59 protein-coding genes (2 of these 59 running past the window's edge) are annotated in these 55559 nt (G+C 67.7%); 28 read left to right on the top strand and 31 right to left on the bottom strand.

What is annotated here, in order from left to right; genetic code table 11:
* Both O3I_RS08435 and O3I_RS08430 read right to left on the bottom strand, forming a co-directional pair.
* A protein-coding gene (locus O3I_RS08435) for a Xaa-Pro dipeptidyl-peptidase (RefSeq protein WP_014982483.1) crosses the window boundary here: on the bottom strand, positions 1–779 show its start. Its footprint begins 1069 nt before the window's first position; 779 of the gene's 1848 nt are visible here — the first part of the coding sequence; it begins with the start codon at positions 777–779; its stop codon lies off the left edge, out of view.
* A gap of 78 nt (positions 780–857) precedes the next feature.
* Positions 858–1817 (bottom strand): M64 family metallopeptidase, encoded by a 960-nt coding sequence (locus tag O3I_RS08430; RefSeq protein ID WP_014982482.1) that lies wholly within the window; start codon positions 1815–1817, stop codon positions 858–860.
* 181 nt (positions 1818–1998) lie between these two features.
* Here O3I_RS08430 and O3I_RS08425 point away from each other — a divergent pair, with 181 nt between their 5' ends.
* Complete coding sequence (locus O3I_RS08425; protein WP_014982481.1) at positions 1999–3594, top strand: alkaline phosphatase D family protein; 1596 nt, start codon at positions 1999–2001, stop codon at positions 3592–3594.
* Between the two features lie 126 nt (positions 3595–3720).
* On the top strand, positions 3721–4380 hold the full coding sequence (locus O3I_RS08420) for a hypothetical protein (protein WP_014982480.1): 660 nt from the start codon (positions 3721–3723) through the stop codon (positions 4378–4380).
* Here O3I_RS08420 and O3I_RS08415 read toward each other — a convergent pair.
* Both O3I_RS08415 and O3I_RS08410 read right to left on the bottom strand, forming a co-directional pair.
* Complete coding sequence (locus tag O3I_RS08415; protein ID WP_141691699.1) at positions 4377–4676, bottom strand: hypothetical protein; 300 nt, start codon at positions 4674–4676, stop codon at positions 4377–4379. The genes O3I_RS08420 and O3I_RS08415 overlap by 4 nt on opposite strands.
* Before the next feature lie 36 nt (positions 4677–4712).
* Complete coding sequence (locus O3I_RS08410; protein ID WP_014982478.1) at positions 4713–5606, bottom strand: cyclopropane mycolic acid synthase family methyltransferase; 894 nt, start codon at positions 5604–5606, stop codon at positions 4713–4715.
* A 264-nt stretch (positions 5607–5870) separates the two neighbouring features.
* Between O3I_RS08410 and O3I_RS08405 the strand changes: the two genes are divergently transcribed.
* The 5 genes from O3I_RS08405 to O3I_RS08385 all read left to right on the top strand — a co-directional run bounded on the left by O3I_RS08405 (position 5871) and on the right by O3I_RS08385 (position 9515).
* Positions 5871–6665: a DUF1460 domain-containing protein gene (locus O3I_RS08405; protein WP_014982477.1), complete on the top strand. Its 795-nt coding sequence runs from the start codon at positions 5871–5873 to the stop codon at positions 6663–6665.
* A 126-nt stretch (positions 6666–6791) separates the two neighbouring features.
* Positions 6792–7652 carry an SGNH/GDSL hydrolase family protein gene (locus O3I_RS08400; RefSeq protein WP_167829114.1) on the top strand — a complete coding sequence of 287 codons (861 nt, stop codon included), beginning with the start codon at positions 6792–6794 and terminating at the stop codon, positions 7650–7652.
* A gap of 22 nt (positions 7653–7674) precedes the next feature.
* Positions 7675–8076 (top strand): hypothetical protein, encoded by a 402-nt coding sequence (locus tag O3I_RS08395; protein ID WP_041563533.1) that lies wholly within the window; start codon positions 7675–7677, stop codon positions 8074–8076.
* Between the two features lie 28 nt (positions 8077–8104).
* Entirely contained in the window at positions 8105–8398 is a 294-nt protein-coding gene (locus tag O3I_RS08390; protein WP_014982474.1) for an ANTAR domain-containing protein, read from the top strand.
* A 103-nt stretch (positions 8399–8501) separates the two neighbouring features.
* Positions 8502–9515, top strand: a complete 1014-nt coding sequence (locus tag O3I_RS08385) for a YdcF family protein (RefSeq protein WP_014982473.1) — start codon at positions 8502–8504, stop codon at positions 9513–9515.
* A 6-nt stretch (positions 9516–9521) separates the two neighbouring features.
* On the opposite strand, the gene O3I_RS08380 is transcribed toward O3I_RS08385, so the two are convergent.
* Positions 9522–10205 (bottom strand): PAS and ANTAR domain-containing protein, encoded by a 684-nt coding sequence (locus O3I_RS08380; protein WP_014982472.1) that lies wholly within the window; start codon positions 10203–10205, stop codon positions 9522–9524.
* Positions 10206–10284: 79 nt separating this feature from the next.
* Between O3I_RS08380 and O3I_RS08375 the strand changes: the two genes are divergently transcribed.
* Both O3I_RS08375 and O3I_RS08370 read left to right on the top strand, forming a co-directional pair.
* Positions 10285–11100, top strand: coding sequence for a M15 family metallopeptidase (locus tag O3I_RS08375; protein ID WP_041562488.1), 816 nt, complete (start codon positions 10285–10287; stop codon positions 11098–11100).
* 169 nt (positions 11101–11269) lie between these two features.
* The gene (locus tag O3I_RS08370; RefSeq protein ID WP_014982470.1) at positions 11270–11809 is read left to right on the top strand and encodes a hypothetical protein; all 540 of its coding nucleotides are present in this window, start codon (positions 11270–11272) and stop codon (positions 11807–11809) included.
* 7 nt (positions 11810–11816) lie between these two features.
* On the opposite strand, the gene O3I_RS08365 is transcribed toward O3I_RS08370, so the two are convergent.
* Positions 11817–12623, bottom strand: a complete 807-nt coding sequence (locus O3I_RS08365) for an SAM-dependent methyltransferase (RefSeq protein WP_014982469.1) — start codon at positions 12621–12623, stop codon at positions 11817–11819.
* 129 nt (positions 12624–12752) lie between these two features.
* Here O3I_RS08365 and O3I_RS08360 point away from each other — a divergent pair, with 129 nt between their 5' ends.
* Positions 12753–14915, top strand: a complete 2163-nt coding sequence (locus O3I_RS08360) for a putative bifunctional diguanylate cyclase/phosphodiesterase (RefSeq protein WP_014982468.1) — start codon at positions 12753–12755, stop codon at positions 14913–14915.
* Between the two features lie 42 nt (positions 14916–14957).
* On the opposite strand, the gene O3I_RS08355 is transcribed toward O3I_RS08360, so the two are convergent.
* The 5 genes from O3I_RS08355 to O3I_RS08335 form a co-directional block, all read right to left on the bottom strand.
* Entirely contained in the window at positions 14958–16382 is a 1425-nt protein-coding gene (locus tag O3I_RS08355) for a purine-cytosine permease family protein (protein WP_014982467.1), read from the bottom strand.
* 121 nt (positions 16383–16503) lie between these two features.
* The gene (locus O3I_RS08350; protein WP_014982466.1) at positions 16504–17202 is read right to left on the bottom strand and encodes a respiratory nitrate reductase subunit gamma; all 699 of its coding nucleotides are present in this window, start codon (positions 17200–17202) and stop codon (positions 16504–16506) included.
* Between the two features lie 354 nt (positions 17203–17556).
* Complete coding sequence (locus O3I_RS42460) at positions 17557–18567, bottom strand: hypothetical protein (RefSeq protein WP_141691697.1); 1011 nt, start codon at positions 18565–18567, stop codon at positions 17557–17559.
* The gene (locus O3I_RS08340; protein WP_014982464.1) at positions 18554–19933 is read right to left on the bottom strand and encodes a hypothetical protein; all 1380 of its coding nucleotides are present in this window, start codon (positions 19931–19933) and stop codon (positions 18554–18556) included. The genes O3I_RS42460 and O3I_RS08340 overlap by 14 nt, the downstream gene beginning before the upstream one ends.
* A complete protein-coding gene (locus O3I_RS08335) occupies positions 19930–20253 on the bottom strand; it encodes a hypothetical protein (protein ID WP_014982463.1) in 324 nt (107 codons plus the stop codon). Before O3I_RS08335 ends, O3I_RS08340 begins: the two co-directional genes overlap by 4 nt.
* Before the next feature lie 214 nt (positions 20254–20467).
* Between O3I_RS08335 and O3I_RS08330 the strand changes: the two genes are divergently transcribed.
* Genes O3I_RS08330 through O3I_RS08320 form a run of 3 tightly spaced genes read left to right on the top strand, consistent with a single transcriptional unit; the run spans position 20468 to position 23130 of the window.
* Positions 20468–21322: an ABC transporter permease gene (locus tag O3I_RS08330; protein ID WP_014982462.1), complete on the top strand. Its 855-nt coding sequence runs from the start codon at positions 20468–20470 to the stop codon at positions 21320–21322.
* Positions 21315–22139 carry an ABC transporter permease gene (locus O3I_RS08325; protein ID WP_014982461.1) on the top strand — a complete coding sequence of 275 codons (825 nt, stop codon included), beginning with the start codon at positions 21315–21317 and terminating at the stop codon, positions 22137–22139. The genes O3I_RS08330 and O3I_RS08325 overlap by 8 nt, the downstream gene beginning before the upstream one ends.
* A gap of 1 nt (position 22140) precedes the next feature.
* A complete protein-coding gene (locus O3I_RS08320) occupies positions 22141–23130 on the top strand; it encodes an ABC transporter ATP-binding protein (RefSeq protein ID WP_014982460.1) in 990 nt (329 codons plus the stop codon).
* A 36-nt stretch (positions 23131–23166) separates the two neighbouring features.
* Here O3I_RS08320 and O3I_RS08315 read toward each other — a convergent pair whose 3' ends face one another.
* The gene (locus O3I_RS08315; RefSeq protein WP_051066912.1) at positions 23167–23865 is read right to left on the bottom strand and encodes a DUF4389 domain-containing protein; all 699 of its coding nucleotides are present in this window, start codon (positions 23863–23865) and stop codon (positions 23167–23169) included.
* A gap of 226 nt (positions 23866–24091) precedes the next feature.
* Positions 24092–26149: a CocE/NonD family hydrolase gene (locus tag O3I_RS08310; RefSeq protein WP_051066521.1), complete on the bottom strand. Its 2058-nt coding sequence runs from the start codon at positions 26147–26149 to the stop codon at positions 24092–24094.
* 132 nt (positions 26150–26281) lie between these two features.
* Here O3I_RS08310 and O3I_RS08305 point away from each other — a divergent pair, with 132 nt between their 5' ends.
* Positions 26282–26947 carry a TetR/AcrR family transcriptional regulator gene (locus tag O3I_RS08305; RefSeq protein WP_014982457.1) on the top strand — a complete coding sequence of 222 codons (666 nt, stop codon included), beginning with the start codon at positions 26282–26284 and terminating at the stop codon, positions 26945–26947.
* Here the strand turns inward: O3I_RS08305 and O3I_RS08300 are convergent.
* The gene (locus O3I_RS08300; protein WP_041562487.1) at positions 26944–27264 is read right to left on the bottom strand and encodes a hypothetical protein; all 321 of its coding nucleotides are present in this window, start codon (positions 27262–27264) and stop codon (positions 26944–26946) included. The two genes, O3I_RS08305 and O3I_RS08300, sit on opposite strands and share 4 nt — an antisense overlap.
* A 393-nt stretch (positions 27265–27657) precedes the next feature.
* Between O3I_RS08300 and O3I_RS08295 the strand changes: the two genes are divergently transcribed.
* Positions 27658–28182, top strand: a complete 525-nt coding sequence (locus O3I_RS08295; protein ID WP_063632237.1) for a DUF4254 domain-containing protein — start codon at positions 27658–27660, stop codon at positions 28180–28182.
* 17 nt (positions 28183–28199) lie between these two features.
* On the opposite strand, the gene O3I_RS08290 is transcribed toward O3I_RS08295, so the two are convergent.
* From O3I_RS08290 to O3I_RS08280, 3 genes are read right to left on the bottom strand one after another with little or no spacing between them, the layout of a single operon-like run.
* On the bottom strand, positions 28200–28523 hold the full coding sequence (locus tag O3I_RS08290) for a hypothetical protein (RefSeq protein WP_014982454.1): 324 nt from the start codon (positions 28521–28523) through the stop codon (positions 28200–28202).
* A complete protein-coding gene (locus O3I_RS08285; protein WP_014982453.1) occupies positions 28524–29672 on the bottom strand; it encodes a fatty acid desaturase family protein in 1149 nt (382 codons plus the stop codon).
* 20 nt (positions 29673–29692) lie between these two features.
* Entirely contained in the window at positions 29693–30808 is a 1116-nt protein-coding gene (locus O3I_RS08280; protein ID WP_014982452.1) for a ferredoxin reductase, read from the bottom strand.
* 204 nt (positions 30809–31012) lie between these two features.
* Here O3I_RS08280 and O3I_RS08275 point away from each other — a divergent pair, with 204 nt between their 5' ends.
* Positions 31013–31633: a TetR family transcriptional regulator gene (locus O3I_RS08275; RefSeq protein WP_041563527.1), complete on the top strand. Its 621-nt coding sequence runs from the start codon at positions 31013–31015 to the stop codon at positions 31631–31633.
* Positions 31634–31662: 29 nt separating this feature from the next.
* Here O3I_RS08275 and O3I_RS08270 read toward each other — a convergent pair whose 3' ends face one another.
* A complete protein-coding gene (locus tag O3I_RS08270; protein WP_014982450.1) occupies positions 31663–32079 on the bottom strand; it encodes a nuclear transport factor 2 family protein in 417 nt (138 codons plus the stop codon).
* 175 nt (positions 32080–32254) lie between these two features.
* Between O3I_RS08270 and O3I_RS08265 the strand changes: the two genes are divergently transcribed.
* The gene (locus O3I_RS08265; protein WP_014982449.1) at positions 32255–32674 is read left to right on the top strand and encodes a nitroreductase family deazaflavin-dependent oxidoreductase; all 420 of its coding nucleotides are present in this window, start codon (positions 32255–32257) and stop codon (positions 32672–32674) included.
* A 16-nt stretch (positions 32675–32690) separates the two neighbouring features.
* Here O3I_RS08265 and O3I_RS08260 read toward each other — a convergent pair whose 3' ends face one another.
* A complete protein-coding gene (locus tag O3I_RS08260) occupies positions 32691–34430 on the bottom strand; it encodes a flavin monoamine oxidase family protein (protein WP_014982448.1) in 1740 nt (579 codons plus the stop codon).
* A 133-nt stretch (positions 34431–34563) separates the two neighbouring features.
* Between O3I_RS08260 and O3I_RS08255 the strand changes: the two genes are divergently transcribed.
* Positions 34564–34971, top strand: a complete 408-nt coding sequence (locus O3I_RS08255; RefSeq protein WP_014982447.1) for a VOC family protein — start codon at positions 34564–34566, stop codon at positions 34969–34971.
* A 44-nt stretch (positions 34972–35015) separates the two neighbouring features.
* Here the strand turns inward: O3I_RS08255 and O3I_RS08250 are convergent, their stop codons facing one another.
* Positions 35016–35411, bottom strand: coding sequence for a nuclear transport factor 2 family protein (locus tag O3I_RS08250; RefSeq protein ID WP_014982446.1), 396 nt, complete (start codon positions 35409–35411; stop codon positions 35016–35018).
* Positions 35412–35513: 102 nt separating this feature from the next.
* Here O3I_RS08250 and O3I_RS08245 point away from each other — a divergent pair, with 102 nt between their 5' ends.
* Positions 35514–36122 carry a TetR/AcrR family transcriptional regulator gene (locus tag O3I_RS08245; protein WP_014982445.1) on the top strand — a complete coding sequence of 203 codons (609 nt, stop codon included), beginning with the start codon at positions 35514–35516 and terminating at the stop codon, positions 36120–36122.
* Positions 36123–36138: 16 nt separating this feature from the next.
* Here the strand turns inward: O3I_RS08245 and O3I_RS08240 are convergent, their stop codons facing one another.
* Positions 36139–36666 carry a DinB family protein gene (locus O3I_RS08240; protein ID WP_014982444.1) on the bottom strand — a complete coding sequence of 176 codons (528 nt, stop codon included), beginning with the start codon at positions 36664–36666 and terminating at the stop codon, positions 36139–36141.
* 110 nt (positions 36667–36776) lie between these two features.
* Here O3I_RS08240 and O3I_RS08235 point away from each other — a divergent pair, with 110 nt between their 5' ends.
* Positions 36777–38561 (top strand): N-acyl-D-amino-acid deacylase family protein, encoded by a 1785-nt coding sequence (locus O3I_RS08235; protein ID WP_014982443.1) that lies wholly within the window; start codon positions 36777–36779, stop codon positions 38559–38561.
* A gap of 36 nt (positions 38562–38597) precedes the next feature.
* Positions 38598–39197: a TetR/AcrR family transcriptional regulator gene (locus O3I_RS08230; protein ID WP_014982442.1), complete on the top strand. Its 600-nt coding sequence runs from the start codon at positions 38598–38600 to the stop codon at positions 39195–39197.
* Between the two features lie 31 nt (positions 39198–39228).
* Here O3I_RS08230 and merB read toward each other — a convergent pair whose 3' ends face one another.
* The 4 genes from merB to thrS form a co-directional block, all read right to left on the bottom strand.
* Positions 39229–40074, bottom strand: coding sequence for an alkylmercury lyase family protein (merB, locus tag O3I_RS08225; protein WP_014982441.1), 846 nt, complete (start codon positions 40072–40074; stop codon positions 39229–39231).
* Positions 40075–40212: 138 nt separating this feature from the next.
* A complete protein-coding gene (locus O3I_RS08220) occupies positions 40213–41178 on the bottom strand; it encodes an ADP-ribosylglycohydrolase family protein (protein ID WP_141691696.1) in 966 nt (321 codons plus the stop codon).
* A gap of 19 nt (positions 41179–41197) precedes the next feature.
* On the bottom strand, positions 41198–41842 hold the full coding sequence (locus O3I_RS08215) for a glyoxalase (RefSeq protein ID WP_014982439.1): 645 nt from the start codon (positions 41840–41842) through the stop codon (positions 41198–41200).
* 91 nt (positions 41843–41933) lie between these two features.
* Positions 41934–43151, bottom strand: coding sequence for a threonine--tRNA ligase (gene thrS, locus O3I_RS08210; RefSeq protein ID WP_014982438.1), 1218 nt, complete (start codon positions 43149–43151; stop codon positions 41934–41936).
* A 278-nt stretch (positions 43152–43429) separates the two neighbouring features.
* On the opposite strand from thrS, the gene O3I_RS08205 reads away from it, so the two are divergent.
* Positions 43430–43807 carry a hypothetical protein gene (locus O3I_RS08205; RefSeq protein WP_014982437.1) on the top strand — a complete coding sequence of 126 codons (378 nt, stop codon included), beginning with the start codon at positions 43430–43432 and terminating at the stop codon, positions 43805–43807.
* Positions 43808–43861: 54 nt separating this feature from the next.
* Positions 43862–44197 (top strand): YnfA family protein, encoded by a 336-nt coding sequence (locus tag O3I_RS08200; protein ID WP_014982436.1) that lies wholly within the window; start codon positions 43862–43864, stop codon positions 44195–44197.
* A gap of 8 nt (positions 44198–44205) precedes the next feature.
* On the opposite strand, the gene O3I_RS08195 is transcribed toward O3I_RS08200, so the two are convergent.
* The 5 genes from O3I_RS08195 to O3I_RS08175 form a co-directional block, all read right to left on the bottom strand.
* Positions 44206–44415: a hypothetical protein gene (locus O3I_RS08195; RefSeq protein ID WP_014982435.1), complete on the bottom strand. Its 210-nt coding sequence runs from the start codon at positions 44413–44415 to the stop codon at positions 44206–44208.
* 26 nt (positions 44416–44441) lie between these two features.
* On the bottom strand, positions 44442–44915 hold the full coding sequence (locus O3I_RS08190) for a hypothetical protein (RefSeq protein ID WP_141691695.1): 474 nt from the start codon (positions 44913–44915) through the stop codon (positions 44442–44444).
* 188 nt (positions 44916–45103) lie between these two features.
* A complete protein-coding gene (locus O3I_RS08185; protein WP_014982433.1) occupies positions 45104–45364 on the bottom strand; it encodes a hypothetical protein in 261 nt (86 codons plus the stop codon).
* 115 nt (positions 45365–45479) lie between these two features.
* Positions 45480–47510, bottom strand: a complete 2031-nt coding sequence (locus O3I_RS08180; protein ID WP_014982432.1) for an NADPH-dependent 2,4-dienoyl-CoA reductase — start codon at positions 47508–47510, stop codon at positions 45480–45482.
* Between the two features lie 19 nt (positions 47511–47529).
* Positions 47530–48087 (bottom strand): PadR family transcriptional regulator, encoded by a 558-nt coding sequence (locus tag O3I_RS08175; RefSeq protein WP_014982431.1) that lies wholly within the window; start codon positions 48085–48087, stop codon positions 47530–47532.
* A gap of 170 nt (positions 48088–48257) precedes the next feature.
* Between O3I_RS08175 and O3I_RS08170 the strand changes: the two genes are divergently transcribed.
* The 4 genes from O3I_RS08170 (at position 48258) to O3I_RS08155 (ending at position 53452) form a co-directional block, all read left to right on the top strand.
* The gene (locus O3I_RS08170) at positions 48258–49625 is read left to right on the top strand and encodes an MFS transporter (protein WP_337587887.1); all 1368 of its coding nucleotides are present in this window, start codon (positions 48258–48260) and stop codon (positions 49623–49625) included.
* Positions 49626–49683: 58 nt separating this feature from the next.
* Positions 49684–50487, top strand: coding sequence for a mycolate reductase (gene cmrA, locus O3I_RS08165; protein WP_014982429.1), 804 nt, complete (start codon positions 49684–49686; stop codon positions 50485–50487).
* Positions 50488–50637: 150 nt separating this feature from the next.
* Positions 50638–51981 carry a diaminopimelate decarboxylase gene (gene lysA / locus O3I_RS08160; protein ID WP_014982428.1) on the top strand — a complete coding sequence of 448 codons (1344 nt, stop codon included), beginning with the start codon at positions 50638–50640 and terminating at the stop codon, positions 51979–51981.
* A gap of 190 nt (positions 51982–52171) precedes the next feature.
* Positions 52172–53452, top strand: a complete 1281-nt coding sequence (locus O3I_RS08155; protein WP_041562484.1) for a diaminopimelate decarboxylase family protein — start codon at positions 52172–52174, stop codon at positions 53450–53452.
* Between the two features lie 66 nt (positions 53453–53518).
* Here the strand turns inward: O3I_RS08155 and O3I_RS08150 are convergent, their stop codons facing one another.
* Positions 53519–55285 carry a helicase HerA-like domain-containing protein gene (locus tag O3I_RS08150; protein ID WP_014982426.1) on the bottom strand — a complete coding sequence of 589 codons (1767 nt, stop codon included), beginning with the start codon at positions 55283–55285 and terminating at the stop codon, positions 53519–53521.
* Positions 55286–55508: 223 nt separating this feature from the next.
* Here O3I_RS08150 and orn point away from each other — a divergent pair, with 223 nt between their 5' ends.
* Positions 55509–55559, top strand: the 5' portion of a protein-coding gene (orn, locus tag O3I_RS08145) for an oligoribonuclease (RefSeq protein ID WP_014982425.1). Its footprint extends 600 nt past the window's final position; only the first 51 of its 651 coding nucleotides appear in the window; its start codon is at positions 55509–55511; its stop codon lies off the right edge, out of view.

Raw genomic sequence — 55559 nt, 5'->3', positions numbered from 1 at the left:
CGGTAGTAGTCGTACCAGCTGCTGATCGCGGCGATGGGCACGATGGCCTCCAGGCCGGGTACGCCGGTCGAGGCGACCGCGTTCGGCAGCGTCCCGTTGTAGGAGACGCCCATCATGCCGACTTTGCCGCTGGCCCAATCGGCTACGGCGCGCTTGCCCTGCTCGTCCCTGGCCTCGGCCCGGCCGTTGAGCCAGTCGATCGGGGCGCGGGCGCCGATGGTCTCGTTGCGCGCGCCCGAGGTCGGGCAGCCGGTGGACTTACCGGAGCCGAGCGATTCCCCGTACATCACCGCGTAACCGCGGGACAGGAAGTACTCCTCGTACTGCCAGGTGATCTGCCCGTTGGCCAGCGTGATGCCCGCGACCCGCAGGTCTTCGGCCACCCGCGCGCGCATCTCGCCGGGCGCCTTGGCCATTCGGCCTTCCGGCCCGCCGGGCACGTAGAGCTCGACGTCGACACCGTGGTTGGTGACGTCGTTGCCGCCGGAGAAGTACGGGCTCGCCTGGTACACGACCGGCAGCTTGCCGGTCGCCCCCGCCGGACGGACGACCTGGATATGCACCTCGTCGTCCTTGCCGTCCCGGTCGCTGTCGATCGGCGCCCGGACCCACAGGTCCTTGCGGATCGGCGCGGCCGCGTCGAAGACCGGCTGGGCCTCGCCGCCGGAAAACGATGGCCCGCTTGCCGGTTGCGCCATCGCGGGTGCGCCGCACAGCAGCATCGCACCCACCGCGCTCACCAGGGCCAGTCGTTGCCACGGTCTGGGAATCGCCGCCATAATCCACTCCTTGTCATCCCCCGCGCGACCTTTCCGCGCGGGGCTCGAAAAATTCACTGGCTCAGAGGAATTGCTGGATCAGGGCTTGTTCGGCGGAGCCTTCCGCTCGATCGCGGCCTTCATCGCGTCCAGGCCGATGAGGTTGAATTCCCGTCCGAGCGCTCGCATCAACGAGTTCTCCGTCGGCCGGTACACCCCGCGCTTGTGATAGACCGCGCCTTCGTAGGTGCCGACCACGCCGCCGTCGGGTGAGGGTTTGCCGAGGTACTGGTACCACTTGGTGCGCTTCTGCTGCATCTGCGCGCTGGCGTAGATCGAAGCGTTGACCTCGCGCGGTTCGCCGCCGGTGTAGCGGTCGTCGGGGTAGTCGTACTCGTCGGCCAATCCGCCGATGGTGTGCCCGAGTTCGTGCAGCACGATCTGCCCGGCCGCGGTATTGCCACCCGACGAAGTGGCGACCCGGCCGCCCGCGCCGCCGTATTTCGTGGTGTTGGCCAGCGCGACCACCTGGTCGACCTCGGGTGCGAGCCGGGCGAACTGCAGCGCCTTGTTCTCGTTGACGCAGAGCAGCCGCTCCGTGCCGCCGCACCAGAAGGTCATGTCCAGCGCGGTATTCCGATAGGTGCCGCGGGGATCGTTGTCCACCCCGGACTGCTGGGACACCACGTTCACGGCCCAGACGTTGAAGGAGTTCTTGTACGACTTGAACGGTTCGACCTGGGTCAGCTCGTTCCAGCGACTGGTCGCCTGCTGCTTGTATTTGCCCAGTTCGGCCGAGGTATAGCCGTCACCGACGAAGACGAGATCGAAGCGCTGACTCGACGGGCCGGTCTGCTGGATCGGCACCACATCGGCCTGTACCGCCGAGCGCGGGGCCGGGGTCTGGTCCTGGACCGGTGTGACGACCCGGCTGATCGTGCCGTCGGGCGAAAAGACTTCTCGCTCTTCGTATTGCGTGGCGGATCCGGTGGCGGTGGACAGTCCGGCGATGATCACCGTGCCGAACATGATGGTGGACAGACGTCGTAGCAGCGGCATGACGAAACTCCTGGAATGGTCCGCGAATTCGAGCGAAACGGCGGTGGCGCCCCGTCTCTGGATGCGTCGAACGCCTAATCAAGGAACCACATCCGGGCGAGCAACTCGACTGGCGCACAACTGGGGATCGGCATCCGCGTTCCGGACCCGGCCGCCGCCCGGCGAAGTAACGTCGGAGTGCATGGCGAAGCTGCTTTTGGGGCCGGTGTTACGGCACGTCGACACCACCTCGGCGACCGTCTGGGTGGAGACGGACAGTGCGTGCGAAGTAGATGTTCTGGGCTTGCGCGCGAACACCTTTCAGGTCGGCGAGCAGCATTTCGCGCTGGTGCTCGTCACCGGATTGACGCCGGGCACGTCGACGCCGTACGAGGTGCGACTGGACGGGGTATCGGTGTGGCCGGAGCCCGAATCCCGTTTTCCGGCCTGCCGGATCCGCACCCGACCTGTCGAGAAGATCCTGTTCGGCTCGTGCCGGGCGGCCAAGGCGACGGCGCACGCCGAGGCGGACCCGGTCGGCCTCGACGCGCTGGACGCCTACGCGGCCCGCATGCGGGAGTTGCCCGAAGACCGGTGGCCCGACGCCTTGCTGCTGCTGGGCGATCAGGTGTACGCCGACGAGCCGACGCCACAGCTGCGGGCCTGGTTGCACCAACAGCGCGGTGACCAGGAACCACGGGGTGAGGTGGTGTCGTTCCGGGAGTACGGCGAGCTGTATCACGAGACCTGGAGCGATCCGGAGATCCGCTGGCTGTTGTCGACGGTGCAGACCTCGATGATCTTCGATGACCACGACATCCGCGACGACTGGAACACCTCGCGCACCTGGCGTACGCGGATGGCGGAAAAGCCTTGGTGGCGCAGCCGGATTCGCGCCGGGCTCGCGAGCTACTGGGTGTACCAGCACATCGGCAATCTCGGACCGGCCGAACTCGCGGACAACGAGCTGTACCGCGCGGTCACCGCGTCGGGCGCGGATGTCCGCACCCTGCTGGAAGATTTCGCCGAACGCGCCGATCGAGAAGCAGACGGGCGCAGGCCGACCCGCTGGAGTTACCGGCGCGATTTCGGCCGGATCCGGCTGCTGATGATCGACACCCGCGGCGGACGCATCCTCGACGGTCAGCGGTTGATGGTCGGGACCGAGGAATTCGACTGGATCGAGGCGAACGCCGCGGGCGAGTTCGACCACCTCCTCATCGGATCGTCGTTGCCATGGCTGATGCCGCACGCGCTCAGCCACCTCCAGTCGCTCAACGAACGCGCCGCGAACCAGCCTGGGCTGCGCGGCAGGCTCGGCGAAAAGCTGCGGCAGGCGGCAGATCTGGAGCATTGGCCCGCGTTCCGCGGATCGTTCGAGCGTTTGGCCGGACTGATCCACCGCATCGGTACCGCACCCGACGCGCCGCGCACGATCTGCGTGCTGTCCGGCGACGTGCACCACAGCTACGCCGCCCGCGCCCACTACGCACACCCGACGAAATCTCAAGTGCTGCAACTGGTGTGCTCACCCGTGCACAATGACCCGCCGAAGCGGTTCCGGCCCGTGTTCGCCCTCTCGTGGGCCACACCGATCGCCTCGGCGCTGCGGTGGCTCGCCGACCGGCGGGGCATCTCCCCGGACCCGGTGCGCTGGACCAAGGTGAGCGGTCCGCATTTCGGGAACTCGATCGGCGCGCTCGACATCACCGGCGACGCAGCCAGGTTCACCCTGGAGACGGCCCGGGAAGGTGTCGGCCTGGTCGAGGTGGGCCGGCTGGACCTGACGACGGACTGACCGCACACGCGCACGGTGGCGGGAATCACCGACAGCGCCGCGTGACGACCGTAGGCTCGGTCGTGTCGATCCGACAGCGGGCAACCACCACGTTGTCACGCGGGCAGAACGGAAGGACTGAAGGCAATGCTGCGGAAGTTCCTCGATCAGGGTGTCGTCTCGTTGATCGACCGGTCGGCGCGGCTACAGAAGCCACTGGTGGACAAGTACGTCGGCTTCGTGCAGGGCAGGCATCCGGTCGAATCGCCCGATCAGATCGTCGAGCGGCTCGGACGGCACTACTTGATCGCGGTCACCGCGAGCGGCGTCGTGGTCGGTCTGAGCGCGGCCGTCCCCGGCGTCGGAACCCTGGTCGGGCTGGCCGCGGCCGGCGCCGACACGGTGTTCTTCATCGAGGCCTCGACGGTGTACACGGTGGGCGCGTCGGAGGTCGCCGGGAGCAAGACCGCCGCGCCGCGACCGCCCCTGGTCTCCGCGGTCGTGCTCGGGCAGGCGGGCACCGGGGCGCTCGGTGCGGCGGGCCGTTCGGCCAAGCAATGGGACACCATGCTGGCCAGCAAGCTTCCGGTGCTGCGCCGGATGGACGATTCACCGATCAAACGATTCGTCGTCCAATTCATCGTCAAACGCGGTGCGCTCGCCTTCGGCAAGGTGATCCCGGCCGGGATCGGCGCCGTCGTCGGCGGCGTCGGCAACCACGCGCTGGCCCGGGGCGTCATCAAGAACCTGCACGCGGCACTCGACGACCCCGCTCGACCCGACCAGGTGGTGGTCGCGGACGCCTAGTGGCTGGTCCACGCCGCGTCGAAGTTCGGATGGCCTCGATAGACGTCGAGGAAGAGATCGAGCACCTCGCGTAGCGCGTGTTCGGCGGTCTCGGCGCGCCCGTACCGATACATCACCAGCACACCCGCTTTCGCCTGCGCCTCCGCGGCGAACCGGGTGCCCGCGTCGGTGTCGTCGATCGACACCTGTGCCGCGTGCCGCAGGTCCTCGCCGATGCGGGCGACCAGAAACGATTCGGCGGCCGCGGGCAGGGCCGGCGTCCGCGCCCGGTCCACGCGCAGGTCTTCAGTAGTCATGGGTCACGCTCCCTCGTAGTGGCGAACAGGCACGACCTAGTGGCTGAGGTGCACCCCCTTGGCACAGGTGAACTGCATGACGTCGATGTGCCCGACCCGAAAGTGGTGCGCACAGCCGGTGAAATAGCGCAGATAGGTCTCGAAGGTCTGCGCGCCGACCAGCGCGACGGCCTCGTCCTCGCGCTCCTGCAGCGCCGCGGCCCAGTGGTCGAGCGTCTTCGCGTAGTGCAGCCGCAACGGGTGGATCCGGGTCACCGCGAAACCGGCCGTCTCGGCGTATTCACGTACCCCGCGCGGGAATCGACCCCACGGGATCGGCAGCTGACCGCCGGGAAATATCTCGGTGCGGATGAACCGCATGAAGTCGATGTCGCGCCGGGTGAGCGGAATGCCGTTGGCGCGCATATGGTCGAGCCCGTACACGACGATCGTGTGCAGCAGCATGCGGCCGTCCGGACCCAGTGCGCCGTAGGCGAAGTCGAAGAAATCCGCATAGCGTTCCTGCCGGAAATGCTCGAAGGCGCCGATGCTCACGATCCGGTCGACCTGCCCGTCGAATTCCTCCCACCCTTGCAGCCGGACCTCCGCGTGACCGCCGCTCGCCCGCTGATCCAACTGCGCCTGCACGTAGTCGCGTTGATTGCGGCTCAGCGTGAGACCGATGACGTTCACGTCGTACTTTTCCACTGCGCGCAGCATTGTCGCGCCCCAGCCGCATCCGACGTCCAGCAGCGTCATTCCGGGTTGCAATGCGCACTTGTCCAGTGCCAGATCGATTTTCGCCCGCTGCGCCTGCTCCAGGGTGTAGCCGGACTCTTTCCAGTACGCACAGCTGTAGGTGCGGCTGGGGTCGAGAAACAGCGCGAAGAAATCGTCGGACAGGTCGTAATGGGATTGCACCTCGGCATAGAACGGGGCGTGACGACTCATGCAGCAACCTCCAGGAAGTTCGAATGTGGTGGCCGGGCCGGAGCATCGGAGAACTCGCCCACCACCCGCGCGACAAGGCGGTCCGAGCGACATCGAGTTGGAGCCGGGCCCACTGGGCCCACTGCGCGATCACAACGGAGTCGCAGCGCGGGAGCACCCGGATGACCGGAATATATGTGATGTACGTCACATATCAACTGGGGATTTCCGGATACCGTGGGGAACGCCGTCGTACCTCGATCGACTCCTGGAGGCGCTTTGCGCATGCTCGCCCGTGTCCTGCTCGTCCTGTTCACGCTGGTCATAGGCGCGGCGACCGCGCTGCCCGCGGCCTCGGGCACCCCGGACGCCGCCTTCGACGACGCCACCGCGCGCAGGATCGATGACGCGCTCGCGGCCCGGGCGGGCGCACAGAGCAAAGGCGACTCGATCGAGCGGGTCTCGCGGCCCTTCCTCGGGACGCCGTATGTCGCGAACACGCTGATCGGCTCCGCGGGCCAGGCCGAGCAACTGGTGGTCGACCTGCAGCGGGTGGATTGCTTCACCTACCTCGACTACGTCGAGGCGCTCAGCCGCTCCACCACCCGGGACGAGTTCACCGCCAACCTGATCCAGACGCGATACGCCGACGGCGTCGTCGACTTCGCGCATCGCAAGCATTTCTTCAGCGATTGGGCGCACACCCCGCGCGTCGCCGCGACCGACATCACCCGCTCGCTCAGTCCGGGCGCGGTCACCGTCGCCAAGCGGCTGAATGCGAAAGCCGATGGTGGGCAGTTCCTTCCGGGGCTACCGGTGACCGATCGGGACATCACCTATATTCCGGGCGCCGCCGTCGACGACACTGTCATCGGTCAGCTGCGTACGGGCGATTACCTCGGCGCTTATTCCGACACTCCCGGCCTGGACGTCACCCACGTCGGGATTTTCGTCATGACGCCGGCCGGTCCGATGTTCCGCAACGCGTCGTCGCTGGCCGAGAACAACAGGGTGGTCGACTCACCGTTGGCGGAGTACGTCCGGTCGGTGCCGGGCCTCGTGGTGTTCCGCGCGCAATAAGCCGGTCGCCTCGGTTAACCGGCCCGACACTTCCCTGCGGTAATACTGGAATTCCCTGCCGAATCGAGGTTCGCCGTGTGGCAACACACTGTCCGCTGGTCTGCCGCACTGGCCACCGTTTTCGCAGTGGCCGCCGCACCCGCGGCGGCGCAGCCGACCGCACCGGCCTATCGCGAATATGTTTCCCTCGGTGACTCTTTCACCGCGGACGTGCTCACCGCGATCCCACCGGCCACCGAATTCGCCCCGTTCAACTGCGACCAATCGGCCACGAACTATCCCCGGCTCGTCGCGGCCGCGCTGTCCGTCCCGGTCTTTCGCGATGCCAGCTGCGGCGGCGCGAAAACCGCGGACATGACCGCGCCGCAAACGGTGCCGCTCGGCACCAATCCCCCACAGCTGGACCGGCTGACGCGCACCACCGACCTCGTGACGCTGAGCATCGGTGGCAACGATCTCGGCCTGCAAGAGCTGATCCCGCAATGCCTTTCAGCCGCGGCTCTGCTGCCCGGCCTGCCCGGCGCCGGTGGTTGCGCCGCGCGGCGGACCGCGACTGGCCGCGATCCGATCGAAACCCGCACCCGCGCCACCGAATCCGAGGTCGTGGCGACGATCGGCCGGATCCGGCAACGGGCCCCGCACGCGCGGATCCTGCTCGTCGACTACCTGGACGCGCTCCCGGCCACCGGGTGCGTGCCCGAACTGCCCGCCACGGACGTCGACGCGGCTTACCTGCGGGCGCAGCTCGTCCGGCTGAACACCATGCTCGCCGATGTCGCCGCGGAGACCGGTGTGCAACTCGTCGACACCTTCGCCGCCACGACCGGCCACGACGTCTGCCAAGCACCCGACGTGCGCTATGTCGAAGGGCTGCTGCCTTTCTCGGCCAGGAACCCGCAGTTGGCCGCCTTCCCGTTCCATCCCAACGCGGCCGGCGCGCAGGCCCAGGCCCGCGCGGTCCTCGACGCGATCGGCCGTCCCGCGTGAAGACACGGCGCAAACTGGTGTGGTGACAGACGACCCGGGGCAACTGATCGTGGTGGACGCCGCGAACGTCGTCGGCTCGCGGCCCGACGGCTGGTGGCGCGACCGTGCGGGTGCGGCCCGCAGATTGCTCGCCAAACTGACCGTGCTGGATCAGCGCCTGACCGAACCGGCCGAGGTGGTGGTCGTGCTGGAGGGCGCCGCGAAAGCGGCGGCGCAAGACGCCCCGGACGCGCTGCGGGTGGTGCCGGCCTACGGGTCCGGGGACGACGCGATCGTCGGCGTGGTGCTGGCCGCCGTCCAGGACGATATCGACCGGACGATCATCGTCGTGACCGCCGATCGCGGTCTGCGCGAGCGGGTCGAGGCGCTCGGCGCGGACACCATCGGGCCGCGCTGGCTTTTGGACCTGATCGAGCACCCATAACCTGGCGATCACTGGGTAGTCAGCCGACATGAACAATGTATTCGAGGAACGTGGCCAACCGTCCCTCGGACGCGCCTTACCCGAACTCTTGGCCGCGCGGGCCGTGATCGAGCAGGCCAAAGGCGCGTTGATGTTGGCCTACGGTATCGATGCCGAGCAGGCGTTCGGGATGCTGCGTAAGCGCTCGCAGGCAACGAATGTCAAGCTCAGGGAACTCGCCGCGCAGCTGATCGCCGAATTGCCGAGCCTGGATCTGGCGCCGCCGGAGTTGCGGCGCAAGGTCGACCATCTGCTGCACGGGCCATCGCAAGCCGAAAACTGAACGACCGGAAACCCGTTGGGACCAAGCGGACAATTCGCGCCCGACGGCGTCCTGACCGAGGCCCCGATGTAATCGGACACCGCCCTGGCGCTACCGTGCGCGGGTGATCCTGCTCACGGTCGGCCTGATTCTGCTGGGTATTTTCGCGTTGCGCTTCCATCTGGATCGTCGGCGGTTGAGCAACGGGATCTATCTCCTGTCGGGTGTCCTCGTCCTAGGGGCGTGGGCGATCGGGTCGGGCGATCAGGTGGACCTGACGCTGGCCCTGGCCGGCCTGCTCGTGGTGCTCTCCCCGCTGGCGGTGCTGGTACTGGCGGGATTGCTACTGGCCAACGGCATGCAGATGCTGCGCCGGGAAGGGCTGCGGATCGCGAACCTGCTCTCGATCGGGCCGGGCGTCGTGCTGCTCGCGCCCTACGTGCTGCTCGGGGTCGCCATCGCGACCGGCAGCCTGCGGTCGGTGCTGCTCGCGTCACTGCTCATGGCCGTGAGCTACTTCGGCTTCGTGTTCACCGGCTTCGTGCTGTATTCGCTGCTCTACGGCCGGCTGCCGTACCAGCCCGGCATGGACGCGATCGTCGTGCACGGCTCCGGCCTGGTCGGCGCGCGGGTGCCGCCGCTGCTGGCCGCTCGATTGGATCGCGCCGCCCAGATCTACTGGGCCGAGCTGGCCGAAGGCCGCAAACCCGTGATCATCACCAGCGGCGGCAAAGGCTCCGACGAGGCGGTCTCGGAGGCGGCGGCGATGGCGGACTACCTGATCGCCCGCGGCATCCCCGAGGACAGCGTGGCGCGCGAGGACAAGTCCACCACCACGCGGGAGAACCTGCTCTTCATCAAGCGGCTGCTCGGCGAGCGGAGCACCACCACCCGAATGGTGCTGGTAACCAGCAACTTTCATATCCTGCGCACCGCGATTCTGGCGCGCAGACTGCGCCTGGACGCGGAGGTGACCGGCGCGCGGACCGCCTTCTACTACCTGCCGAGCGCCATTCTGCGCGAGTTCATCGCGATCGTCGTCGCCTACAAGTGGACCAACGCCCTCACCTGTCTGACGCTGGTAGCGCTGCCGCTGGTGCTCGGTTTGGCCGCCGGCGAGTCGCTCACCGGCCGGTGAGCGCTCTCAGGAGACGTCGACGCGTTCGTGCACGGTCAGCAGCAGATGATCGAAGCGGGTGCGGAACCCCGCGCTGTCCTTGCTGATCATCCGGAGTTCGGCGACGAACTGCGCGGCCAGATCGCGCAACTTGGTATTGGTCTCCTGGGAACGCCAGCGCAGCACCCGGAACGCCTGCTCCGCGTTCACCCCGTAGGCCAGGATCAACGCACCCTTGGCCTGCTCGATCACCGCCCTGGCCTCGATCACCTCGGGCAGGATCTCCTCGAGGACCTCTTGGCGTTGCTCTTCGAGCCGTTCGGTCACGTCGACGTAGTAGCCGGAGGTGCCGACGATGGCGCCGTCCTCATCCGTGAGCAGGTCGCCGACGACCACCACCTCACGCACCTCGTCCTCGGCGTCGACGATCCGGTGCCTGCCGCAGAACGGCTGGCCGGTCTCGGCGGCCGCGGCGATGCAGCTGGCCACGTGCTCGCGATCGTCGGGGTGCTTGTGCGACAGCAGCAGTTCGGTGGTCGGTTCCACCTCGCCGGGTGCGTAGCCGTACATCGCCGCCAGCTCGTCGGACCATTCCCACCGCTGATCGGCAAACCAGAATCGGAACCAGCCCGGTTCGGCGCAGGGGTCGACACCGATGGTCTCCTCCATCGCCTGCACCACGCCCGGTGGCACCTCGTCGCCCAAACTCACGCGTCCAGTATCCGCCGAAAGCTGCGCGCACCGCGAGGCGGCCCGTCATTGTGGCAGCAGCTGACTCACGAGGAGAATCATGAGAAGTGTGCTGTTCGCCCGACGGCTCGCGATCCTGGCGGTGGCCGGGGCCCTGCTGCCGGCACTCACCGCCTGCGCAGAGCGCCGTGCCGAACCACCCGCGACCGACCCCACCACCGCGGCGCCGGTCGCCGACGAATCCGCCTTCGTCTCCCTCGCCGAGGTCGATCCGACGATCCTGGTCGAGGCCCGGTACTACGGCGAGCACAACTTCCTGGGCACCCGGGTCAACGGCTACGAGGCACCGAAATGCCTGCTGACCAAGCAGGCGGCGACCGCGTTGGCCCAGGTGCAACAGGATTTACGGCCGATGCACCTGACGCTCAAGACCTACGACTGCTATCGGCCGCAGCGGGCGGTCGACCATTTCGTGGCTTGGGCCAAGGATCTCGGCGACGTGAAGATGAAGCAGGAGTTCTACCCCACCGTGGAGAAGGCGAATTTGTTCCGCGACGGCTACATCGCCGAGAAATCCGGGCACAGTCGCGGCAGCACAGTGGATCTCGCCATCGTCGCGTTGCCCGCCGCCGATCCCGAGCCCTACCGCGCCGGTGATCCGCTGCGCGCCTGCTTCCTGCCCGCCGAGCAGCGATTTCGCGACAACATCCTCGACTTCGGCACCGGTTACGACTGCTTCGACCCCGCCGCGCACACCGCCGACCCCGCCACCGGCGGCAACCAGCGCGCCGTGCGGACGCTGCTGACCGAGCTGATGGATGATCGCGGCTTCACCAATCTGCCCGAAGAATGGTGGCACTTCACACTGAAAGACGAGCCCTTCCCCAAGACCTATTTCGACTTCCCGGTGCGCTGAGCGCGATCGACCTTGCCGCAGGGGTGCACAGGGGACGCGCGGGCTCCTACACTGAGAAAACTGCGGCACGGTCGAACGTCGGAGCGGCCCGCATTCGGCGATCGGCATCCATCGAAGTCCTGATCCGCTCAGGGTCGCGTTGCCCGGCCCGTTCCATGGAAGAGGCACCATGCCCGATCCATCACACGTCAAGGTCTGTTTGTTCGGGCAGGATTGCCGCTGCCCCAGCATCACCGTATTCCTCGCACCCGAACCGTTGCTGCCCGGCGGCAGCATCCTGCATCTGCTCGAACAAGCGCCCTCGAGCGCGGCCACCGGGCCGAGCCCCGACACCGACCTGATCGACCGGGTACAGGCCGAATCGGCCGACGCCGATCGAACGGCCCTGGTGCACACCGAGTTCCGCGCGTTTCTGGCGGGCCTGCCCGAACCCGGGCAGGTCGGGACCATCCTGCACGACCATCAGATCAGCGCCACCGCACCGGTCGGCCTCGATCTCGACGATCCCGCCGAGCTGGCCCGGCTGGCGCTACTTCCCGAGCACCCCATCGGTTTTCGCCGCACCGCGGATTTCCGCGAGGCGGCCGTGCGCCGTGCGATGGCGATCGTCTACCGGCACTTCGAGGTCGACCAGCGCGTCCGGCTCATGTATCACGGGTTCGCCGATCCGAGCACCGGCTGGTTCGCGCTGCGCACCGCGAGCGCCTGAGGGTCGATCAGGATTTGCGGGCGACGCCGCCGTAAGCCCCGGAGCGCTCCGGGAACTCGCCGATATCCGTAGCGTTCTCCGGCCGCCATAGCGGCAGGTGCACGAGTCCCGGATCGAGCAGGTCCCAGCCCACGAAGAACTCGGCGATCTCCGGCCGGCTGCGCAGCACGATCTCGGTCGAGGTGCGCCCGGACAGTTTCTGCGCCTCGAGCACCTCCTCGGGCTGTCCGTCGGCGGTGGCGTGGGTGATGGCCAGGTAACTGCCGGGCACGACCGCGTCGCGCAGCCGGGCCACGCAGCCCGTCGGGTCGGCGTCGTCGGCGACGAAATGCAGCACGCCGAGCGCGAGCACCGCCACCGGCTGTTCGAAATCGATCAGTTCCGCCACGGCCGGATCGGCCAGGATGGCTTCGGGGTCGCCGATATCCGCGCGCACCACCGCCGCGGCGGGATTGCCGTCCAGAATGGCCCGGCTGTGCGCCACGGCGACCGGGTCGATGTCCACGTAAACGACTCGCGCTGAAGGGTTTCGGCCCTGCGCGACCTCGTGCACGTTGCCGACGGTCGGGATGCCGGAGCCGATGTCGAGGAACTGGGTGATGCCCTCATCGATCAGGAACCGTACGCATCGGCGCAGCAAATCGCGGTTGGCCCGCATGGTTTCGGCCACGTTGGGGGTGAACGCCTCGATCTGCCTGGCCAGGGTCCGGTCGATCTCGAAGTTGTGCATGCCGCCGACGAAGTAGTCGTACACCCTGGAGGCGCTGGGCCGATCCAGATCGATTCCCTCGGGCGCCCAACTCGGTCTGGTCATCGATCCCGAACCCTCCTAGAAATATCGCCAGCTCACGATCGACGCGGCGAAAGCTTCGTCATCGTAGCCGGGTTCGCACGTCGCCCGCAGTTGGGCGAGCGCCAGCAAACCGGACTACGATCAGAGCTTATGGCGTGGGATGCCGGGAGGGGTTCAGATCCTGGCGGACTGCACGCCGAACTGGCCGAGCAATGGGCGGCCGCGCTCGGTGGCGGACCGCGCGATCATGTCGTGCCCATGAGTTCGGCCGAATCCCGGTTGCTGCTCACCACGCTGGCCGAGGAATTCGCGATCGCCGCCGAGACCGGCACGCCCGCCGAACAGGTCGCGGAACTGGGCGCCCGGCTGGCGGAATCGCACTTCGTCGGCGACGAGGTGCTCGGCCGCACTCTGGCCGTGCTGAACACCTACCTCACCGAGGCCAGCGACGTCCCCGCCGGGCGCGTGGCCGAACTGGTCGGCGCGTTCGCGACCGGCTACCTGCGCGCGTTCCGCGCCTGGCTGCTCGCCGAACAGGAGAGCGTGCGCACCGCCGAGATCGCCGCCCGCCGGATGGTCGAGCAGCAGTTGCGCTCCAGCGAAGCCCGGCTGCGAGCGGTGTTCTCCCAGGCCGGCATCGGCACCGGTCTCTCCGATATGACCGGGCGCATCATCGAGGTCAACAACGCCTTCGCGAACATGCTCGGCTACCGGCCCGAAGAGATGTGCCGGCTTACGGTGACCGATCTGACGCACCCCGACGACGGCCCCGACATGTGGCAGAAGTACGCCGGGGTGCTCGCGGGCAAATACGACAACGTGCAGTTGGAGAAGGCGTACCGGCACCGGGACGGCGGCACGGTGTGGACCCACATCAACGTCTCGCTCATCCGGGACGAGCAGGGACAACCGCAGTACACGCTGGTGCTGGTGGAGGACGTGTCCGAGCGGCGGGCGCTGCGCGAACGGCTGCAGTATCGCGCGCACCACGATCAGCTGACCGGCCTGCCGAACCGATCGCGCTTCTTCGACGCGCTCACCGCCGCGTTCGCCGACTGCACCAGGGTCGGGCTCTGCTACGTCGATCTGGACCATTTCAAGACCGTCAACGACACCTACGGGCACGCGGTCGGCGACGAGTTGCTCGCCCAGGCCGCCGCCCGGCTCAGTGCCTGCACCACGCGCGCCGATCAGCTCGTGGCCCGGATGGGCGGTGACGAGTTCGTGGTGCTCGTCCCGCATTCCAGCGGCGTCGAGGAGATGGCCGCGGTGGCACGCACGGTATTGCACGCGCTGTCCCAGCCGTTCTATGTGCACGAGCACCACCTCGCGATCACCGCGAGCATCGGCGTGATGGAGGAGCGCGCGGACCGCTCGTCCACCGGTGATTTCCTGCAGGCCGCCGACACCAGCATGTATTGGGCCAAGGCCGCGGGCCGCGCCCGCTACGCGATCTTCGACGCCGATCGCGGCCGCCGCGAACACACCAGTGCCGAACTGTCCGCGGCGATGCCCTCGGCCATCCGGCACGGCGAGTTCTTCCTCGACTATCAGCCGATCGTCTCGCTCGCGGACGGGCAGACCGTCGCCGTCGAGGCGCTGGTGCGCTGGCGCCACCCCGATCTCGGCGTGCTCAGCCCGGCCCGGTTCGTCGACCTGGCCGAGGACAACGGCCATATCGGCGCGCTGGGCGCGGTGGTGCTCGAACGCGCCTGCCTGGACAGCCGGGAATGGCATACGCGCCACCCGCACACCCCGACCATCAGCGTGAACGTCTCGGCGGCCGAGGTGGCCGATCCGGCCTGGCTCGATCACGTGCAGCAGGTGATCGCGGAAACCGGTATCGAGGCGGGCCTGCTGCAACTGGAGCTGACCGAGCGCGCGTTCATGCAGACCACCGGCCGGCCACTGCGGGCATTGCACACACTGGCCGAGTCCGGTGTGCGGATCGCCATCGACGATTTCGGCACCGGCTACTCGAATCTCGCCTACCTCGGGCAACTTCCGCTGCACGTGGTGAAGCTCGCGGGCCCGTTCGTCCAGCGCATCCGCACCCCGGACACCGCGAGCCCGACCGACCTGTTGCTGCTCGAGACGATCATCGATCTCACGCACGCCCTCGGCTTCACCGTGACCGCCGAATGCGTCGAAACCCGCCACCAGGCCGACCAACTCCGCGCCCTGGGCTGCGACACCGCCCAGGGCTGGCACTTCCACTACCCGATGCCCGCCGACCAGGTCACGACCTTGCTCGGCAGCACGGCCGACCCGAACGCCGACCTGGGCAGACGAAAACCTCTCGGCGACAAATGATTCCGGCCGTCCGACGGCAATCTCGGGGCGGCCGCGACATGTTCAGCGATCGGTGGTGCCCGGCGGGTAGATCATCTGGTCCGGTGGGTTGCTGGTGCGGCGGGCCAGGGGGTAGTAGATCGCGGCGGTGCAGACGATGCCGACGATCCAGGAAATATCCGCTCCGCCGAGCTTTTCGGTGAGCGGGCCGGTGTAGAGCTGCTGAGCCAGGAACGGGATCTGCGCGAGAATGCCGAGGGCGTAACAGGCCAGCGCGGTGGCGTTCCAGCGACCGTAGCGACCGTCCGGGTCATAGAGGGCCGGAATGTCGATCCGCTCGCGGGAGATCAGGTAGTAGTCGATCAGGTTGATCGCACTCCACGGCGTGAACACCATGAGCAGCGTGAGCACGAAGTTCTTGAAATTGTTCAGGAAGTCGGCGCTGGCCGCGATCGCGATCAACATCGACACCACCGTGAAACCGACGATGTAGGCGGCACGGGCGATCGGCGTGGCGCGCGATTGCCCGGTGAACGCGGTCACCGAGGTCAGGATGCACATGAAGCCGCCGTAGGCGTTGAGACAGTTGACGGTCAGCTTGCCGACGACGATCACCAGATAGATCAGCAAGCCGAGCACGAACGGCCCCGCCAGCTCACCGAGGAAGCCGACCTGGTTGCCCAGGAAGGCTTTTCCCGCCGCCGCCGCGACGATCGCGCCGAACGTCATCGACCACTGCGAGCCCAGCACACTCCCCGCGAAGGTCGCCCAGAAGGTGGTGCGATCGCTGGTCGAGCGGGGCAGGTAACGCGAATAGTCGGCCACGTACGGCCCGAAGGTGAGCTGCCAGCCCGCGCCGAGCGAGATGGCCAGCACGAAGGTGGCCGCATCGAACGGCTCTGCCCCGAGCAGCGCGCGCACGTCGTATTCGGCGGCGAGCCGGACCGCGAGATAGCCGAAGCCCACGATGCCGACCACCGTGGCAATCCGGCCGACCACGTGGATGAGCCGGTACCCGGTCACCGCGACCACGGCGGTGAGCGCGCCGAACACGAGAATCCCGACCGTCGCGTCCTCGATGCGCAGGATCTTGTTCACCGCCTGACCGGCGAGCACCGTGCCGGTCGCAGCGAACCCGAGATACATGACGACGACGAGCAGCAGCGGCAGCACGGCGCCGAACACCCCGAATTGTGCTCGGCTGGAGATCATCTGCGGCAACCCCAGGCGCGGTCCCTGCGCCGAATGCAGTGCCATCACGATGCCGCCGAGGATGTTGCCGATCAGCAGGCCGAGGATCGCCCACAGCGCGTCGGCCCCGAACACCACCGCCAGCGCACCGTCGACGATCGCGGTGATCTGCATGTTCGCCCCGAACCAGAGGGTGAACTGGCTGCGCGGCGTGCCGTGCCGTTCGGCGTCGGGAATCACCTCGATGGTGCGACGCTCGATCGGTCCCGTCGCGTCGATGCGCTCGTCCTGCGCCATGGGTCCGCCTTTCGTCCGCGAGGCACCATCAGCGAAACGGCGTTGCCCCGGAGCAGCAGTATGCCGGATACCGGACGGTCTTGTACGGCGTTGCGGCACAGCCGGTTCCGTGGACGCACGGCTACCCGGTGGCGAGCGCCCGCGGCGATTCCGGCGCGGGTTCGGCCTTGATCCGCAGCAGCGCGCGGCAGATCGGATCCGCCATCACACCGGCCAGCCGGGTGTAGGGCCAGATCGCGATGAACACCATCAGGATCAAGCCCCGGGCCTGATAGATGAGCGGCGCGTGCACCATGACGTCGGGTTGCGGATGGAGACTGAACAGCGACCGGAACCAGACGAAAAGCGTTTCGGCGGTGCGATATCCGCCTTCGGTGGAGTTCGGGTCGAACTTGATCGCCACCCAGGACAGCAGCGCGGTCACCATCAGCGGGAAGGTGATGCGGTCGAACGGGCTGAGCACCGGCCGGGCCGACCCACCGATGATGTCGGGGACGAACAGCAATACCGCGCCGACCGCGGCGGCGACCAGCGCGCCGATCTCGACGACGGCGAGGGCCATGTAGAGCGGGCCGTCCGGATGACCGTGCGGCCCGGAGACCAGCAACTCGGTCACCCGCGCCGCGATCAGCACACCGACGCCGACGCGCAGCGCGGTCGTGCCGAACCGCTGGCCGGGGTCGGTCTCTTCGCGATTGCCGAACCAACTGAACCGATCGTGCCGATAACGCCACACGTGGCCGAGGACGAACGACAGAAACGCACTGTAGGGAAGCGTGATCCACAGCATCGACATCATCTGCCGACTCGCCTTCTGCATCGAGCTAATCGAAAACGAAACTATCCGGTGCACTACTTTCGCAGACCGCGAGTCACCAGGCAAGCATCGAAAGCCCCGTTACCCAGCGTGTACTACCTTTGAACGACAGTGGATCCGGGGTGCGGCGCCGAGGCCGAGTCGGCCGGCGGCGCGGCCACCACGGCAGACAGAATGAAGGCCACCACCGCCGCGGTTTCGGCCACCGTCCGCTTGGAAATACGCATATCCCGACCCCAACTGTGCACCGCACACCTCGTTGACAACTCCCTGTCGAACGAACGGTATCCACCCGCGAACGGCGTTCCCAGACAACACTTTTCCTGCCCCGGAAATCGGCGTTACCCGCGCGCCCGGTCAGCCGGAGGCGATCGCGGTGATGAGCGTGCGGGAGGCGAGCGTGCGGGTCGTGATGAGCTGGGTGAAGGTGCGCGGCTGTTCGCCGGGGTACTGCTCGGTGAGTTTCACCTCCCAGTGCGCGAGTCCGTCGTCACCGTCCTTGGCCCGGGTGACCAGGACGCAATAGCGGGTGCCGACGGGAGTCTGGTTGATCCCGCGCTGGATCTGGTCGGCGGGCGAGACGATCGCGTTGTCGGCGACCACCGCACGCGCCCGATATCCGGAACGCTCCACGTAGTAGGCGTATTCGAACGCGAGGATGGCGTCCGGGCCGGTGGCGGTGCCGCCGGGATCGGTGCCGGACACGATGTCAGGAGTACGCCGCTGTTCGCACCCCTGGGTCGCGATCGCCGAGGCCTGTGCGGGCGGTGCGGTGCTGGTCGCCGCGGTCGTCACCGCGCCCGGCGCGCGCACCGTCGAACTGGCCGCGGCGGGCTTGTCGTCGCCGCCCAGACCGTTGATCGCGGTGTACAGGATCGAGACCACCGCGATCCCGACGCCGAGCACGATCAGTACGGCGAGGATCCGATTGCCGTTCGACTGCCTGCTGCGCTGACGGGTCGGATGGCGCAGCGGTACGCCCGGATGGATGCCGGACCGGTTGATGATCGCGGGCGGCGGGGCGACATTGTCGTCGTAGCCGCCGGCTCGATCGTCCTCGTCCGCCGCGGGGACGCGTCGCCGCTCCGGTGCCACCGACGGTTCCGGTACCTGCTCGGCCGTCCGCGCCGGCAGGTCCAGCCATTGCTCCCAGTCACCGGTCCGCCGCGGCCGGGCGGCCGGTGCGTCCGGGTTCGGCTCGGGCACGTAGACCTCCGGATCTCGGCGGCGCACCGGCGACCGGCGCCCGGACGGACGCCGCCGCTTGCGCGCTTTGCCGACGGGCGTGCGCACCATGGGCAGTCCGGTATCGAACGGATTGCCCTGCCCCTCTTGCCGACCCGGAGAATTCGGGTCAGAGGGTGTCATCGTCGTAGTCGCCGAGCACCGGTGTCACGGCGACCACCGCGGTCGGCACGGTCACGCCGAGCTGGCCTTCGCGGGGCTTGTGCTCCCGATCGTCCGGCGGCGGCGACGGCGGCAACGCGACGCCGCCGGTGGTGCCCGGCGGATGCGGCTGATCCGGCGCGGCGGAACGCGACGGCGCGTCGTCCACCACCGGGGGCGCCGGGGCAGGCGCGGGGGCCGGCCGCGACTCCGGTTTCGGCGGCGCCTCGTTCGCGGTCGGCGCGGAGCCCGGTCCGGACGGCGGAATCACACTGCTCGGACCGCTCGGACCACTGGGTGCCGGAGTACGCGCGCCCGCGCCGAAATCGAACAGCTTCGGCGAGCCACTCGAATTCGACGAGCCGTTCTGCCCGTCGCCGGTGGTGCTGCCGGGACGGATCGCCTCGGTGACGGCCTTGTCCGCGCCGGCCGCCACCGTATCGATGGCGTGCGTGCCGACCTCGGCGACCTTGTCGATGATGTGGGTGCCGACGCCCGCGATCTTGTCGATGATGTTCGTGCCGATGTCGACGCCCGCGTTGATCGCCGCGGTACCGACCTGCACCCCCGCCGAGATCAACTGCTGCTGCAACTGGAGTTGCGCGGCCAGCGCCGGATCCATCGGCTGCCCGTTGGCGGTCGTGCCCGGCACGTATTGGCTCGTCACACCGGGCGGGTAGGTACCGGACGAGTAGGGGCCGGACGAGTACGGCTGCGCCGTGGTGACCCCGGACGGTTGTGTGACCGTGAGCGGGCCCATCGCGTCGAGCCGCCTGCTGTGGTCGTCCATTTCGGTCTGCGCGGCGTTGACCGTGGTGAGCGCGTCCCGCAGGGCCTGGGTGGCCCGCGCGATCACCGCGTCGGTGTCCGGCGCGGCGGTCGCGTTGCCGAGAATCTGGCGGGCGTCGCTGCGGAAGTCGGCGATGATCTGATCGACCGTGCGCGCGGCGCGCGCGCTGGTGGCATGCGCGTCACCGAGCACGCTCAGGTAAGCCGGTCCGCGGTCGGAGATTTCGCCGATCTCGGTCTGCGTGGTGCGCAGCGCGGGCACCGCCGCGTCGGCGCCGCGCGAGGTCCAGGTCGACTCCAGCGCGTGCAGGCCGTCGCGGTGCGGGGCCTCGGTGTCGGCGGCCTGGGTGCTCGCGGCGGACAGCGCGGCGGTCGCGGTCTGATTCGGCACGGCGACCCCCGAACCGAGCGTGGACCGCAGTTGCAGCAGCGGCCGCACCAGCGCGGCGACGATCGGGGGATCGACCGTCGGGTCGAGATAGGTCGTTGCGGGCACGGCGTTGTCGGTGCGCGCCGGCGCGGCCGAAGGCCGTCTGCGTAGTCCGGAAAGGCTTCTCATGTCAGCGTCTCCCCTGTCCGGGTGATGGCGCCCGCGGTGTCGCCGTCGACACCCTGCATATTCGCGGTGTAGTCGCGCAGTACCTGCCCATAGGTGCCGACCAACTGGCCCGCGGTCGAGAGCGCCTGCGCGTGTTCGGAAACCGCCGTGGCGAATCGCGCCGCGAAATCGGCGCCGATCAGTCCGAGGTCGGCGGCGAGCTGGTCTTGATTCACCGCGCCGGACGCCACGGCCGACGCCGAGGCGAGTTGCTGGGAGACCGCGTCCGCGATCGCGGTGTATGCGGCTACCGCCGCCGGGTCGAGCTTCAGCGTGTCCACCGTTCCCCTCCCGGGTTACCAGTCCTTCGCTACCGCGACATGATTCGAGGACAAGCCTACTGTGCGACCTGGACACTTGCGTCAGATCTTCGCTTGTCGCTCCGCCTGAGTATGGCAATCAACGTACGCGCTGTCATGCGCTGGCCCGGCACTTCGTCGAATTGATTCCCGAGGGGTTACCTCGGGTTGTCCTAGGCACTAGGCTTGACTCTTTGTGCGCGGCAGTGTGGAGGGGGACGGGCAGGTCGCTGCGACCGGGCACCCTTGGCGGGTCATCGCGGTATACGCCCAGTTGGCGCGGGCCGGGTTCCGGCGGCAGTCCCAGTACAAACTGGCGATGTTCGCCGGACTGTTCACCAATTGCGTGTTCGGCTTCGTCCGGGCCGCGGTGATGCTGGCCGCGGTGCGGGCGGCGGGCGACTTCGGCGGCTACACCGAAGGTTCCATCGGGGCCTACGTCTGGCTGTCGCAGGGGCTGCTCGGCGCCCTGCAGTTCATGGGGCCGCCGCTCGACCTGTCGGATCGAGTGCGCAACGGCGATATCGCGATCGATTTCCTGCGTCCGGTCGACATCCAGCTCGGCTATCTGGCCGGCGATATCGGACGCGCCGCGTGCACGATTCTGCCGCGCGGCGTGCCGAGCGTGTTGATCGGCGTGCTGACCTTCGGCCTGGCGATGCCGACCACGCCGGGCCCCTACCTGCTGGGGACGGTGAGTGTGCTGCTCGCCGTTGCCCTCTCGTTCCTTTGCCTGTTCGTGGTCGCGCTGATCGGTTTCTGGGTGGTCGAGACCCGTGGCATCCGGGTGGTGTATCAGATCTGCGGCACGTTCCTGGCCGGGCTCTTCGTGCCGGTGCACATGTTCCCGCTCTGGCTGCGCACGATCGCGCAGGCGACGCCGTTCCCGTCCATCCTGCAGGCCCCGATCGACGTGCTGTCCGGCCGGACGACCGGCGCGGCGGCGCTGGGTGTGCTGGCGGTCCAGGTGTTCTGGGTGCTCCTGGTCGGCCTGGCCGGGCGCCTGCTATTGGCCGCGGGCCGGCGGAAGCTGGAGGTGCAGGGTGGCTGAGCCGGGCACCGCCGCGGGCACCTGGTTCACCCCGTACGCGGCGGTGCTGCGCTCGCGGATCCGCGCGCAGCGGTCCTATCGGTTGTCTTTCGCCAGTGAGGTTTTCGGTGCGTTCCTGATCGGCCTCGTCGAATTCGCCGAGGTGTGGGTGATCTTCCACAACGTCCGGGTGCTCGGCGGGCTGGATCTGAACGCCGCGCTGCTGCTCTTCGGCTTCGGGCAATCGACGTTCGCCCTGGCGCAGGTTCTGTTCGGGCATCTGGACACGCTGCCGACGCTGATCCGGATGGGCCAGCTCGACGCCTACCATCTGCGCCCGCAGCCGCTGCTGCTGCAACTCGTCACGAGCGATATCTCGTTGCGCCGCTTCGCCAGGGCGGCGGTCGCGCTCGTGGTGCTCGGCGTCGGACTGTGGCGCAACGATATCGATTGGGGCCCAGCGACTCTCGCCCTGATCGCACTCACCCTGGTGAGCGGCGTCGCCCTGTTCGGCGGGATCTTCGTGTGCGCGGCGGGATTACAGTTCTATTTGATCGACGGAGCCGAGCTCACCAACAGTTTCACCTACGGCGGTTCGTTCGCCGCGGTCCAACCGGCCACGGTGTTCCCGATGCCGCTGCGGGTGCTGTTCGGCTTCGCGATTCCGGTGTCGTTCACGGCCTACCTGCCCACCATCGCGCTGCTCGACTTGCCCGGCCCGCCACTGCTACCCGCGTGGCTGGCGTGGTTCGTCCCGCTCGCGGTGCTGTGGGTGTGGCTGCTGGCACTGGTGCTCTGGCGCTTCGGTACCCGGCACTACCAAGGAGGGGGCGGCTGACATGGCGAATTCCGGTGCGGCGGAAGCCATCATCGATATCGAGAACCTGACCAGAGAATTCACCCTGACGCGCAAGGACGGCCGCCGCTGGCGGCGGCGCCGCGAGACCTTGACCGCGGTGGACCGGATGACTTTCCGGATCGAACGCGGCGCCGCAGTCGGCTATATCGGCGCCAACGGCGCGGGCAAATCCACCACCATCAAGATGCTCACCGGCATCCTGGTGCCCACCGCGGGCAGCGTGCGCACCTGCGGGCTGGAACCGGTCCGGCAACGGCGCGAACTGGCCGCCCGGATCGGCGTCGTCTTCGGGCAGCGCTCCCAGCTGTGGTGGGATCTGCCGCTGCGCGAATCGTTTTCGATCCTCGCGGCCATCCACCGGTTGGAGCCCGATGCCGCGCGCAAACGCGAGCACGAGCTGGTCGAGCAGCTGGAGATGGCCGAGACGCTGGACACTCCGGTGCGCCAGCTCTCGCTGGGGCAGCGCATGCGCGCGGAAGTGGCCGCCGCCCTGCTGCACTCACCCGAACTGGTGATTCTGGACGAACCGACGATCGGGCTCGACGTGCTGTCGAAGCAACGACTCCGCGAGTTCCTGCGCGCCGAACGCGCCGAACGTGGCACCACGTTGCTGCTCACCACCCATGACATGGGCGACATCGAAAGACTGTGCGGCCGAGTGCTCGTCGTGGATCACGGACACCTGGTCTACGACGGCTCGCTGACCGGACTGGCCGCGACGGTGGGGGCACGCCGCGTCCTCGTCGTCGATCTGGCCGAGCCGGCACCGGATCTCGACGATCTGCCGTGCGCGCAGCTGCTCGAATCCGAAGGCGGCGGCATGCGCCAGCGGCTGGCCTTCGATCCGGAACAGACCACCGCCGCGCAGCTGCTCGCGCTGGTCTCCGAACGCGCCGAAGTGCGGGATCTGTCCATCGAGGAGCCCGAGATCGAAGACGTGGTCCGGCGGATATACGAATCCGCCCGCTGAACCAGCGGGCGGATCCGGTGCGAAGGTGCTTGAGCGTCAGCGGGTTTCGCGGGCGCCCTGATCGAGCCGGAACGGCGGGTACTCGTCGCGCATCAGGGTGGCGTAGGCCTGCACCCGGATGCTCCAGCGGCTGATGCCGAGCAGGAAGTCGTACACGCCCTGCGGGTACCTGGCGGTGAACAGCAACCCGATCACCGCCACCAGCACCAGGATGCTGCTCAGCGGGATACTCGTGCTGCCTGCCCAGGAGTCGTCGTCGCCCATCGCGAACGCCGCCCCACCGGCCATCATCGCGGCCAGGATCAGATAGTGCGGAATGGCCAGCAGCCACCACTTCACCAGCACCAGGCCACGACTGAGCCGCTCGGGGTAGTCGACCTCGAGATCGGCCGGGTACTCCGCGTTCGGTTGCAGGCTGAACGGCGGGTACTTGTCGGTGCCGAGCACCGACAGCGCATAGAACTCCACCCGCCAAGTCCAGCGCATGACACCGACATTGAAGTCGAACAGCGCCCTCGGATACTTGGCGGTGAACAGAATCGCGAAGAACGCGACTATCGTGAGCACGAGATAACCGATGTGCAGGAAGAGCAGCACGATGTAATGCGGAATGGCGAGAATCCATTTCACCAACCACATCCAGCGTGACAGTGCCGGATCCAGATCACCGCGCACACGAATCGGAGCGACCGCGTCGACCGCTTTCGCGGCAATCTCGGGATTTTCGGGTTCCATGATCGACGCCCCTTTCAGATGCTTTCGATCCACGCCGCGAACAAATGCGACCTGCATCGATTGTCACGTACGCGAAGTGCGCGAACGCCACGATCTGATATCGACACGCCGACGAATAGATGTGCGGAGACGGGCGATTCACATCGCCCGCCGTAATCGCCCGGTTCGCACCTCTGGCGAAACGCGGGTGCCACCGGTGTATCCACCGGTGGCACCCGGTACCGAGCTAATCCATCGCCCGGCTCAGCGGCACGTTGACGAAGCTCGGCGCCGCCGGGTCGAGCACCAGGTGTTGCGGGGTCAGCGCGTTGAGGATGCCGCCGTCGAACAACAGCGGCGGCGGCAGGAAGCCGCGCGGGAAATTGCTGGCGAAGACATTGACGCGCAACCGATGTCCGGGCTTCAGCACGGCGTCGAGCGGGTTCACCGCGACGTCCAGGGCGGTGGGCTGACCGGGCACCAACGGCTGACGGTCGGCCAGCGTCAGCTTGTACACGGTGTGCGTGTAGTCGCCGTCGGCGTCCTTCTCGCTTTTGCCGTCGTCGACCGCGCGCAGCGACGCCGCGAGCTGGCCGCTGGCCAGCACCGTCGATTGCCCGTCCGGCGCAACGTCGTTCACGCTGACCGCCCAATAGCCCTCGATGTTGTCGTACATCGTGTTCAGGTGCACCGTGATCGGGCCGGACAGCACGGTCGGCTCGGCCACCGGGGCGCCGGTGAAGGTGAGCCCACCCGTCTCGTGGATCCGATCGTCACGGCCGCAGAAGTTGAAAATGCTGAGCACACCGGTGGATTCGACCGCGGAGTCGCGCGAGCACAGCGAGGTGATCCCGGTGACCGGCGAAACGGTCAGCCGGGCCGCGTCCTGCGGCGTCTGTGCGCTCAGCGAACCGTCGTAGATGCTGTTCGCGGTGCCACTGCGGACCGGTGACAGGTACATGCGCTGATATTCCATGCCGGGCCGCGGGAAGGCCGGCGCGGTGGTCCAGCCGCCGCCCTGCTGCCACAGCGCGACCGGCCCGTACTGATCGATCCCGTTGTCGATTCCCTTGAGCCACTTGTCGAACCACGCCATCTGCAAGACGTCCAGCCGCGGCGGCCGCCCCGGATTGCCCAGCCCGGAGCCGGGATTGATGTGGTAGGTATCGCCCATGATCAGCTTCTTGCGCTCCGGCGGCAGCGGAATGTCACCGAACGAGCGCGCGCTCGACGAGGCGAAGATGTCCTGCCAGCCGCCGTAGGCGAAGGTCGGCACCCGGATATCCTCCGGGTGACTGTCGGTGAACCCGCTGCGCAGCGGGCTACCGGGCAACAGCTGCTGCTTCAGTGGTTCGGGCACCGAATCCACCGAGAGCGACAATGCCATCAGAATGTAGTCGAAGAACTCCAGCGGGGTCTGGACCCGGTCCATCAGCCATTTCATGTCCAGATGTCCGAGGGCGATGCCCACCGGGTCGGGAAAATTGGAGATCACGTCGATCGCGGCGATGTAGAGCGGGCCGAACAAGCCCACCCCGCCGCCGGGAAACGCGACATCGGTGAGCGTATCGGTACTGCCCTCGACCGGAAAGATGGCCTTGAGCGCGGGCGGATTCTGCTCGGCCGCCTTGAATTGATTGATGCCGGAGTACGAGATACCCGACATGCCGATATTGCCGTCCGACCACGGCTGCTTGCTCGCCCAGTCGATCAGTTCGACGGTGTCCTGAGTTTCCCTGCTCTGGAAGAACTTCCAGTCGCCCTGGGAATAACCGGTACCGCGTACGTCGGCCACGATGTAGGTGTAACCCTGTTGCACCAGCTTGCGATCCGCGCCGAAAGTCCGTACGGCGCCGCCGCTGAGTGCCCTGGTGAGATCGGTGATCGAGTCGAACGGCGTGCCGCCGAAGTCGAATCGGTTCACCAGCTCGATCAGCGCATCCGAGAGCACCGGGATGTTCAGCGCGATATCGGCGAGCAGTGACACGAATTTCGTGTAGGGGGTCAGGTTGACGATGGTCGGCAGCGGTTCTTCCACGATCCGTCCGGCTGCGTCGACCGGACGATAGATGTTGGCTTTCAGCACCGTCCCGTCGCTCATGGTGACCGGTACGTCGAAGTCGATGTGCACGGGCCCGGGGTATTTCGGCGGACCGTCGTGCGCCGCGAGCCACGCCGCGGCGAGCGCGCCGCCGTCGGGCGGCGTCTCGGCGACGGCCGTGCTCGGCACGATCCACAGTGCGGTCATGGCGGCCGCGACCATCATGATTCCGGCACGTGCCGCGGCACGGCGAACTGTCCTCATCGTCATCGAACCTCCTGGCAGACCCGCTTAAAAACATCACCGTACCTAACAATGATGTGAGAGTAACCGGGACCACATCCGGCGGGCAAGTATGAGACAGATCACTACCGCGAAGGCGACTATCCTCAGAGAATGGGACTCGAAGCCGGCGTCGACCGCGGCCGCCTACCGCGCGGCACCCACGGCATGGCACCGGAGGCGGTCGCGCACTCGCAACGCATGCGGATGTATCTCGGCGTGCTCGAGGCGGTGGCCGAACGCGGCTATGCGGCAACGACAGTCGGCGATATCGTGGCCCGCGCCAGCGTCTCCCGGCGCACCTTCTACGAACTGTTTCGCGGCCGCGACGACTGCTTCGCCGAAGCCTTCGAGGCCGCGGTGGACCTGGTGCTCGGCGAACTCGACACCAGCGTGCAGGCCACGCCGCGCTCGGAATGGCGGGTCCTGATCCGCCGGACGCTGGACACCTACCTGCGCATGCTGTCCGAAAACGGCGTCTACGCCCGGGCGCTGCACATCGAGTGCCTGGTGGCCGGGCCGATCGTCGCGCAGCAGCGGCGGGCGATGAAGACGCTGCTCGCCCACCGCATGCACGCCGCTTTCCGGATCGGCCGCACCGCGGGCGATATTCCGGTGGACGTTCCACCCGAGATCTTCGAGGCGCTCATCGGCGCCGTGGACGACCGCATCCGCGACTGCCTGGACGGCCCTGGGGCACAGGCACTACCGGACCTCGGTGCACATCTGTACCAGATCACCATGGCCCTGTTCGGCGTGCCGGACTGGAGCCGGGACTAGCCGGGCCCGGCGCCCTGCGCCGAATAGAGGCTCACTTCGCCGTCCTCGCTGAGGAAGGCGTTCACCAGCATCATGCGCTGCGCCCGCAGTTCGTCCGGGTCAGGGGCCTCGGTGGTGATCGAGATCTGCGGTATCGCGGCCCAGTTCACCACGTAGCGCTCCGGCGGCCCGTCGTCGTCGGACAGGCGGGCGAGCCGGAACACCGAAACGGTCTTGCGCACAATGAGGGTGCGCACCACCTCGCCGATTCGCTCCGGGTCTTCCAGCGCGAACATGAACCCGAAGGTGAGCTCGGGCGATGACACGTAGGCAGGCACGAATATCGAGGCTAGCCGATCGCACGGCGGCCCGCAGCCGCCGCGCCGAACCGGTTGCTGCCCATGAACTGAGGATACGATGTCGGAAACTGCGACGGTATCCGCATGTGACCGCTCCGTGACGGATCATAACGATTCATCGGCGCCGGATAGATTTGTACACCATACTATTGCGCGGATTCGACAACCGCGCTTTCCTGAAAGAGTCCCGATTTCTCGGGCCGTCTTCCTCATCGCATCGTCGCGGATTTCCCGGTTTCTTTGCCGTGCTGGTGGACTGTGGGGGTGGCGTCCGAGCGCGGGGCTGCGCCGGAGCCGAGGGGTGCCCCTCCCCGAAATCCCCCTCGGCCCTGGCGCATCCAGAAATTGGATCGTGACCGCAGGGGTGTGCACATGCCTACCGAATACGCAGGCGTCCGTATCGGCATCGAAGAGTTGCCACCACCCGCGGAGTTGTTGCGCGCCTTCCGAAACGAGCCGAATCACCGCAAGCACAGCGTGCTCACCGCCGCCCGCGAACTCGTCGAATGCCATGAGCGCCGGCGCAATGCGCTCGAGACCGCGCACGCACCGGGCGTCACCACCGGCCGCGTGGTGGCGTGCGCTCAGCTGATCGAGGACATCGACACCCACCGGGCCGAGCTGGTCGCACGCATCGACAGCTGGGTCGCGGGCAACGTCGAGCACCGCGGCGGCGCCTCGCTGCACACCGAGACCCTCGGCGCGGTCATCGATCGACTGGCAGCGAAATGGATTGCGGCACAACAGGCTTTGCGAAAGGCGCCGCAGCAGGCGCACCGCGTGCAGGTGGACGGGGAAGCCCACCTGCAGTGGTGCAGGCTCGCCGAACTGACCGACGGATACCGCGACCTGATCACCGACGTCACCGAGCACCGGCGCAGGCTGCCGGTGTGGTGATCAGCGCGCCGGACTGATCAGCGCGTCTCGCCGGGCTCCGGCTCGACCACCTCGGCGTCCACATAGGGCGCCTCGGTCGCCACCGGCTCTTTCACCACCGGCTCGGTCGCCGGCGGCGCGAGATCATCGTCGAGATCGAGATCGCGCTGTGCCGCCGCGTCCCGGCGGGCGGCCACGGCGGCCTCGCGCATCTCGATCCCGTCGGTGATCCACTCACCGATCTCCTTGGTGACCTCCGCGACCGTGCCCGCGATGATGCTCGCGATATTGCCGACATGCTTCGCACCCGAGGACGTCAATTCTTGAATGAGGTCCTTGTTGCTTTCGAATTTCCCAATCATTCACACGCCCACTTCGCTTGCCTTTCGCTGACGCATCACGATAACACCGGGAGAGGGCTCGCTCTTGACCAAGCTGGGCGGCAGTGCGAGCTTGAAAATTTTCAGCCACACCGAGCCGATCTGCTTGCCGAGCGGGCCGGTGTTGTACGGCAATCCGTACTTTTCACACAAAGCCCGGACCGCCGGCGCCATCTCCGGATAGCGCGCGGCGGGCAGGTCCGGGAACAGGTGGTGTTCGATCTGGTGCGACAGGTTGCCGGACATGATGTGGAACAGTTTGCTGCCGGTGATGTTGGCCGAGCCGAGCATCTGCCGCACGTACCACTCGCCGCGGGTCTCGTCGGCGGTCTCCTCCTCGGTGAACGTCTGTACGCCGGTGGGGAAATGGCCGCAGAAGATGATCGAGAAGGCCCACAGGTTGCGCACCAGGTTGGCGGTCACGTTGCCCGCGAGCGTGCTGAAGAACAGCGGGCCGCTCAGCGCCGGGAAGATCACGTAGTCCTTGAGCACCTGCTTGCCGGCCTTGCGCCACTGACCCTTCACCAATTTCTTGATGTCGGACCACTTCCGCTTGCCCGCGACGATGTTCTCGACCTCGAGGTCGTGCCCCATCACGCCCCACTCGAACAGCACCATCAGCGCGAAGGCATAGAGCGGCTGGCCCAGGCGCAGCACGTTCCACGACTGGGCCTCGTCCATCCGCAGGATGCTGTAGCCGATGTCGCGGTCCTTGTTGTGGATGTTGGTGTAGGTGTGGTGCAGATAGTTGTGCGAATGCTTCCACTGGTCCGCCGGGCAGACGGTATCCCATTCGAAGACACGGGAATTCACGCCGGGTTCGCGCATCCAGTCGTACTGGCCATGCATGACGTTGTGGCCGATCTCCATGTTGTCCAGGATCTTCGACACACTCAGCGCGGCGACGGCGGCCAGCCAGAACGGCGGCAGGAAGCCGAGATACATCAGGCCGCGGCCCGCGATCTCGAAACCGCGCTGCGCCTTGATGATCGAGTACAGATATTCGCGGTCGCGCTCGCCCAGATCCGCTACGACCTCGGCGCGCAGTTCGTCCAGCGCCCGGCCGAGCTCTTCGACCTGATCGGGGCTCAGGACCAGGGGGCCGTCTTTGGTTTCGGTGAGGATGGTCATCGATTGCTCCTCTTGTTCGGTCAGATGTCGATCTCGACGTCGCCCACGGGGGCGTTGATGCAGAGCTGGATGGGCTGATCCGGGTCACTGTCGGTCTCGCCGGTGCGCAGGTTGCGGGTGCAACCGGAACGGCGAACGGCCGTGCAGGAGAAGCAGATTCCCATCCGGCAGCCGTATTCGGGGGTGAGACCCGCTGTTTCGGCCTGTTCCAGCAGGGTGGCGCCGTTGTTGTCCGCGGTCACGCCGGTGGCGGCGAAACTCACTGTGCCGTAAGCATCTTCGGCATCCACCGGGGCGAGGGAAATCGTGAATTCCTCGCTGTGCAGCCGATGGTCGAGCTGTTCGGCCTCGTAGATCTTGCGCACCGCGTCCATCAGCGACTGCGGGCCGCAGACAAAGGTTTCCGCGTCGGCGAACCACGGCGCCACCCGTTCCAGTTCGTCGTAGTCGAAATACCCACTGGCGGCCGCGGTGGCCACGTCGACCCACGGGGCCTTGCGGTTCACGTTGCTCGTGTCGGACCGCCACGGATGCCGCAGTTCGATGCGGAAGTTCTTGTGCCGCTGCCCGATCGCGTCGAGTTCGGCGCGATGCGGCACCACCTCGGGCGACTTCGCGTAGTGCAGGAACACGACCTCGCCCGGATAGTCCTCGGCGGCCAGGGTGCGCAGCATCGACAGCACGGGCGTGATACCGCTGCCGCCGCTGATCAGGAGCACCCGGTCGGGTCGCTGGTCGGGCAGCCGGAACGTCCCCGCGGCGGGCTCGAGGTCGACCACCAGTCCGGGCCGGGCGTTGCGGTGCAGATACTGCGACACCAAACCCTCGGGATGGGCCTTGACGGTGAGCTGCACCTGCTTGCCCCGGCCGACCGCCGGGCCGACCGGCGAATAGCAGCGGGTATGCCGGACGCCGTTGATCACGACACCGATCTGCACATACTGGCCCGCGGCATGACCCTGCCACTGGCGGGTCGGACGCAGGGTGAGCGTCACCGAGCCGGGCACCGACCGGTCGACGTGGACGATCTCGGCGCGCATCTCCCGCGCGGTCAGCGTGGGACGCACCAGTTCCAGGTACCGGTCCAGCGGATGCGGCGTGGTCAGGGTCTGCACCAGATTGATGAGATCCACCATTCGTTCTCCGTACCTCTGCGTCGGGGTCCTACCGCCGGGCTGTGTGTGGCGCAGGTCCCGCGACGTTGCGTTCCAATTTCAGTGCACGTCTGTACACTCAACTAGTGTGACCGATAGCAGGGGTCGGGTGTCAACCGGCAAAACATGTGACCCGAACAACATCTTTGGATGAGTGGAATGGTGAACGGATGTATGCTCACCGTGATGAGCGAGCAGTCAGCAACCCGAGGCGAGCGCAAGGAGCGCACGCGACAGGCCCTCATGGACGGCACCCTGGCGTTGGCCGCCGATCGGGGCTTCGCCGCGCTCAGCCTGCGTGAGATCGCCCGTTCCGCGGGCATCGTGCCGACCGCCTTCTACCGGCACTTCGCCTCGCTCGATGATCTCGGCGCGACACTGGTCGACGACGGGATCACCGCTCTGCGGCTCGCGCTGCGTGAGGTGCGCCGCAATCCCGAGGCCAGCCTCGCCGACACCGTGCGCTTCGTGTTCGCGCAGGTCGACCCCAAGCGGGAACTGTTCGGCTTCCTCACCAGGGAGCGCCACGGCGGATCGGCGGCGCTGCGCAAATCCATTGCGCTGGAGATCCAGTTGATCGTGCGGGAACTCGTCGCCGACCTCTCCCGCATCCGCGCGCTGGACTCCTGGTCCCCCGCGGATCTGGAGATCGCCGCCGACCTGCTGGTCGCCACGGTCTCCGACGGTATCGCCGCGTATATCTCGGCACCGGCGCGCGAACAAGAACTGCTCGTCGACCGCACCGTGCAACAGATGCGCCTGATCGCCCTCGGCATGGGCGCCTGGTGGCCGCCGAAGGAACGCTGAGCCGGGCGCGCACGCCCGGCCTGCGGATATCAGCCGGCGAACACCATGCGGTGGCCGCGGGCGGTGTCCATGTACTCGCGCACGCGGTGGATCAGGCCGTCGCGGAGTTCGAAGACGAAGCAGTAGTCGTTCTCGTAGGCGTTCCCGTTCGCGAGGGTGGCGGTCATGGTCTCCTCCACCGTCACCCGATCACCGTCGGCGTAGAAACCGCGGAAAACGATCGAGACGTCCTTCGCGAAGAGCTTCGGAAAGCCGTTGGCGATGAAGTCGGCGATGCAGTCGCGGCCGACCATGTGGCTCGGGCCGTTCAAGAAGACGGCGGTGGCGTTGTCCGCCTGGGCGAGCCATTCCGCGTCCGCGGTGAAGAACGCGGCGATCCGGTCGAAGTCGTGGGAGGCGAACGCTTTCCACGCGTGCTGCACGATGGTCTTGCTGGTCTCTGACACGATGTCGACGTTACGAGGGCCGGGGCGAAATGCTGGCGGAAATCAGACGAGGTCACCCCAGCTTCACCCGAGTCCGCCCTGAGTCGGATGCGGCGCGGCCGCGCGCTTTCTAAGCTCGTCTGCGACGGTGTGCCCGCGCACCGTTCGTTCGCGGCCGAATGTACACGGAGGACGCATGACTCAGGCAGATCGTGGCCCGCAGTTCTTTCCCACCTGGTTCGGCCGCTGGCAGAGCCGGTACATGAACCCGGTCGCCCGTCGCCTATCGCGCTACCTCCCGACGTTCGCGGTGATCGAACACCGGGGACGCAAGTCGGGCAAACCCTATGAGACGCCGGTCAACACGTTCAGTTTCGACGGCGGACTGGGCGTCGTGCTCGGGCACGGAACCACCGACTGGGCGCGCAACGTGCTCGCCGCGGGCGACGCGCAGTTGCGCCGCCGCGGCCGGTCGATCCGGCTCGTCAACCCGCGCATCGTCGACAGCGATACGGTCGCGCGTTTGCCGCTGGTGCCGCGCACGGAGACCGGGCTCGTCCACGCGATCACAGGCAAGCGGCTGCGACTGTTCGTCGCCGATATCGCGCCGAGCTGACGAAACCGGTTGCGGCTCAGCGCTGGTGGACCTCGAGCGCGCTGCGGACACCGCTTTCCAGCGCGCCTTCGATCCACGCGGTGTTGAGGCTGGTGTGGTCACCGGCGAAATGCACTCGGCCCTCGATCGATCGGGTGGCGAGATGATGCTCGTGCAGCTGGCCGGGCGCCGGGATGGCCGCTTCGCCGAGCGCGTAGCGGGCGCGCGCCCAGCTCTGGGTGATGCCGACGCCGGTGAATTCGGCATCGACCCGGGCGCCGAACAGGTCACGCAGCCCGGCCAGGGCGAAGTGGATGCGCTCCCCCTCGGTGAGCGCGTCCCAGCGCATCGCATCGTCGGCGAAGGTGTAGGCGGCCAGCACCACGCCGCCGTCGGAATCCTGCACGTGCGACGGGAAATACGTGCACCGGTTCGGCGAATCACTGACGCAGCGACCGCCGCGGAAGCCGGCCGGTCCCTGCTCCCAGAAACGGCTCTTGAACTCCAGCAACACTTTTGTCGCCGAGTCGTGCTGCAGTTCGATGATCGCCCGGCGCTTGGCGTAACTCAACGGCGGGTCGAACGTGCAGAAGCGCGCCGCGGTGAACGGGATCGCCACGATCGCGTAGTCCGCCTCGAACGACTCGACCGGGTCGATCGGCCGGCCGTCGGAGGTCTCGTCGCCGGCTTCCGCGGTGGTCCGGATCCGCACGCCGTGCTCGGTCTGCTCCAGCCCGGTCATGCGCTTGCCCAGCAGGACCGCCGGTCCCAGCTGCCTGGCCAGCGCGTCGGTGAGCGTCGACATGCCGCCCGCCAGTTCCCAGTAGGTGGCGCCGGCCGGAATCAGGGTGTGGTCGACCAGTGGGAAGACGACGCTGTACCCCAGCCGAGCGGTCAGGTTCTCCAAGGTGCCGACCGCATCGATCCGCGCTTTGGGCCAGCCCTGCTCGCGCAGATAGTCACGCAGAGAAAGGTTTTCGTAGGTACGCAGTAGGTCGGTCCAGCCTTCGACCTGCCGCTCGATCGAACCACTCTGCCGCACAGAGTCTTTGCGCAGTTCGGCATCGAGAGCGACGTTGCTGGCCGTGGACAGCGCACAGCCGAAACCCGCGTGCACCGCGCCGGGGTTCGCGGCGTAGTCGCCGCGCGACACGACGCGTCCGTTCACCTTGATCAGCCCGCGACCCGCCGGAGCCGGTGGCACGTAGGGCATTACGGGCCCATTGGACCACTCCGCACCGGTGAAGGAGCGGTAGACAACCGGCGGCGTGGCAGGCGTAGGGGTGTCCGGATGCACGTCGGCGCTGTAGAACGGCCTGCGCGGCAAGCCGAACTTGTCGGCCAGCGCCAGCGCCAACGGCTGCGCGCTGGACAGCCGCATCGCTCCGCCCTCGGCGTAGAGGGCAGGATCGGTGAAAATACCGCGAAACGTCTTGACCCGGCCGCCGACCCGATTGCCGTTGGCCTCCAACACCGTCACCTGATGACCGGCCGCGGCGAGCAGGTTCGCGGCACTCAACCCCGCCGGGCCGGCACCGACGACGATGATGCGCTTGCGCCGATCCGTAGCCGGAAGACCGGTATCGATGAGGGTCCTCAAATACGTCAGCGTGAGATCCGTCCCGTTCGCGCCGACCCCGAGCAGCTGCCTGGCCAGCCATTCGCTTTGTGTTCGGTCGCCGACGGGGGCGGCGGGCGCACACGCCGTCGCCGCCAGCGCACCTGCGCCGAGCGCCGTACCCAGCAGACCGCGTCGGGACACCCCGCCGTTCGACATCCCCGATCCTCCCCGGTGCGAGGGCAGAGCCCAGTTCAGCGCAACGGCCGCAGACGGTACCGGACACCGCGCAGCAGCCGGCGGATCCCGCGGCCGAGGCCGGTAGCGCGGGCGATTCGCTACTGTTCTGATCATGGGGCTCAGCATCGATCGAATTGATCATGTGGTGATCAACTGCCGCGATGTCGCGGCAACCGCGAGGTGGTACGTCGAGGTACTGGGCATGCGCGCGGAGACGTTCGGGCCCGGCGAGCGGACCGCCCTGCGGTTCGGCGACCAGAAGCTGAATCTGCGGCCGGTCGGTGCGCTGGCCGCGGACCCGACCTGGACGACGGCCGCCGTGGAGTCCGCGGGCGCGCAGGACCTCTGCTTTGTGACCACGGCCTCGGCCGACGAGGTGCACGACCACCTCGTCGCCTGCGGTGTCGGCATCGTGAGCGGGCCGGTCCGCAAAACCGGAGCGCTGGGCGAGATGATCTCGCACTACTGCCGCGATCCGGACGGAAACCTCATCGAGATCGCCGTCTACCCGTCAGTCTGACCGTAACCGCCGGACATGTTCCGGCGGTTCGGTTTTCGGGCTCGTCAGGCGATGTCGGCCGGGGTGGCCAGTGCGGCCTGCATGGCTACGCCGTCGACGTAGGTGTGCTTCTCGCGCACCGCGCCGTCCTCGACGAAGACCACGTCCGCGATGTCCACATCGACGGCGGCGCCGGTGACCGAGGTGCCCGACAACTTCCACTGGACCGCCCAGAAGTCGTCGCCGACTCGCAGGTTGACCAGATGGAAGGTCAGGTCCGGGACCAAGGCGAAGGTTTCCGCGGCGGCGGCGCGGATCTCGGCCCGGCCGTGCGCGGGCTTGCCCCCGGAGTGCAGATGGAAAATCGAGTCGGGCGTGTGCAATTCGACGATGCGGTCGGGATCGCGATCGGCCCAGCAGGCGTGGTAGCGCTCGAACAGATCCTTGGTGCCAACGGACATGATCCGAATCCTTCTAAGATACAAACAGGATGACTGTATGTTCCACGACGGTGGGCGCCGCGGTCAAGGGGTGCGAAGGCGTGGATAGACTGCTACGTCGCCATGAACGCTGACCGACGAACCCAGGCCGAACGCTCGGCCGCCACCCGCACCGCGGTGATCCGTGCCGCGCGAGAACTGTTCGGCCAGTTCGGATACGGCGCGGTGAGCACCGTCGCGGTAGCCGAGGCCGCGGGGGTCAGTCGTGGCGCGCTCTATCACCAGTTCAGCGAGAAGCGCGATCTGTTCGAGGCAGTGTTCGAGGATCTCGAGCGCAGCCTGGTCGAGGTGATCGGCACGGCGGTGGCCGAGGCCCGGTCCGACGACCCGATCGCCGGCTTGATCGTCGGCTGCCTGGCCTGGTTGAACGCGTCGACCGCGCCCGAGGTACGGCGCATCGCGCTGTTGGACGGACCCGCGGTGCTGGGCTGGCGCCTCTGGCGCGAGATCGAGTTGCGGCACACGATCGGCCGGGTGGAGAACGCCTTGGCGGGCGCCATCGCGGCGGGCCGCATCCGGCGTCAACCCGTACGTCCGCTGGCCCTGATCATCGTCGGCGCCTTGGACGAGGCGGCCCAAATCCTCGCGCACTCAGCGGAATCCACCGAAGACACCGCCGCCGTCCACGCGGTGATCGAGCAATTGATCACCGGCCTCACGATCAACGGTTGAGCCGAAACCGCTTGCCTCACTGACCGTTGCGCGCCGCGTGCAGCAGACGCAACTGCCCGATCTCCGCGGCGTTCTTCATCAGTTCGGCGTTCACCCAGGCGACGGTGTGCGCTACGGACTTGCTGTCCTCGCCGGACCACGGAAACGTCGCCGGGGCAACCAGATCCGCGTCGGAGATCCGATCCAGCACACGTGACCATTCCGCCCGCAAGTCGCGCAGCCATGCGACGACGGCGTGGTCACCCGGCCACTCGATCTCGTGCCGCTCCCGGGGCACCCGACCGGCCAGATGATCCATGGTCACACTCCACCACCAGCCGATATGCCAGCTGAGCCAGGCGATGGTCGGCACCGGGATCGGATCAGGCTCGACGTCGGCCCAGTCCGGCACCCAGCTCCCGTCGGCTCCGGTCCGCAGCGTCCAGCACAGGTCTGCGGGCTCCCAGCGGACCTCGGCCTCGGTCAACCGCTCGAGGTGGAATTCGAACAGCGCCCATACCAGGTCGAATTGCCAGCGCAGCACGGCAGACGACGACAAATCCATGGGTCGAATCATGCCTACCCTGCCCTACCAGGGCAATTGGTTTGTCGAGTTTAGATAGTGATCGATCACTATTTATGTTACCGTCAAGCGAAACGGCCAGGAGGCATGCGATGTTCGACATGATCGTGCGAGACGGACTCTGGTTCGACGGAACGGGCGCGCCGCCGCAACGTCGCGACCTCGGTATCCGGAACGGGATCGTGGAGGCGATCTCGGCGCAACGATTGACCGGCGGTCCGGACACCGAGGTGATCGAGGCCGAAGGCAAATGGGTCGCACCAGGTTTCGTCGATGTGCACACCCATTACGACGCCGAACTCCTTGCGCGTCCAGCCCTTTCGGAGTCGGTGCGGCACGGCGTCACGACGGTGTTCATCGGCAACTGCTCGCTGTCGACCATCCTGGCCTCGAACTCGGACTGCGCGGACTTCTTCAGCAGGGTGGAAGCGGTGCCCCGCGCGGCCGTGCACGGCGTGCTGGAAACGCACCGCGACTGGCGAACTCCCGCCGAATACGCCGCAGCGCTGGAGCGACTTCGACTGGGCCCCAATGTCGCCGCGTTCCTCGGCCATTCCGATCTGCGGACCCACGTGCTCGGTCTCGATCGGGCCGTCACCCGGGACACCCGGCCCAGCGCGGCGGAACTCGCGCGCATGCAAACGCTGCTGGAGCAGGCCATCGACGCGGGCTTCCTCGGCTTGTCCTCGATGACCAACACCCTGGACAAGATCGACGGCGAGATCTACCGTTCCCGTTCGCTGCCCTCGACCTACGCCCGGGGCCGGGAGTTCCGGGCACTCAACGCCGTACTGCGCCGCCGCGGCCGCATTCTGCAGAGTGCGCCGACCATCAACTTCACGCCCAACATCTGGAAGTTCTTCGCGGCCAGCTCGGGGTTGTTCGGGCGCAAGGCTTTGCGAACCTCCCTGCTGTCGGCGGCCGACTCGAAGGCGTATCCGCCGATCGTGTTCTTCATGATGTACGCCGCGCCTTTACTGAACCGGTTCGCGCGCACCGACTTCCGGTGGCAGCACCTGCCGGTGCCGTTCACCGTCTACGCCGACGGCATCGACCTGGTGGTGTTCGAGGAATTCGGTGCCGGCGCCGCGGCGCTGCACCTCAAGGACGAGGTAGAACGCAATGAACTGTTGCGGGACAAGGAATATCGCCGCTGGTTCCGCAAGGACTACGACAACAAGTTCAGTCCCCGGATCTGGCACCGGGACTTCTTCGACGCCACCATCGTGGCCTGCCCGGACGAGAGCGTGATCGGCAAGACCATCGGGCAGGTCGGCAAGGAACGCGGGGTGCACCCCGTCGACGCCTACCTCGACCTGGTCGTCGAATACGGCACCCGGTTGCGGTGGCGCACCACCGTGGCCAACCACCGGCGCAAGTACCTGGACAAGCTCGCCACCAACCCGGGGGTGCAGATGGGTTTCGGCGATGCGGGCGCGCACCTGCGCAACATGGCGTTCTACAACTACCACCTGCGGCTGCTCGAACGGGTGCAGGCCGCGCAGTCCCGCCGCAAGCCCCTCATGCGGATCGAGCAGGCCATCCACCGGCTGACCGGCGAGCTCGCCGACTGGTACGGCCTCGACGCCGGCCACCTGCGCGTCGGTGATCGCGCCGATCTCGTCGTGCTCGACCCCGCCGGGCTGGACCAGTCCGTGCACGGCCTGCACGAGCGCCCGATGCCCGAGTTCGGTCTCGACCGCATGGTCAATCGCAACGACGGCGCGGTGACGGCCACCGTCGTCAACGGCGTAACCGTCTATCGCGAAGGACAATTCACGGCCGGCTTCGGCAGCGACTGGGGCACCGGCCAGTTCTTGCGCGTCGGCCGGCCCGCACGCGCACACGTCGAGATCCGGCATTCCGTCGGCTCCTGAGCGGTTGCGGCGCACCGTGCCCTTACGATCGCGCACATGAGCCGCACCCAGCGCGAACGGCGCGAGTCCACCATCGCCAAGCTGCTCGACGCGAGTATCGCGACGATCAGCGAGAAGGGTTATGCGCGTGCCTCGGTCAAGACCATCGCGTCGCGGGCCGGGCTCTCCTACGGTGCGCTGTTCCGGCACTTCGAGACCATGGCGGATTTCATGGTCGCCACCGCCGAAGAGGCGTTCCGGCGCCAACTCGACGCGTTCGAAACACGATTCGCCGCCATACCGGCCGCGGACCGCAGCGTGGAAACGGTGCTGCGGCTGCAATACGAGCTGGCGGGCAACTCCGTCAACGCCGCGATCTACGAGTTGCAGCTGGCGGCGCGCACCGACGAGAAGTTGCGCGAGGGACTGCAACCCGCGCTGTTCGCCTACGGCGTGCGCATTCTGCAACTCGCCCTCGAGACCACGGACCCGGACCCCGCCATCGATCCGGCGGATTTCGCCACCGTGGTGTTCATGATCAGCGATATGTTCGACGCCGAGCACCTGTTCCGGCACGTCCGACCCTACCCGGAGCTCACCGAACGCCGAATCCAGTTGCTCACCACTATGATCGATGCGCTACGACCGACCAGCTGACCTACCGCGCAACGTGCGCGCCGTTACCGCGTCAGCGCAGCCGGAACCGCAGGAAGAAGCCCAGACCACGTCGTCGCCACGCACGCAGCATCGGAAGCGTTGGCAGCCAAAAGGTTTCGAGGCGCGGAAAGCCGCGTCGGGACAGGCCGACGAGCCCGAACCGACGCAGCTTGCGCGCGAGCGGCAGCAGCGGGAACACGGGCTGGTAGTCGTAGTCCAGCCGGCCCTTGCCGAGCAATTCGGTGATGAGACGGCTCATCTGCTCGGGCGCACGGGTGACACCCTTGATCTCGGGATGCGCCCGGCGCCATTGCTCGGCGGCCTCCTCGGACGCGAAAAAGCTGTTGTAGTCGCACCATCCGACCACCCGGTGCGGCATCTCACGCAGCGGATACCCCAGATGCACCCGCAGTGTGCCGGGCCCGTAGTCCAGCAGCACCCCGTCACGTCCGACCAGGCGCACCGGCTGCCCGGTCTGCCTGCACACCGACTCGACGACCACCTCCGCGCCGGGGAACTGCCCCGAGATCGCGCAGGCCTCGACGGCGCATTCGGCGAACCAGCGCTGCACGCCGTCGACAGTGATCCGATAGTGGTTCTCGAACGTCGCGAACGGACGCGCGTAGACGATCTCCCCCACCGCGGGCTGCGGCCGCGCCAGCGGCTCGTCCTGGAACACCGGACTGCCCGCGTGCTCCCGGTCCTGCCGTGCCACGCAGATCGCGCCTTCCAGGTCGCGCAGATCTGCGGAAAGGTCCGCCTCCGACAGCGCGAACTCGGCCCTGAGCTCGGCGATCGTCGGCGCCGTTCCCTCTCGCCGGATCTGCGTCATGATCCGCTGCCGAATATCGCGGGCGCGGTCGGTGAGCTCTGCCATTCATGCCTCCGATAAACGCCGTGGTTGTGCCGGACATCTTTGTTATCATTGAACGCATTGCGATCACTGTTCACATTATGATGATCCGACTGGTCCGAAAAGTCAACGAGCACGAGTTTCGTGGAGGGGCCGAGCCCCTCAGAATGCGCCGGAGAACCAGCTCCGCAACCGTCGCCTGCGCCGCTCCGCCGCGCGGACAGGATCGAACCAGCCGGGCAGCGGTTCGCGGGCCGCGAGCCACACCGGTGGCACCCCCGCGATCGACTGGGCGCGGCCACCGACGCCGGTGAAGGCGGCGACGATGCCACCCGCGATGGCACCGGTGGTGTCGATATCGCCGTCCGCCGCAAGGCAAGCGGTGATCGCGCCCGGGTAGTCGGCCAGGTGCGTGGCCGCGACCCACAGGGTGAACGGGACCGTATTCTGCGCGGTGACCTGCGAACCGTTGCCGAGTTCGGCCGCGGCCACCGCCACCGGGGCGCCCAGCAGGGTGCGCGCATGGCGGATCAACGCACCGGTTTCGCCTTGGGCCAGTCGATCGAGCACGGCGGTGATGAATTCGCTCGGCGCAGGCCGAGTCCCGGCCAGGCGCGCCTGCGCGGCTTGCCCGGCGGCCAGTGCCACCGCGACCGCGCCGCTGACGCCTTCCGGATGCAGATGCGTCACCTCGGCGGATCGGATCGCTTCGGCGACAATACTTTCCGGGTCGCCGGCGTAGTAGGCGCCCAGCGGGGCGACGCGCATCGCCGCGCCGTTGCCACACGAACCCTGATGGTCGTACGCGGCGCCGGCGGCGGTCCGCCACGGCACGCCCGCGCCGATCTTGCGCAACGTGGCGATCGCGAGGAATCCGTAGTCGCGGGCGGGATCGAGGCGCCGGGCGAACGCGGCGGCCAGCCGATCCTGGTCGATCCGGTCGTGCCGGGCGAGTTCGTCGACCACGGTGCAGGCCATTTCGGTGTCGTCGGACCACCGCCACGGCCCGCCGGGAAGTTCACCGGCGCGCACGTCGCGAATCGAGCGGCGCATGATCGGGAATTCCCACCCCAGCGCGTCCCCTACCGAAAGCCCGTCCAGCGAATCGAGCATCAAGTCCCTGTGCATCGTGGCCGACGGTAGGCGATCACCGGTCGGCGGGCGCCGGGGTGGGCTCCCATTCGAAGCCGTCCGGGTCGGCGAAGGCGCCCAGGCCACTCGCGAGGACGATGCGGTGCGAGCCGGAACCCTCCGGGGCCACACCGGCATCCTTGGCCGCCGCCTTGCGCCCGTACAGCGCCAGCTTGATCGCCGCCGACGGAGCCTCGAACTCGACGTACTTGCTGCCGAAACTCTTGCCGACCGGCAGACCGCGATCGGCGTAGAACTGCTTGGTCGCCTTGACGTTGTCCACGCCGAACAGCACGACGAAGTCATCGATCTCGCGGGTGGCCGGGCCGGTGTCCTTCTTCGCCGAGGTCGCGATCTTCCAGATCGCACCGTCCGGGGCCTGCACGACCGCGCCGTAGCCCCAGAAGCTCTTCTTCGCGGGCTTGACGATCGTCGCACCCGCCTGCACGGCGCTGCCGACGAGGCTGTCGACGGTACTGGGCTGCGAGACGACCAGCGAGAGGATGAAACCGCGGAAACCGCTGGTCGGCGCGTCCGAGGCGCGCACCCGCAGCTTGTCGCCGAGGCCGAACGCGGCCGCGTAGAACTCCGCTGCCGCGGCGGGGTCGGCCACCTCGAGGGTGACGGCGTCGATGGTGATCTGGTCAGTGGTGATGTTCATGTCGATAACGCTAAGTGCGGGCCGGTGACCAGCGCTTCTCGATTCCTGATCGGTTCGCGCGGCCACCGGCCACCGGCCACCGGCCGGGCGATCAGTCGGCCCACAATCGGGTGTCGTGGCTGTCCACCAGCACGCGGATGCGTCCGATCGCGTCGTCCGCGGACTGCGCAGGCAGCTTTCGTCCGTCCCGGAGCCGGACCGCGACCGCGTCATCCGCGATCTCGGCCGGTCCGAGCACGAATTGATAGGGCGCCAAACGGCTTTCCCGCACCCGGGCCGCCAGGCTCCCCGATTCGGCCCCGACTACCTCGGCACGCAGACCGGCCCGCGCACACCGCTCGCGCAGCTCGACGGCAGCAGGTTCGTCGGCGGCCGAGATCGGCAGTACAGCAACCTGTTTCGGGGCCAGCCAAGCGGGGAACGCGCCGCCGTGCTCCTCGATCAGCTGGGCGACAGCGCGCTCGACGCTGCCGATGATGCTGCGGTGCACCATGACCGGTCGGTGCTTCGCACCGTCGGGCCCGACGTAGTGCAGATCGAACTGATCGGGTTGATAGAAGTCGACCTGCACGGTGGACAGGGTCGACTCCCGGCCCGCGTGATCGTGCACCTGCACGTCGATCTTCGGACCGTAGAACGCGGCTTCGCCCTCGACCGCGTCGTACGGCACACCCGCCCCGTCGAGCACTTCGCTCAGAATCTTGCTCGCCCGCAGCCACATATCCGGTGCCGCAACGTATTTGCCGCCGGGGCCGGGCAGCGACAACCGGTAGCGCACCGCGCTGAGACCCATCGCGCGATACGCGGCTCCGATCAGCGCGAGGGCGGCCGCGGCCTCGTCGGCGACCTGCTCGAGGGTGCAGAAGATATGCGCATCGTTGAGCTGGATACACCGCACTCTGGTCAAACCGCCCAGCACGCCGGACAATTCGGAGCGGTACATCGCACCGAGTTCGGCCATGCGCAGCGGCAGTTCGCGATAGCTGTGCGAGCGGGATCGGTAGATCAGCGCGTGATGCGGACACAGGCTGGGTCGTAACACGACCTGCTCACCGCCGAGATCCATCGGCGGGTACATGTCTTCGTGGTAATGCGCCCAGTGCCCGGATATTTCGTACAGCTCGCGCTTGCCCAGGGCCGGGGAATACACGTGCTGGTAGCCCGCCTGGCGTTCCACACCGCGGATGTAGTCCTCCAGACACTGGCGCACGATCGCTCCGTCGGGCAACCAGTACGGCAATCCGGCCCCGATCAACGGGTCGGTGTCGAACAAGCCGAGTTCCCGGCCCAGTTTGCGGTGGTCGTACATGGGGTCTCCTCCGATGAGGGCGGATGACCACACGGCGAAGCCCCGGGCATCCGCCCGGGGCTTTGTCAGAACAAGAGTCAGCGCGCCGGGACGTCGTCCGGCGTCGTGATGCACAGTGCGCGCTGCATGCGCGAGACGGTACACCCGCTCCGCATACGGAACAACGAAATTTCCGGGCCATCCGTCTCGCCGCTCGATCGGATTCAGGCTTTGCATCCAGTACCCGGATACAGGCTTAGCATCGAACTACGCGGCGCTTTCGATGTGGGAGGTAAGCAATGACCGCACAACCAGTCGAACGAGGCGATGGGCCCGTGGAGTTGCGTTGGGCCCCGGTGCAAGGGTGCACGTTGCCCACCGCCGCGCAGCCGGTCCGCGAGGCCGAGTTCGGCGCACTGTTCGCCGCGGCGGTGCGGACCGTGCAGCGGCCGTCGCCGAACGTCCTGCGGTTGGCGGTGGCCGCTACCGCGGAACAGACGGCGCGGGACCTCGCCGCGCGCGAATCCGGGTGCTGCTCGTTCTTCACCTTCGAGTTCACGCCCCGGGATCCGCACACGCTGTGGATGAACATCGAGGTCCCCGCCGCGCGGGTCGCCGTGCTCGACGGTCTCGCCGCCCAGGCGATCGAAGCGAGCGGCTCCGACACCGCGCGGTGACTGGCAGCCGAGGTCACGGCGCCGGCGCGGGTTGATCTTCTACGCTGCGTGCCTATGACCGTCTTGCGTTCGATCCTGCTCTTCGCGTTGGCGGCCGTGGCCGAGATCGGCGGGGCCTGGCTGGTCTGGCAGGGCGTGCGCGAACACCGCGGGTTCGCGTGGATGGGCGCCGGGGTGCTCGCCCTCGGCTGCTACGGATTCGTCGCGACCCTGCAACCCGACGCCGACTTCGGCCGCATTCTCGCCGCGTATGGCGGCGTCTTCGTCGCGGGCTCGCTGCTGTGGGGCATGGCGCTGGACGGTTTCGAGCCGGACCGCTGGGATCTCACCGGCGCCCTCATCTGCCTGCTCGGCGTCGCCGTCATCATGTACGCGCCCCGCGGAGCGTGACCCGTCGCCTAGCCCAGCTCGACCTCGTCGAAGCCCACGGTGAGCCGGTGCCGCCGCTCCCGCAGCACACCGCCTTCCCGGTGCGCGAGCCCCTCGCCGAAGTCGATGCGCAACGTCGACCTGCGCGCATCCACCTCCCGGACGACCGCGCAGACACCGCTGAACGGCCCCTCCGGGAAATAGACGACGTCACCTGGCGCGTAATCGGAGAACCCCACGCCCCCACAGTAATCCGGTACGGCGCTCACTCGGCGGCGTCGAAGAGCACGATCGGGCCCGCGCTGATCCAGTGCTGGACCGGCTTGGTGACGCAGTTCTCGTCCAGATGGTTCAGGTCCGGCATCGACTGGACGAACGAAACATAGTGGTAGGGGCCGAGATAGCCCTCCATGAAGTTCTCGGCGCCGACGCTGACGTAGGTGGCAGGTCCGTCGAGTTGCAGCGTGCCACCGTCCGTCGTGGGCAACCGCACCGTGACGTGCCCTTCCCCGCCGTCGGTCAGGCACGTGCCGGTACTGCCCAGGCCGGGCCGGGTGCCGGTGGTGACATCGGCATCGAACACGCCCGCCCGGAACGGATTCAGTTCCCGACCGGCGAGCCGTCCGGCGCAGACGATCGAAAGCCCCCGGTTACGGACCTGCTGCTGCGACGGTTCCAAGCTGAGCCCCGGCGGAAGCGCCCGCTCGGCTCCCGCGAGGAAGCAGCTCGCGGTGCTCACCGGCGCAGCGGACGCAAGTGGTTGCGGCACAAGTGCAGCGCCGGTGAGCGATAACAGTGCGATGGCGAACGTCGCCGCACGACGCATGACTTCCCCTCCCGTATGCGATAACCCCGATCGTAAACACGCTTGCGTTGTCCCCGTGGGCATTCGACGGTCAGAGATGAAACGCGTTCCAGTTAGCCGAGTTACCGGTTGGGCGGCGGGCAGGGCTTACCGTTGAGGTCGGACGGCGGCGGCAACGGCTTGCCGTCGGGGCCGACCGGCGGCGGCAACGGCTTGCCGTCCGAGCCCAGCGGCGGGGGCACGCACCCCTCGGGCGGCGTGGCGCCCTGCACCGAACCGAATCCGCCGAGCCCGATGGGGTTTGCCGTCGCCGAGCCGGCGGCGAGCAGCCCCGACCCCATGATCGCGGCGAAAACCAAGACACTGGCCGTACGCAGCCTCATATCAATTCCTGTCTCGAATGCTGTTGTCCTGTCATGGCTTTAGACGCGCGTCGGCACGTCCGGTTCCACGACCGAACAAATATGAGCTACGTCACATTCGAGACCTGGCGTCGATTCAGAGACGAGCCGCCAGCCGTGTGCCCTGATCGATCGCCCGCTTGGCGTCCAACTCCGCGGCGAGTTCGGCGCCGCCGATGAGGTGCAGGTTCACGCCCGCGGCGCGCAGTTCGCCCTCCAGGTCGCGCACGGACTCCTGGCCGGCGCAGACGATCACGTTGTCGACCGGGATCAGCTGGGGGCGTTGCCGTTTCTCACCGAAACTGATGTGCAGGCCGTGGTCGTCGATGCGCTCGTAGTTGACCCCGCCGATGTGGTCGACGCCCTTGGCTTTCAGCGCCGCGCGATGCACCCACCCGGTGGTCTTACCCAGGTCCTTGCCGAACGGTGTCGACTTGCGTTGCAGGAGAACGACCTCGCGCGCGGCCGGCGCCGGCTTGGGCTCGGTGAGCTGACCGGGGGCCTGCTCGTTGTCTGCGTCGACGCCCCACTCTTCCTTCCACTCGTCGAGCTTGAGCGTGGGATGGCCTTCGACGGTGAGGAATTCGCTGACGTCGTATCCGATACCGCCGGCACCGATCACCGCGACGCGCTTGCCGACCGGCCGCTCCTCCCGGACCAGTTCGGCATAGGACAGCACCATCGGATGGTCGATACCCGGGATGTTCGGGATGCGCGGCTTGACGCCGGTGGCGAGCACCACCTCGTCGTACCGGCCCGCGACGAGTTCGGCCGCGCTCACGCGCTTGTTCAAATGCACTGTCACGCCGGTGACTTCGAGCTTGCGCCGGTAGTAGCGGATGGACTCGTCGAACTCTTCCTTGCCGGGGATACGGCGCGCGATGTCGAACTGGCCGCCGATCTTGTCGTCGGCTTCGAACAGGTCGACGCGATGACCGCGCTCGGCGAGGTTGACCGCGGCGGACAGCCCGGCCGGTCCGGCGCCGACCACCGCGATCCGTTTGGTGCGGCGGGTGGGCAGCAGCTGCAGCTCGGTCTCGTGCCCCGCCCGCGGATTCAACAGGCAGGACACGGTCTTGCGCTGGAACGCGTGGTCGAGGCAGGCCTGGTTGCAGGCGATGCAGGTGTTGATCTCGTCGATCCGGTCCTGCTTGGCCTTGTTCACCCACTCCGGGTCGGTGAGGAACGGGCGGGCCAGCGAAACCAGTTGCGCGTCACCACGAGTGAGGATCTCCTCGGCGATCTCGGGCATGTTGATCCGGTTCGACGCGCAGACCGGAATGCTCACCTGCTTGGTGATCTTCGCGGTGAACTCGACGAAGGCCGCCCGCGGCACCGAGGTCACGATGGTCGGCACCCGCGCCTCGTGCCAGCCGATATCGGTGTTCAGGATGTTCGCGCCCGCCGCCTCCAATTCCTTGGCCAGCGCGACGATCTCATCGAAGGTCTGGCCCTTCTCGACCAGCTCGGCCATCGAGAGCCGGAACACGATGATGAACTTCGGGCCGAGCGCGGCGCGGGTGCGGCGCACGATCTCCACCGCGATCCGGCGGCGGTTCTCGGCCGAACCGCCCCACTTGTCGGTGCGCCTGTTGGTGCGCGGCGCGAGGAACTGGTTGATGAAATAGCCTTCACCGCCCATGATTTCGCAGCCGTCGTAGCCCGCGAACTGGGCCAGCCGCGCGCAGCGCACATAGTCGTCGATGGTGCTCTCGATCCCCTTGGACGACAGCTTGCGCGGACGGAACGGGTTGATCGGCGCTTTGATCGAGGACGCGGAAACGCTGCCCGGCACATAGGAATAGCGGCCGGCGTGCAGGATCTGGATGGCGATCTTGCCGCCCTCCTTGTGCACCGCCTTGGTGATCACCCGATGCCGGTAGGCCTCGGTCTTGTTGGTCAGCTTGGAGCCGAATGGCAGCAGCCACCCGGTGCGGTTGGGCGCGTAACCGCCGGTGATGATCAGGCCGACACCGCCGCGGGCGCGTTCGGCGAAATAGGCGGCCAGCTTGTTGGTGTCCCAGGCACGGTCCTCCAGGCCGGTGTGCATCGACCCCATCACCACGCGGTTGCGCAAGGTGGTGAAGCCGAGGTCCAAGGGCTCGAAAAGATGCGGGAAGGAACTCATCGGCGCGTCTCGCTTTCGGTCAATCCGGGTGCGGGGCTGTCGCACTCGGGCGCAGGGCTTGCAGAACTTCGTCGCACCATTCGATGAACCCCGCCTCCACGCGGATGCCCGCGCGCAAGACGAGGAACTGGTGCAGAGCCGTCCCGGAGAGCTGATCCGGGACCGGAAAGTCGCGTTTTTCGATGAGGCGGTACACCTCTAGGCGCTGGGCGTGCTGGTCACGGTGGCGGGCGACCTCGGCGCACAGCGCGGTGATGTCACCGTAGGCGGCGGCGCGGATCTTGATCGCGAGCTCGTTGCGCGGGGTGCCGGTGTCGGACGGTTCGGCGATCCAGCGGGCCAGCTCCGTGCGGCCGGCCTCGCTCACCGAGTACACCTTCTTGTCCGGCCTGCCCTCCTGGACCACCGACTCGCTGTTCAGCCAGCCGGACTCTTCCATGCGCTTGAGCACCCGGTAGATCTGCTGATGGGTGGCGCTCCAGAAGTAGCCGATGGACTTCTCGAAGCGGCGCGCCAGCTCGTACCCCGAGCCGGCCCGCTCGGTCAGCGATACCAGCAGCGCATGCTCGAGGGCCATGGCGACAGATTAGCCGTAACACCCAGTACTATGCAACTGAGTGCATAACGTTCGGCTACCGTGCCGGTAACTCGCCGGAACGAGATCCGCGGCCCGCGCGTAGCACCCCGGTATCGAATCGGCGCGCAGGCCGCTTCGTCGGCCACCGGCGACGCCCCGCGGCGGATAGGCTGCGCGGCATGACCGAGGTGAACGCGCGAGCGACTGTCGGACAGGCCGCCGGGCGCGCACAGGTGGTGGCGTGGGGATTCTGGGATTGGGGATCGTCCGCCTTCAACGCCGTGATCCTCACGTTCGTCTTCTCCGTGTACCTGACCGACAAGGTCGGTGACGATCTGCCCGGCCCCTTCTCGTCGAGTACCTGGCTCGGCCTGACCCTCGGCGCCGCCGGGCTGCTGGTGGCGCTGACCGCGCCGATCTTCGGGCAGCGGTTCGACGCGTCGGCGAAACGCAAACGCTCCCTTGCCTTCTTGACCGGGCTCTGCATCGCGTCGATGACACTGCTGTTCTTCGTGCACGACGACTATCACTATCTGGGGTACGGCCTGCTGCTGCTCGGACTCGGCTCCGCCTTCTTCGAGCTGGCCAGCGTGCCCTACAACGCGATGCTGCGCCAGGTGTCCACCCCGGACAATGTCGGGCGGGTCTCCGGGTTCGGCTGGGCCATGGGCTATTTCGGCGGCATCTTCCTGCTGCTGATCTGCTACTTCGGTTTCATCTCCGGCGACGGTGACAACCGCGGGCTGCTCGGCATTCCCACCGACGACGGACTCAACATCCGGTTGGTCGCCGTCGTCGCGGCGGTCTGGTTCGCGGCGTTCGCGCTGCCGGTGCTGTTCACCGTCCCCGAATTACCGCGCACCGACGCCGATCCCGGCGCCGCGAACGCCGGGTTCTTCGCGTCGTACAAGGTGCTGTTCCGGGACCTGGGCGAGCTGTGGCGCGTCGACCAGCGCATCGTCTGGTTCCTGTTGGCCAGCGCGGTCTTCCGCGACGGACTCGCGGGTGTCTTCACTTTCGGTGCGGTGCTCGCGGTGCGGGTGTACGACATCGCCGAGGCCGATGTACTGCTGTTCGGCATCGCCGCCAATGTGGTTGCGGCACTGGGCGCGATCGTCGCGGGACGGCTCGACGACCGGGGCGGGCCGAAGCGCGTCATCGTGGTCTCGCTGGTGTCGATGATCGTGTGCGGCCTCGCGCTGCTGGTGGTCTCCGGCCCGCTGATGTTCTGGATCTTCGGGCTGCTGCTCACCGTGTTCGTCGGCCCGGCGCAGTCCGCGTCGCGGTCCTTCCTCGCCCGACTGGCGCCGCCGGGACGGGAAGGCCAGATCTTCGGCCTCTACACGACCACGGGACGCGCGGTGTCGTTCCTCGCGCCGCTCTCGTTCGCCCTGTTCACGATCCTGTTCGACACCGACCGAGCGGGCATCGTCGGGCTGGTCCTCGTGCTCGCGCTCGGGCTCGGCGCGCTGCTGCCGGTCCGTTCGCCCGCGCCGACGGACGTGCAGACCGGTCCCACGGACAAACCGGCCCAGTAGCCGAGGTCTCGGCGGACCGCCCGCCTCGCCGTCCCGAAACATCGCTTAGGCTCCTGACGTGAGCTTGCCCTCCCCCACCTCCGAGAACCGCGCCGTGGTCACCGGCGCCTCCTCCGGCATCGGCACCGCGCTGGCCGCCGACCTCGCCGCCCGCGGCTATTCGCTGATCCTGGTCGCCCGCCGTGGTGAGGTGCTCACCGAACTCGCGCAGCGGCTGACGCTGGCGCACGGCATCACCGCCGAGGTGCGCGCGGTCGATCTGTCCGACCGCACCCAGCGCGGCGCACTGGTCGAGGAACTCGGCGCCCGCGACATCGCGATCCTGTGCAACAACGCCGGGATCGCCACCTTCGGCGCGGTCGCCGAACTCGACCTCGCCTACGAGCGCGCCCAGATGGAACTGAATGCCGTTGCGGTGCACGACCTCACGCTCGCGGTGCTGCCCGGCATGATCGCGCGCGGCGCCGGCGGCATCCTGATCAGCGGCTCGGCCGCGGGGAACATGCCGATCCCGAACAACGCGACCTACGCCGCGAGCAAGGCCTTCGCCAACACGTTCTGCGAGTCGCTGCGCGGCGAGCTGAAGGATTCCGGCGTGCACGTCACACTGCTCGCGCCCGGCCCCGTGCGCACCGAGACGCCCGATCCCGCCGAGGCGTCGATCGTGGACCGGCTGGTGCCCGATTTCATGTGGGTCTCCTCGGAGTACACCGCGAAGGTGTCCATCGACGCGCTGGCCCGCAACAAGATGCGCGTCGTGCCGGGCTTGATCAGCAAGGGCATGAGCGTCGCCGGGCAGTACGGGCCGCGCGCCGTCACCGCACCCATCGCGGGCGCCTTCTACCGGAAGCTGGGCGGCTGAGACCGCGGTCACGGGCCTGGTCAAGGTTCCGTCAAGATCGGGGCCCGGCTCGTCAAGCACCCGTAAGCTGGACGTTTGCCCAGGGGGAATCGGCGTAGTCCTGACAACGGCCCCGCATACGGAATAGCGGGGGCGCACACAGGAGACACCGTGACGCTGCTCGAAATTTTCCCGTCGCTGAAGTCGGGAATGCCCTCGCGCCTCGACTCGGCGGTATGGCCGCGGGACACGCATTACGACGACGCGGGCCGCATAACGATCGGCGGGGTCGCCCTCGCCGATATCGCGGACCAGTACGGCACTCCGACCTACGTCCTGGACGAGCGCGAGGTCCGGGAACGCTGCCGGGCCTACCGCAAGGCCTTCCCCGAGGCCGAGATCATCTACGCCGGTAAGGCTTTGATGATTCGCGCGGTCGCCAACTGGGTTTCCCAGGAGGGACTGTCGGTGGACGTGTGCTCCGCCGGGGAACTGGCCATCGCACTCGCCGCCGGCGTCGCGCCGCGGCGGATCATCATGCACGGCAACGGCAAATCGTTCGACGAACTCACCGCCGCGGTGCAGGCCGGGGTCGGCCGCATCGTGGTCGACTCGCTGGCCGAGATCACCCTGCTCTCGGCGCTGGTCACCGATTCGCAGAATGTCCTGCTCCGCCTCTCCCCCGGCATCGACGTGCACGGACATCCCGCGGTGAAAACCGGTGTCACCGACCAGAAGTTCGGCTTCCCGCTCGGCGGCGACACCGCGGCCGAGGCGGTCGCCCGCATCCTGCGCCAGCCCAAGCTGAACCTGGTGGGCTTCCACTGCCACCTCGGCTCGCAGATCCACGATCCGGACTACTACGGCGAGGCGGTGCGCCGGATGGTCGCCGAGATGGCGCGCGTCCGGGCCGACCACGGCCACCTGCTCACCGAGCTGGATCTCGGCGGCGGGCACGCGGTGGCCTACCGCACCGGCGATATCGCGATGGACCTCGCCGACCTGGCTGCCATCATCGAGGACGCGCTCGACGCGGCCTGCGCGCGCCAGCACTTCCCGCGCCCGACCATCTCGCTGGAACCGGGCCGCGCGATCGTCGCGCACGCGGGCGTGACGCTGTACCGGGTGCTCTCGGTCAAGCACATCGAAGGCGGGCACACCTATGTGACCGTGGACGGCGGCATGAGCGACAACCCGCGCGTCGCGCTGTACGGGGCGCGCTACAGCGTCGTCGTCGCAAACCGGCACCCCACCTGCGCGAGCATGACCGCGACAGTCGCGGGGCGGTTCTGCGAGGCGGGCGACATCCTGGCCACCGACGTGCAACTGCCGGTCGACCTGCGCCCCGGCGAGGTGCTCGCGGTGCCCAGCACCGGCGCCTACCACCACAGCCTCGCCTCGTCCTACAACAGCGTCGGCCGGCCGCCGATCGTCGCGGTGCGCCACGGGCAGTGCCGGGAGCTGGTGCGCCGGGAGACCACCGCGGATCTGCTGAGCCGCGACGTCGGGTACTGAACGGGTTCGCACCGGCCTGTCCGACTCGTGCGACAGGCCGGTGCGTTCGGCGCGTGTCAGTGATTCGTCAAGATCACGGGGCCGGTGGTCAAGGTTGCGCTAAACGACCTGCCGCGGGTCTACGCAAAGGCGTAGTAGTTGATAGGCCCCGCAGTACAGAGAAAGCGGGGAGCGGATCAGGAGAGCAGCCGTGACGCTAGTGGACTTCTTGTCGCCACCTCGGCCGGGAGCGGCCGCACAGCTGGATTCCGCGGTGTGGCCCGCAGGCGCCACCCGCGACGCCGACGGCCGGATCGTGCTCGGCGGCGTGGCGCTCACCGAGATCGCCGACAGCTACGGCACCGCGCTGCGAGTGGTCGACGAGCGCGAGGTCCGACAGCGCTGCCGGGCGTATCGCAAGACCTTCGCCGAAGCCGAGATCGGCTACGCCGCAACGGCCTTGCTGGTACGCGGGATCGCGAACTGGGTCACCGCCGAGGGACTCTCGGTGGTCGCGTGCACGGCGGCAGACTTGGCCGCGGCCTTCGCCGCGGGTGTCGATCCGAAGCGAATCATCTTGCATGCCAACCGGACTCCGCGAGCCACGCTGGAGACGGCGGTGGCCCGCGGGGTCGGCCGGATCGTGGTGGGGTCGCTGGACGAGATCGGTGTGCTCGCCTCGATCGCCACCCGACCGCAGCGCGTGCTGCTGCGCGTCGCACCCGGGATCGGGCGCGACGGCTACCCGACCTGGGACGACGCCGACACCCCTGGTTTCGCGCTCGGTGACATCCCCACCGCGGTGGCCCGGGTGCTCGGCACGCCGACGCTCGACCTGATCGGGTTGCACTGCCATCTCGGTTCGCAGATCTACAACCCGGACCACTACGGCGAGGCGATCCGGCGGCTGGTCGCCGAGATGGCGCAGGTCCGCCGCGACCACGAGCGCCTGCTCACCGATCTGGACCTCGGTGGCGGTCACGCCATCGCCTACCGCAACGGCGACGCCGAGATGAACCTCACCGAGCTGGCCGCCATCATCGAAGACGCACTCGACGCCGCCTGTGCGCGACAGCATTTCCCCCGGCCGAACGTCGCGCTGGAGCCGGGACGCGGCATCGTCGCGCGGGCGGGTATCACGCTGTACCGCGTGCTGTCGGTGAAACACAATGACGGCGGCCGCATTTCGGTCGTCATCGACAGCGAGGAACGGGGCGATATTCGAACCGTGGCCTACTCGGGCACGGTCGTGGCGAATCGGCGGCCGTCCGGGCCGCTGTCCAGCGCCACCGTGGCGGGGCGCGCGGGCGACGTCATCCTCGCGGCCGACGTACGGTTGCCCGCCGACCTACGCCCCGGCGAACTGCTGGCCGTACCGTGCACCGGGGCGTACCACCGCGGGCCCGCGATGTCGGTGATCGGCGTACGGGGTGGCCGATGCACGGAGCTGCTCCGCCGCGAACCACACCTGCTGGATCGCGACGCGAGCTGAAAACATCTCTCCCGCTACAGGTTTCCCGCTCCCGATCCGGCAGGCCGAATCGGGGGCGGGCACCGGTCAGCGCTTGCGCGTGCCGAAGATGCTACGACTGATCTCCCGGCCCGCAGCGGTGGCGGCGGATCGCAGGAAGCTCTTCACCGCAGGGTTTTTCATGATCCGCTCAGCGGTCGACTCGTCGTCACCCTTCGAGGAGCGCCCCGGCGCGGGTGCGACGACCTCCGGATTCTGTTCTGCCGCATCGACTTTCGCGGCCAGAATCTCATAAGCCGACTCCCGGTCGACGGTTTGACCGTACTTGCCCTGCAACGAACTCGACAGCGCGCGCGACTTGATCGCGTCGTCACCGATCGTGTCCATCAGCGAACGCGGCGGCTGAATCCTGGTCCACGCCACCGGCGTCGGCGCGCCCTTCTCCGAAAGCACCGTCACCACGGCCTCACCCGTGCCCAGCGAGGTGAGCGCCTTCTCCAGATCGTAGGTGCTGGTCTTCGGGTAGGTGCGTACCGTCTTCGACAGCGCCTTCTGATCGTCGGGCGTGAAGGCGCGCAACGCGTGCTGGATGCGCGCACCGAGCTGCGACAGCACCGGATTCGGGATATCGGTGGGCAACTGGGTGCAGAAGAACACGCCCACGCCCTTGGAGCGGATCAGCTTGACGGTCTGCTCCACCTGATCCAGGAAGGCCTTGGACGCGTCCGCGAACAACAGGTGTGCCTCGTCGAAGATGAACACCAGCTTCGGCTTGTCGATATCGCCCACCTCGGGCAACGTCTGGAACAGGTCGGCGAGCACCCACATCAGGAAGGTGGAGAACATCACCGGCCGCGCCGCCTGGGCGCCGAGTTCGAACAGGGTGATGACGCCCTGGCCGCCCGCGACCCGCACCAGATCACTCGGATCCAGTTCCGGCTCACCGAAGAACGTGTCGCCGCCGTCGGCCTCGAGGTTCACCAGCGCGCGCAGGATCACGCCCGCGGTGGCCGCGGAGACGCCGCCGATGCCCTTGAGGTCCTCCTTGCCCTCCGGACTGGTGAGATGCGTGATGACGGCACGCAGATCCTTCAGGTCGAGCAGGGCGAGACCGTTCTTGTCCGCCCAGTGGAAGATCAAGCCCAGTGTCGATTCCTGAGTCTCGTTGAGCCCCAGCACTTTACTGAGCAGCACCGGGCCGAACGAGGTGATCGTCGCGCGGATCGGCACACCGATACCGTTGGTGCCGAGCGAGACGAACTCGGTGGGGTACCCCGTCGGCGCCCAGTCCTGCGCACCCGTTTCGGCCGCTCTCGCACTGAGTTTGTCGTTGGCCTGTCCCGGCTGCGAAAGACCGGACAGGTCGCCCTTGATATCCGCGAGGACCACGGGAACGCCTGCGCGCGAAAGCTGTTCGGCGATGCCCTGCAACGTCTTCGTCTTACCGGTACCCGTCGCGCCCGCCACCAAGCCGTGCCGGTTCATCGTGCGCATCGGGATGCGCACGCGCGCCGTGGTATCCACCTCGCCGTCGACCACCACGGTGCCGAGTTCCAACGCCACCCCGTCGAAGGCGTAGCCGGCGGCGATCTCCTGCGCGGCCGCCGACCCCGTGGCGTCGTTCGCGGCAGCGGCTTCCTTCTTGTCGGCTTTCGCCGCGGCCGCTTCGGCGGCAGCGGCGGTTTCGTCGGCCTTCGCCGCCGCGCTCTGCGCCTTCGCCTTACTCGCCCCCGCCTCCTGCTCGGCGAGCTCGCGCTCCGCTTCCTCCGCGGCAGCCGCCGCCTCCGCCGCTACCCGGGCCGCCTCCTCGGCAGCCTTACGCGCCGCGGCCGCCTTTTCCTGGGGCGTAGTCATCGCACGTCCTCCGTCTGGGGTCTGACTCGAACTGCTAACGCAGTGTTTGCTGTCGTACCGAAACGCCTGTGCCGATCTGCCCGAAACTGTATCCCCGCAACGCCCGATCAGGAGCGGCACACCCCGCCGAGATTGTCGCCACACCGGTAAACCCGGCGGGACACCCCGCCGAGAACACGCGGCGCGAAGGCAGCGCAAATCGGACAGAGCTAATGTTGCTGCCGTGTCGGACAAATATGTGGTGTGGATGGATTGCGAGATGACGGGCCTGCGC

Origin of the sequence: Nocardia brasiliensis ATCC 700358 (assembly GCF_000250675.2) — a bacterium.
Classification (GTDB): Bacteria; Actinomycetota; Actinomycetes; order Mycobacteriales; family Mycobacteriaceae; genus Nocardia; species Nocardia brasiliensis_B.
This window is presented reverse-complemented; position numbering and strand designations above follow the sequence as displayed.

Bases quoted from the DNA above. Each gene is read 5' to 3' on its own strand.
- O3I_RS08245 (WP_014982445.1), top strand. From the start codon at position 35,514: ATGAACGCTGACCGACGAACCCAGGCCGAACGCTCGGCCGCCACCCGC.
- O3I_RS08370 (WP_014982470.1), top strand. From the start codon at position 11,270: ATGCCCGATCCATCACACGTCAAGGTCTGTTTGTTCGGGCAGGATTGC.
- O3I_RS08295 (WP_063632237.1), top strand. From the start codon at position 27,658: ATGCCTACCGAATACGCAGGCGTCCGTATCGGCATCGAAGAGTTGCCA.
- O3I_RS08420 (WP_014982480.1), top strand. From the start codon at position 3,721: ATGCTGCGGAAGTTCCTCGATCAGGGTGTCGTCTCGTTGATCGACCGG.
- O3I_RS08205 (WP_014982437.1), top strand. From the start codon at position 43,430: ATGACCGCACAACCAGTCGAACGAGGCGATGGGCCCGTGGAGTTGCGT.
- O3I_RS08365 (WP_014982469.1), bottom strand. From the start codon at position 12,623: ATGACCAGACCGAGTTGGGCGCCCGAGGGAATCGATCTGGATCGGCCC.
- O3I_RS08410 (WP_014982478.1), bottom strand. From the start codon at position 5,606: ATGAGTCGTCACGCCCCGTTCTATGCCGAGGTGCAATCCCATTACGAC.
- O3I_RS08425 (WP_014982481.1), top strand. From the start codon at position 1,999: ATGGCGAAGCTGCTTTTGGGGCCGGTGTTACGGCACGTCGACACCACC.
- merB (WP_014982441.1), bottom strand. From the start codon at position 40,074: ATGGCAGAGCTCACCGACCGCGCCCGCGATATTCGGCAGCGGATCATG.
- O3I_RS08290 (WP_014982454.1), bottom strand. From the start codon at position 28,523: ATGATTGGGAAATTCGAAAGCAACAAGGACCTCATTCAAGAATTGACG.
- O3I_RS08405 (WP_014982477.1), top strand. From the start codon at position 5,871: ATGCTCGCCCGTGTCCTGCTCGTCCTGTTCACGCTGGTCATAGGCGCG.
- O3I_RS08220 (WP_141691696.1), bottom strand. From the start codon at position 41,178: ATGCACAGGGACTTGATGCTCGATTCGCTGGACGGGCTTTCGGTAGGG.
- O3I_RS08430 (WP_014982482.1), bottom strand. From the start codon at position 1,817: ATGCCGCTGCTACGACGTCTGTCCACCATCATGTTCGGCACGGTGATC.
- O3I_RS08360 (WP_014982468.1), top strand. From the start codon at position 12,753: ATGGCGTGGGATGCCGGGAGGGGTTCAGATCCTGGCGGACTGCACGCC.
- O3I_RS08415 (WP_141691699.1), bottom strand. From the start codon at position 4,676: ATGACTACTGAAGACCTGCGCGTGGACCGGGCGCGGACGCCGGCCCTG.
- O3I_RS08320 (WP_014982460.1), top strand. From the start codon at position 22,141: ATGGCGAATTCCGGTGCGGCGGAAGCCATCATCGATATCGAGAACCTG.
- O3I_RS08215 (WP_014982439.1), bottom strand. From the start codon at position 41,842: ATGAACATCACCACTGACCAGATCACCATCGACGCCGTCACCCTCGAG.
- O3I_RS08275 (WP_041563527.1), top strand. From the start codon at position 31,013: ATGAGCGAGCAGTCAGCAACCCGAGGCGAGCGCAAGGAGCGCACGCGA.
- O3I_RS08355 (WP_014982467.1), bottom strand. From the start codon at position 16,382: ATGGCGCAGGACGAGCGCATCGACGCGACGGGACCGATCGAGCGTCGC.
- O3I_RS08285 (WP_014982453.1), bottom strand. From the start codon at position 29,672: ATGACCATCCTCACCGAAACCAAAGACGGCCCCCTGGTCCTGAGCCCC.
- O3I_RS08265 (WP_014982449.1), top strand. From the start codon at position 32,255: ATGACTCAGGCAGATCGTGGCCCGCAGTTCTTTCCCACCTGGTTCGGC.
- O3I_RS08250 (WP_014982446.1), bottom strand. From the start codon at position 35,411: ATGTCCGTTGGCACCAAGGATCTGTTCGAGCGCTACCACGCCTGCTGG.
- O3I_RS08150 (WP_014982426.1), bottom strand. From the start codon at position 55,285: ATGACTACGCCCCAGGAAAAGGCGGCCGCGGCGCGTAAGGCTGCCGAG.
- thrS (WP_014982438.1), bottom strand. From the start codon at position 43,151: ATGTACGACCACCGCAAACTGGGCCGGGAACTCGGCTTGTTCGACACC.
- O3I_RS08255 (WP_014982447.1), top strand. From the start codon at position 34,564: ATGGGGCTCAGCATCGATCGAATTGATCATGTGGTGATCAACTGCCGC.
- O3I_RS08175 (WP_014982431.1), bottom strand. From the start codon at position 48,087: ATGGCCCTCGAGCATGCGCTGCTGGTATCGCTGACCGAGCGGGCCGGC.
- O3I_RS08280 (WP_014982452.1), bottom strand. From the start codon at position 30,808: ATGGTGGATCTCATCAATCTGGTGCAGACCCTGACCACGCCGCATCCG.
- O3I_RS08315 (WP_051066912.1), bottom strand. From the start codon at position 23,865: ATGGAACCCGAAAATCCCGAGATTGCCGCGAAAGCGGTCGACGCGGTC.
- O3I_RS08260 (WP_014982448.1), bottom strand. From the start codon at position 34,430: ATGTCGAACGGCGGGGTGTCCCGACGCGGTCTGCTGGGTACGGCGCTC.
- O3I_RS08350 (WP_014982466.1), bottom strand. From the start codon at position 17,202: ATGCAGAAGGCGAGTCGGCAGATGATGTCGATGCTGTGGATCACGCTT.
- O3I_RS08305 (WP_014982457.1), top strand. From the start codon at position 26,282: ATGGGACTCGAAGCCGGCGTCGACCGCGGCCGCCTACCGCGCGGCACC.
- O3I_RS08340 (WP_014982464.1), bottom strand. From the start codon at position 19,933: ATGAGAAGCCTTTCCGGACTACGCAGACGGCCTTCGGCCGCGCCGGCG.
- O3I_RS08390 (WP_014982474.1), top strand. From the start codon at position 8,105: ATGAACAATGTATTCGAGGAACGTGGCCAACCGTCCCTCGGACGCGCC.
- O3I_RS08200 (WP_014982436.1), top strand. From the start codon at position 43,862: ATGACCGTCTTGCGTTCGATCCTGCTCTTCGCGTTGGCGGCCGTGGCC.
- O3I_RS08230 (WP_014982442.1), top strand. From the start codon at position 38,598: ATGAGCCGCACCCAGCGCGAACGGCGCGAGTCCACCATCGCCAAGCTG.
- O3I_RS08235 (WP_014982443.1), top strand. From the start codon at position 36,777: ATGTTCGACATGATCGTGCGAGACGGACTCTGGTTCGACGGAACGGGC.
- O3I_RS08375 (WP_041562488.1), top strand. From the start codon at position 10,285: ATGAGAAGTGTGCTGTTCGCCCGACGGCTCGCGATCCTGGCGGTGGCC.
- O3I_RS42460 (WP_141691697.1), bottom strand. From the start codon at position 18,567: ATGACACCCTCTGACCCGAATTCTCCGGGTCGGCAAGAGGGGCAGGGC.
- O3I_RS08240 (WP_014982444.1), bottom strand. From the start codon at position 36,666: ATGGATTTGTCGTCGTCTGCCGTGCTGCGCTGGCAATTCGACCTGGTA.
- O3I_RS08180 (WP_014982432.1), bottom strand. From the start codon at position 47,510: ATGAGTTCCTTCCCGCATCTTTTCGAGCCCTTGGACCTCGGCTTCACC.
- O3I_RS08310 (WP_051066521.1), bottom strand. From the start codon at position 26,149: ATGAGGACAGTTCGCCGTGCCGCGGCACGTGCCGGAATCATGATGGTC.
- O3I_RS08185 (WP_014982433.1), bottom strand. From the start codon at position 45,364: ATGAGGCTGCGTACGGCCAGTGTCTTGGTTTTCGCCGCGATCATGGGG.